Source organism: Pseudomonas sp. YuFO8 (genome assembly GCF_035065025.1).
Lineage (GTDB): Bacteria > Pseudomonadota > Gammaproteobacteria > Pseudomonadales > Pseudomonadaceae > Aquipseudomonas > Aquipseudomonas putida_AE.
The window spans coordinates 1-56,379 of sequence record NZ_JAXDEQ010000010.1 but is presented as its reverse complement, the minus strand read 5'-3'; the positions used below and the strand labels follow the sequence as shown (position 1 = coordinate 56,379).

The following is a 56,379-nucleotide window of genomic DNA, read 5'->3' as shown; positions in this document are numbered from 1 at the left end:
CTGGATGGCCGCAAGCACCGGTTTGCGGCAATGGTCGACCGCATTGAAGGAAGCCTGCAGGTTGAGGATCTTGCGCCGCAGCAAGCGCGCATTGCGCCCCACGTCCTTGCCCAACTCATTGGCTACGCCGGCCAGCATCATCAGGTCGATGCCGGAGGAGAAATGCTTGCCGGCGCCACTGATCACCACCACCCGAACTTCGTCGGTGTCGTCGATCCACCGGAAGATCTCGATGATCTCGGTCCAGAAGGCAGCGTTCATCGAGTTGATCTTTTCCGGGCGGTTGATCTGCACATGGGCAACTTTATCCACCAGTTCGACGTTGAACGCTGTGTACTGAGACATGCTAGTGATCCTTTACCGGGCAAAAAAAGAGCCCGAACTATAACAAGGCACCACGGCTGGCGGTAAGGCAGTGGTTCGGCCAAAAGCGGGACGCGGGCGAGCGCACCATAACAGTGCTTGCGCACCGCGACGCTACGCACATCCATATGACTGCCACGTGACTTCTTGAGGCCAAAACGCATAAAAACCTGCACTTCGTCGGTGCGTTCGCACCGGTATCCGGCACGTTCGTACCTAAATCAACCGATTGTCGAACAATTTTGCCATCAGCGCTTTACCGCTCTAAGTTCTGGCCTAGACTGATTTTCGCGGGGGAGACCGGTCGGTCACAAAGTGGAAAAAAAGTGGAAACTTTTGCCCCACGTGTCCGGTCGAGTGAAAGGTAGGTGCGTTGCGACTGGTGCAATCCTTGCAATGGTTAATTCACCCATACTGCCTCAACGCATTTGGGGAGCGCTTGCTCGCCGACGCGTAGCGCTTTTGCGCATGGCCACACCCATTGGCCACGAAACACCGTTTGCCAGACCTGAGAATTAGATCAACAACACGGGAGATTCATATGATTAGTGCGGCTTTGGATGTTCAGGGAGAGCTGGCTCATCAGCAGGTCGGCGAATCGAGCGCCGTGAGTGCTCCCAGCGCGCAACCGATCAGCGTTACCGGGACCCGGACGCTGACACCGGTGGCCAGCCAGAATCCCAACAAGAAGAAAGTGTTGTTCGTCACCTCCGAGATTGCCGACCTTGTGAAGACCGGTGGCCTGGGCGACGTTTCCGCCGCACTGCCGCGGGCCATGGCGCATCTGCACGATGTGCGGGTACTGATCCCTGGCTATCCGCAGGTGATGCACAGTGAAAACCCGATTCACATCATCGGTGAACTCGGCGGTCACGCGGCGCTCCCGCCGTGCAAGATCGGGCGCATGGACATGCCCGACGGCCTGGTCATTTATGTGTTGATCTGCCCTGAGCTCTACGAGCGCGAAGGTTCGCCCTATGGCGCCAACAACGGCCGCGACTGGCCGGACAACCATATCCGTTTTGCCCGCCTGGGCCTGGCCGCCGCCGATATCGCCGCCAACCTCGCACAAATCCACTGGTGCCCGGACCTGGTGCACGCCCATGACTGGCCGGCCGGCCTGGCCCCTGCCTATATGCACTGGCGCGGCCAGCGCACGCCCACCCTGTTCACCATTCATAACCTGGCGTACCAGGGCGTGACGAGCCTGGGGTCCTGCCCCGAGCTGGGCATTCCGCAGCACGCCCTGCAACAGGAAGGCATGGAGTTCTACGGCAAGATGTCGTTCCTCAAGGCCGGCATGGCCTATTCGAGCCACATCACCACGGTCAGCGCCACCTACGCCCAGGAAATCACCACCCCGGACTTCGGCTGCGGTCTGGACGGTTTTCTCGCCGCCAAGACCCAGCAAGGCCTGCTCAGCGGCATTCCCAACGGCATCGATGAAAGCTGGGATGCGGCCACCGACCCGCACTTGTTCTGCCCCTTCAAAATCGGTGATTGGGACGGCAAGGCGGTCAACGCCGCCCATGTCCGCCAGTTGTTCGGCCTGCAGGACAGTGAAGGTCCGCTGTTCGCCGTGGTCTCGCGCCTGGTTTACCAGAAAGGCCTCGACCTGACCGAAGCGGTCTCCGAATACATTGTCAAATCCGGTGGCCAGATCGCAATCATTGGCCGTGGCGAGCCGGAAGAAGAGCAGGCCATGCGCGAACTGGCCCTGCGTTTCCCCGGGCAGATCGGCGTGCGCATCGGCTTCAATGAAACCGATGCCCGGCGGATGTTTGCCGGCAGCGATTTCCTGTTGATGCCGTCGCGCTATGAACCGTGCGGCCTGAGCCAGATGTACGCCCAGCGCTTCGGCTCGTTGCCGGTGGCGCGCAATACCGGCGGCCTGGCGGACACCATTGAAGACGGCGTGACCGGCTTCCTGTTCGATGAATCGACGGTGGAGAGCTATCAGGAAGCCCTGAGCCGCGCGTTCAAGGTCTTCGAATTCCCCGGCCTGCTGAACGCCATGCGCTGCCGCGCCATGGCCGCACCGTTCAACTGGTGCAAGGCGGTCGAACCTTACGCTGAACTCTACGAACAGCTTGTAGCCAAAGCTTTGGGGAAATCGCACAAACAGTAAGAGGCTTTAGAGATGCCGTTACGGACCCTTGAGACCTGGCCCCACGGCGCAATCAAACTGGACCCGCAAAACACGCGATTCGCGTTGTGGGCTCCCGATGCGTTCTACGTCAGTGTCGAGCTGGAAAATGGACAGTCCTTGCCGTTGTTGCCCCAGGCCGACGGCTGGTTCGTGATCAACACCCGTTGCCCGGCGGGTACGCGCTACCGCTACAACATCGATGGCGAGCTGGAGGTGCCGGACCCGGCCTCCCGCGCCCAGGCCGGGGACATTGACCAGTACAGCGTGGTGGTCGACCCGCTCGCCTACCAATGGCGGCACACCACCTGGCTGGGACGCCCCTGGAACGAAGCGGTGATCTACGAGCTGCACGTCGGTGCGCTCGGCGGCTTCGCGGGTGTCGAGCAACAGCTGGCGCACCTGGTCACGCTTGGGATCACCGCGATCGAGTTGATGCCGATCGCGCAGTTTCCCGGCGAGCGTAATTGGGGCTACGACGGGGTGCTGCTGTATGCGCCCCAGGCCTCCTATGGTTCTCCCGAGCAGCTCAAGCACCTGATCGACACCGCCCATGGCCTTGGCCTGGCGGTGATTCTCGACGTGGTCTACAACCACTTCGGGCCCGATGGCAATTACCTGCATCGCTACGCCAAGGGCTTCTTCCGTGAAGACCGGCACACGCCTTGGGGAGCGGCCATCGATTTTCGTCGGCGCGAGGTGCGCGACTTCTTCATCGACAACGCCTTGATGTGGCTGCTGGAGTACCGTTTCGACGGCTTGCGCCTGGACGCGGTGCACGCCATCGAAGACCCGGATTTTCTCCAGGAACTGGCCCAGCGGGTGCGCGAGCAGAGCGATCCGTCGCGCCATGTGTGGCTGATGGTGGAAAACGAACATAACCAGGCCAGCCTGCTCGAGCAGGGCTTTGATGCGCAGTGGAACGATGACGGGCACAACGCCCTGCACGTGCTGCTGACCGGCGAAACCGATGCCTATTACGCCGACTATGCCGAAAACCCCACCGAACAACTGGCCCGCTGCCTGAGCCAGGGCTTTGTGTTCCAGGGCCACGTCAACCGCCACGGCGAGTCACGCGGCGAGCCCAGCGGGCATTTGCCACCCACTGCGTTCGTGCTGTTTTTGCAGAACCACGACCAGATCGGCAACCGCGCCTTTGGCGAGCGCCTGCATCAACTGGCCCACCCCGAAGCGTTGAAAGCGGCGACGGTGCTGTTGCTGCTGTCGCCGATGATCCCGCTGATGTTCATGGGCGATGAGTTTGCCGCCGAACAACCCTTCCTGTTTTTCACCAGCCACCATGGCGAACTGGCACGGCTGGTGCGCGAAGGACGGCGCAATGAGTTTGCCGCGTTCAGCGCCTTTGCCGACCCGCATAAACGCGAACAGATTCCCGATCCCAACGCACCACAGACTTTCGAAGCATCGCGCCCTGCCCTTGCCTCCACCACGCCATCGGCGGTCCATGACTTCTATCGGCAACTGTTGCAGATCCGGCATCGCCATATCATTGCGTTTTTGCCCGGTACCCACGCGCTGGATGCCGAGGTGCTCGGCACCGCAGCGGTGAGCGCGTCCTGGCGCCTGGGCGATGGCAGCCACTTGCGCATCGACCTCAACCTCAGCGCCAAGCCAATACGCCACACGCCACCGGTCAATGCTTCTTTACTGTTCGAACAGCCGCCTGGGTCCGGTCAACAGCTGGATCAAGGCACCTTGCCCCCGTATTGCGCGCTTGTCAGCCTCACGGCCGCGGCCCCTTTGCTACCCCTTGATGGAGAGCGCCAATGAGTGATGCGCAACTGGAAATCCTGGCCACCCGGGCCGGCCTGGCGGTCGACTGGATCGACGCCAATGGCCGCCCGCAAAAAGTCGCCCCCGCAGTGCTGCGCAACGTCCTCACCGGCCTCGGACACCCGGCCGGCAGCGCCCAGGAAATCGACGCCAGCCTGGTCGAATTGCAACAGGTCCAGGAAACCCGGCACCTGCCGCCGCTGATCACCGCCGATGTCGGGGTCGGACTCAACCTGGCGCACTTTTTCGAGCCGCTGACACCCTGCGAGGTCCATCTCGAAGATGGCTCGCACCTGAGTCTGAAACTGGATGCCGAGGCCGTCCTGCCCGGGCTGATTCCGGTCGGTTACCAGCACGTCGACATCGATGGTCAGAGCTTCACCCTGGCCGTGGCCCCCGCCCGCTGCTACAGCGTGGGCGATGCCGTGGACAGCCCGATCCCGCGTACCTGGGGCCTGAGCGTGCAACTGTACGCCTTGCGCCGTGCCGGCGATGGCGGTTTTGGCGACACCCAGGCGCTGGAAGACCTGGCCCGAGTGGCCGGTGAACGCGGCGCCGAAGCCCTGGCGATCAGTCCACTGCATGCCATGTTCGCCAACGACACCCACCGCTATAGCCCCTATTCGCCTTCCAGCCGTCTGTTTCTCAACAGCCTGTATTGCGCGCCGGGAGCGATTCTTGGTGAGCGTGCGATGCGCACCGCAATCGATGCCACGGGCCTGGCCGCCGAGCTCAAGCACCTGGAAGAGCTACCATTGATCGACTGGCCGACCGCCGCCGAAGCCAAGCATCGGCTGTTACAGGCGCTGTACGAAGGCTTCGTGCAGGGCGAACATCCGCTGCACGCCGACTTCAGCAGCTTTCGTCATGCCGGGGGTGAAGCGCTGGAAAATCATTGCCGCTTCGAAGCCATTCAAGAGGCACGCCTGGCCCAAGGGCAAAGCCTCGATTGGCGTGAATGGCCGGAGCAGTGGCGCAACCCGCGCAGCGCCGCCCTGGCCGAATTCGCCGAAGAGAATGCCGGACGCATCGGCTTCTTCGCCTTCTGCCAGTGGCTGATCACCCGGTGCCTGGAGCGCGCGCAAGCCGCCGCCCGCAGCAGCGGCATGGGCATTGGCCTGATTGCCGACCTGGCCGTGGGTGCCGATGGCGGTGGCAGCCAGGCCTGGAGTCGCCAGGACGAACTGCTCGCCTCCCTCACCGTTGGCGCGCCACCGGACATTCTCAACCGCACGGGCCAGGGTTGGGGCATTTCCGCCTTCTCCCCCGAAGGCCTGGTGCGCAATGGCTTTCGCGCTTTCATCGAAATGCTGCGGGCCAACTTCGCCCACGCCGGGGGCCTGCGAATCGACCATGTCATGGGCCTGCAGCGCTTGTGGGTGATCCCCAATGGTGCGTCGCCAGCCGATGGCGCCTACCTGTATTACCCGCTGGACGACTTACTACGGCTGTTGACCCTCGAGTCCCATCGCCACCAGGCCATTGTGCTCGGTGAAGACCTGGGCACGGTGCCCGATGGCCTGCGGGAAAAACTCAGCGCCCGCGCCATGCTCGGGATGCGCGTGTTGCTGTTCGAACAAGACAACACCCACTTCAAACCGATCCTCGACTGGCCGGACAACGCCCTGGCCACCACCAGCACCCACGACCTGCCCACGCTCAATGGCTGGTGGCATGGCCGCGATATCGACTGGAACGCCCGCCTCGGCCTGGTCGATGCCAGCGCTGAAATCGAGTGGCGCCAGCACCGTGAGCGCGAGCGCGAAGGCCTGCGCCGGACCTTGAGCCAGGACCCGCAGAACTTTCGCGAAGAGTCCCATGAAACCGATCAGGTGCTCGACGCCAGTGTGCGTTTCCTCGGCCACACCCGCGCGCCGCTGGTGCTGCTGCCGCTGGAGGATGCGCTGGGCATCGAACAGCAGGCCAACCTGCCCGGCACCATCGATACGCACCCCAACTGGTCGCGACGGCTGCCCGGGTACAGCGAAGCGCTGCTCGACGACCCGGATGCCGCCCGGCGCCTGGAACTGCTCGCCTGCGCGCGACTTCAGGCGGCCGAGCGTGACCAATGAATCAAATCAATATCGAACCACTACGGGCCACCCTGCGACTGCAATTTCATAAAGGCTTCACCCTCGACGACGCCGTGCCGCTGGTGCCCTACTTTGCCCGCCTCGGCATCAGCCATGTCTACGCCTCGCCGCTGCTGAGCGCCCGCGCCGGTTCGATGCACGGTTATGACGTGGTGGACCCGACCAGCGTCAACCCGGAGCTCGGCGGTGAACCGGCATTGCGTCGCCTGGTCAGTGCCCTGCGCGCGCAGAACATGGGGTTGATCCTCGATATCGTCTCCAACCACATGGCGGTCGGCGGTAATGACAATCCCTGGTGGCTGGACTTGCTCGAGTGGGGACGCCTGAGCCCGTACGGCGAGTTCTTCGATATCCAGTGGCACTCGCCCGACCCCTTGATGGAAGGCCAGTTGCTGTTGCCGTTCCTCGGCAGCGACTACGGCATCGCCTTGCAGGACGGTACCCTCGCGCTGCGTTTCGATGCGAAGCGCGGCACGTTTTACGTCGAGCATTACGATCATCACTTTCCGATCTGCCCCAGCCAATACGGCGAACTGCTCAAGGCCGATGCCGAGCCGCTGAAATTACTGGCGGACCGCTTCAGCACCTTGAGTTACCAGACCGACGCCTACAGGCTGGCGATTCCGTTAAAAGAGGAGCTACGGGAACTGGCCTGCGATCCGGCGATGCTGCAAACCATTGAACACAATCTGCAAGCCTACGACTCAAAGACCAGCGAGGGCTTCCAGCGCTTGCACGACTTGCTGGAACGCCAGAGCTACCGCCTCGCCAGTTGGCGCACCGCCGCGGACGACATCAACTGGCGGCGTTTTTTCGATATCAACGAGCTGGGTGGCTTGCGCGTAGAGCGTCCGGCGGTGTTCGAGGCGACCCACGCGAAGATTTTCCAGTTGGTGGCGCAAGGGCTGGTCGACGGGTTGCGCATCGACCACATCGACGGCCTCGCCGACCCGCGGGGCTACTGCCGCAAACTGCGGCGGCGGGTCGACAGCCTGGCACCGGGCCGGCACCTGCCGATCTACGTGGAAAAAATCCTTGGCGAAGGCGAAAGCCTGCACCGCGACTGGTCGGTGGATGGCACCACCGGCTACGAATTCATGAACCAGTTGTCGCTGTTGCAACACGACCCCGAGGGTGAAAAAAACCTCGGCGAACTCTGGCAGCGCTACAGCGAACGCCCGGCTGACTTCCGCCAGGAAGCACAACTGGCGCGCCAGCAGATTCTCAATGGCTCGCTCGCCGGGGATTTCGAAAGTGTCGCCCAGGCCCTGTTGCAAGTGGCCCGGGATGACCTGATGACCCGCGACTTGACGCTTGGGGCGATCCGTCGGGCGTTGCAGGAACTGATCGTGCATTTCTCGGTGTATCGCACCTACATCGGTGCCCTGGGGCGTTCGACCCAGGACGAGGTGTTTTTCCAGCAAGCCATGGAGGGCGCCCGCCAGACTTTGAGCGAAGCCGACTGGCCAGTGCTTGAGTGCCTGGCAGGTTGGCTGGGCGGCGAGGCCTGGCGTGGACGCCCGGCCGGTCGCCTGCGTAAACGACTCAAGCATGCTTGCGTGCGATTCCAACAGTTGACGTCACCTGCCGCGGCGAAGGCCGTGGAAGACACCGCGTTCTATCGCTCGGCGGTGCTGCTGTCGCGCAATGACGTTGGCTTCAGCACCGAGCAGTTCAGCGCCCCGGTGGCCGATTTTCATGGGGCATGCGCCCAACGCCTGGCCAATTTTCCGGACAACCTGCTCGCCACCGCGACCCACGATCACAAGCGTGGCGAGGATACCCGGGCGCGCCTGGCAATCTTGAGTGAACGCAGTAAATGGTACGTCGAACAGGTCGGCCTGTGGCGCGCCCTCGCCCGCCCGTTGCGCGACGATGACCAGATGCCGTCTGCGGGGGATGAGCTGATTCTCTATCAGGCACTGCTCGGCAGTTGGCCGCTGGAGTTGCACCTCGACGACCAACCGGCCTTGGAGGACTACGCCAAACGCATCAGCCAATGGCAACGCAAGGCCCTGCGTGAAGCCAAGCTGCAGAGCAGCTGGAGCGCTCCGAACGAGGTTTACGAACAGGCCACCGAGAGCTTCACCCAGCGCCTGCTGTTGAGTCCGGAAGGTGATCTGCTGCGCAGCGCCCTAGGCAAGGCCGCCCGCACCATCGCCTTGCCCGGCGCCCTCAACGGATTGGCGCAAACCTTGCTGCGCATGACCGTGCCGGGCGTGCCGGACCTCTATCAGGGCGCTGACTTCTGGGACTTCACCCTGGTCGATCCGGACAACCGCCGGCCGGTGGATTACGCCAGCCGCCAACAGGCCTTGCAGCAATCGCTGGATCTGCCTGATCTGTTGACGCATTGGCGCGACGGGCGCATCAAGCAAGCGTTGATTGCGCAGACTTTGAACCTGCGGGCCGAGTACGCCGACCTGTTTCGACGCGGGACCTACCAACCCCTCGAAGTCATCGGCAGTCAGGCCAATCGGGTGCTGGGATTTGTACGTGAATGGGAGGGCAAGCGCGCCATCGTCATCGTGCCGATCCGTTGCTCGGCTCTGCTGGAAAACAGGGCCGGGCCTCAGGTGGACGCGCTGCAGTGGGGCGACACCCGGGTCAGTTTGCCCTTCACAACCGCCGAGGAAAATCTGAAGGGACTTTTTACAAGCGTCGCAGTCACAAAAAACAGGGAGCTGATGATCAGCGCCGCGCTGGGGGATTTCCCGGTCAATCTCTTTATCCAAACTACCCACACTTGAGTTCAGTTCAGGAGCAATGCGATGAGTACCGACGATAAGCGTATCCGCGAGTTTGCCTATCAGATCTGGGAGTCTGAAGGCAAACCCGAGGGCCAGGAAGCACGGCACTGGGAGATGGCGCGCAAACTCGCCGAAGCCGAAAAACTGGCGCCGAAAAAGCCGGCAAAAGCCCCGGCAAGCAAGCCCGCCGTGAGCAAAGAGGGCGATGCCAAGCTCAATGGCAAGGCTGCAGCACCAAAACCCAAGGCCAAGGCCAAGCCGGCTGCTGCCTCTGCGGTGATACCACCTGGGGAAAAGGCCGCCGAGAAAAAGCCCCGTGCGGCGCGAAAACCGCCAGCGGTCTAAGCTTCTGCCGTTGCATTGAATCATTGCGTGGCGAGCCCGCTCGCCACCGAGGGGTGTGCTCGCCCGCGAAATAAATACTGAGCCCCGTTACTGTCCGCTGTCGCTGGAGCAAATATGTCCCGTCCGAAGAAAGAAACGCCGCCTCCCCGTGCCGAACCCTCGCGCATCCGTGAAGGCCTGCCCTTTCCACTCGGTGCGACCTGGGATGGCCTGGGGGTCAATTTCGCGTTGTTCTCGGCCAACGCCACCCGGGTCGAACTGTGCATTTTCGATGATGCCGGCGAAGTCGAACTCGAACGCATCGAGCTGCCGGAATACACCGACGAGATCTACCACGGCTATTTGCCCGACGCCCATCCGGGGCTGATCTACGGTTACCGCGTGTACGGCCCGTACGACCCGGCCAACGGCCATCGCTTCAACCCTAACAAGTTGTTGATCGACCCCTACGCCAAACAACTGATCGGCCGCCTGAAATGGTCCGAGGCCTTGTTCGGCTACACCATTGGCCACCCGGACCGCGACCTCAGTTTCGACGAACGCGACAGCGCGCCCTTCGTGCCCAAATGCAAGGTGATCGATCCGGCGCACACCTGGGGCCACGATCACCGGGTCAGCGTGCCCTGGGACAAGACGATCATCTATGAAACCCACGTGCGCGGCTTCAGCATGCGTCACCCCGCCGTCCCCGAAAACGTGCGCGGGACCTTCGCCGGGCTGATGGTCGACGAAGTGCTGGAGCACATCCGTAAACTGGGCGTGTCGAGTGTCGAACTGCTGCCGATCCACGCCTTCGTCAACGACCAGCACCTGCTGCACAAAGGCATGACCAATTATTGGGGCTACAACAGCATTGCTTTCTTCGCCCCCGACCCGCGCTACCTGGCCAGCGGCAAGATCGCCGAGTTCAAGGAGATGGTCGCGCACCTGCACGAAGCCAACCTGGAAGTGATCCTCGACGTGGTCTACAACCACACTGCCGAGGGCAACGAACAGGGTCCGACCCTGTCCATGCGCGGCATCGACAACGCCTCCTACTACCGCTTGAAGCCTGACGACAAGCGCTTCTACATCAACGACTCCGGCACCGGCAACACCCTGGACCTGAGCCACCCGTGCGTGTTGCAGATGGTCACCGACTCCCTGCGCTACTGGGCCTCGGAGATGCATGTGGATGGCTTTCGCTTCGACCTGGCGACCATCCTCGGGCGTTATCACGACGGCTTCGACGAGCGCCACAGTTTCCTCGTGGCCTGCCGCCAGGACCCGGTCCTGCGTCAGGTCAAGCTGATCTCCGAGCCCTGGGATTGCGGGCCCGGCGGGTATCAGGTCGGACGCTTCCCGCCGGGCTGGGTGGAATGGAACGACAAGTTTCGCGACACCGTGCGCGCCTTCTGGAAAGGCGACGATGGCCAGCTGGCGGACTTCGCCAGCCGCATGACCGCTTCCGGCGAGATGTTCAACCAACGCGGCCGGCGGCCCTATTCATCGCTGAACTTCATCACCGCCCACGACGGTTTCACCCTCAATGACCTGGTGTCGTACAACGACAAGCACAACGAGGCCAACGACGAGGACAACCAGGACGGCAGCAACAACAACCTGTCCTGGAACCATGGCGTCGAAGGCCCCACCGACGACCCGGAAATCAACGCCCTGCGCCAGCGCCAGATGCGCAATTTCTTTGCTACCTTGCTGCTGGCCCAGGGTACGCCGATGCTGGTGGCCGGCGATGAATTCGCCCGCACCCAGGAAGGCAACAACAACGCCTATTGCCAGGACAGCGAAATCGGCTGGGTCAACTGGGACCTGAGCGAAGACGGCAAGGCCCTGCTCAAGTTCGTCAAGCGCCTGATCAAATTGCGCCTGACCTATCCGATCCTGCGCCGCGGGCGCTTCCTGGTGGGCAATTACAACGAGGACATCGGCGTCAAGGATGTCACCTGGCTCGCGCCGGATGGCAGCGAAATGACCACCGAGCACTGGCACGATGCGCATAATCGCTGCCTCGGCATGTTGCTCGACGGCCGCGCCCAGGAAACCGGGATTCGCCGCAAAGGGGCGGACGCCACGCTGTTGCTGGTGGTCAACGCCCATCACGACATCGTCAACTTCCTCCTGCCGGAGGTGCCCGATGGCAGTTTCTGGACCTGCCTGATCGACACCAACCAACCGTCCATACGCGGCCAGGAACGCTTCGACTTCGGTCGCGAGTACTCGGTCACCGGGCGTTCGTTGCTGTTGTTCGAACTGCAACGGGAGGAAGAGGAGTAAAAACAGCCGGCGCGCCGGAAAAATTGTTTCTTGCGAGCACATCCGGGGCGACGAATACCGCTACATGAGCAATACTCGATGCGCGGCTGTCCAGGGTCCGGAGCGCCGCGCTTCGCTATCAACCCGCGCTCACGGCTGCTGCCGCACTTGCGTCGCGCACGCCTGAAGGCGAATGTAACAAGGACGTAACGCCATGAAATCCGTGTCCATCAGTGACAGCTGTGCCGAGCAAATCTGGAACAGCGCCCCGCAACTGGCCAATATCCCGGTCATCGGTACCCAATCCCTTCTCCCTCCCGGCGCCCGCGCAGTGGTGATCGCCCCCCACCCCGGCGACGAAGTGCTGACCTGCGGCGGTCTGCTGCAGTTGCTCGCCGCCACGGGACACCCCTTGCAACTGATCTCGGTGACCGACGGCAGCGCCAGTCATCAAGGCTCCCAGCAATGGTCGGAAAAGCGCCTGAGCGTGTTCCGCTCCCAGGAAAGCGTCGAGGCCCTGCGCCGGCTCGGATTGCCGATGCACAGCCTGAAATGGATTCGCGGCGGTTTCACCGACAACTCCCTGGCCGAGCATGAACAGGCGCTCACGCAATTCATCGCCCGTTATCTGCGTCCGGGCGATGTGGTGTTCAGCACCTGGTGCGATGACGGCACCAGCGACCATGACGCCGTCGGCCGCGCCAGCGCCAATGCGGCCACCATCGCGGGCGCCGTCTTCACTGAAATACCTGTCTGGGCATGGCACTGGCCAAACCGCGATAGCGCCTTGATCCCCTGGCATCGGGCACGCAAGGTGCGCCTGGACACATGGACGGTGGCGCGCAAGAGCCACGCTACCCATGCGTATGCCAGTCAGCTCGACGGCGAGCCGGCCATCGGGGTTGCCCCGCGGTTGCCGAGGGTGTTGCTGGAGCGGATGCGGTTGCCTTATGAGATTGTATTTGTCTGAATAGACCGAGTCGTCCTGACAGCCAAGCAATCTCCTGCAGATGTACGCCGATCAAACTGAACTGACCCCCAAATGTTGGACGGTCTTTGTCGCTAGCCAACGGATCGGGTTCTGTATTCCACAGGACTCAGTCCGCCGAGTTTCGCCTTGATTCGGTCATGGTTGTAGTAATGGATGTACTTGTCCAGGCCTGTTTGGAGCTCTTCTACACTTTCAAAACGCTTGAGGTGGAAAAACTCGGACTTCAGTGTTCCGAAAAAACTCTCGATCACCGCATTGTCCAAACAGTTCCCTTTTCTCGACATGCTTTGCTTTATGCCTCGATCCTTCAGCGCGCGCTGGTATCGCGGTTGTTGGTATTGCCAACCTTGATCGGAGTGGAGCACCAGATTCACCGGGCCTTGCAGCTGTTCAATAGCCTTATCCAGCATCTCGGTTACCAAGGCAAAACTCGGTCGCGTAGCGATCTGGTAGGCCAGGATCTCGCCGTTGTACAGATCCATGATGGGCGACAAATAGAGCTTCTTCAGCCCGACTTTGAACTCCGTAACATCGGTCACCCACTTCTGATTGGGCCGTTGCGCGAGAAAGTTACGCTCCAGCAAATTCGGCGCTATTTTGCCGACCAGACCTTTGTAAGACCGATATCTTTTTGGACGCACCAGCGATTTGAGGTTCATGTCGTCCATCAAACGCTGAACCCTTTTTTCGTTGACCGGCTCTTTTTTGCGGATCGCCAGGGTAATACGTCGATAGCCGAAACGCCCCTCATGCTCATGGTAGAGGCTCTGGATGGTGGCTTTCAGGTCTGCATGCTTGTCAGGCTTCTGAAGCGCGCCGACCTGATAGTAGAAGGTACTGCGCGCGAGATTGGCCAGCCTGAGCAGGCCGTCCAAAGGAAACCTCGAGCGCAGCGCCATCACGGTGAGCGTTTTTTCTTGGGGAGATGGCTCCTGTTCGGAGCCTCCCTTATTTCCTCGAGCTTTTTTAGATAGGCGTTCTCCATGCGCAGATATTCAAGCTCGGCCTTGAGTTGTTCCCGACTTTTCAAATCATCATCTACGAGCGGGGATTGAGGGGGGACGGGCGATTTTTTTGGCATGGAGACAGTCTTTTTTCTCTTGGGTACATCAAGACCGCCACTGTAATACTGGCGCTCCCAAATGCCCACCTGCGAAGACTGACCGAGCCCAAAACGGGTGGCGGCCTCGCGACAGGAAAGTCGTTCTTTGTGCATATATTCAACGACCGAAAGCTTGAACGCCGCACTGTAGTGGTGACCATTCGCTTGCAGACCCGCGCTGCCTCGGGCTTGGAAAGCGGCAACCCAACGACGCAGGAGACTGCAATCAATTGAGTAGCGATTGGCGATTTTTCGAAACCCATCGTCGCCGTGGATGTAGGCCTCAGCAGCTGTGATTTTGAACTGAACGGAATACTTGCCCATTGGAACACCCCAAAAGTCAGGATCGGTGTCCAACTTTTGGGGGGCAGTTCAATTTGTAGGAGCCGGCTTGCTGGCGATGGCGTCGGTGAGTTTGGCGCTCGGCTTGAGGGCCGATCGCTGGCAAGCCAGCTCCTACAGGGGCGATGGCGGCGCCTATTCCTGCGAGCCGCTACTCACTTTTCCTCCCACATCCTGGTCAAAGAACTGCGGGATCTCATGCTGGTAACTTTTCAGCCAGCGCTGCATCGCCAGTTCGCGCTCGGTGGCGCTGGCGGTTTGCGGTTTTGTGGAGGCGGCTGCGTTGCTGCTTTGCAGTTGCAGCCAGCCTTCGGTTTCCTGTTGTTGTGGCGAGGCGGGGCCGGCGTCGATGGCGTGGGCGGCAAGGGGCAGGGCCAGCACGCCGAGGCAGTAAAGGGTGGTCGATTTCATCGGGGGGCTCCTTACTGAACGGCGGCGACGGTCGGACCGGACCTGCCGGGGGACTTGAGTTTCTCCGCGCGGGCCTGGGCCTGGGTGACTTGTGCCGGTTTCAGGCCAAGGCGGCTGACCAGTTCGGCGGCGCGGTTCCAATCGTCCTGGTAGATCAACAGGGTCACCAGGTTCACGGCGGCCAATTGGTCGCTCTGCTTGAGCTCGATGGCCGTGAGGAATTCGAATTTGGCGTCTTCGATGCGCAATTGATTGAGGTACACCACGCCCAGGTCGTTGCGGATTTTTTCGTCGGTGGGCGCCAGGCGTGCGGCCCGTTGCAGGTGCGCCTGGGCCAGGCCATGGTCGCCCCGGGCGGCGGCGAGTTGGCCCAGGCCGTGTTCGGCTTCTGCGGCCATGCAGCCGCCGAGTAGGCTGCGGTACAGCGGTTCGGCTTCACTGCGATCCAGCAGTCGATACACCTTGGCCTTGCGCAGGCGCACATCGGCGAGATTGTCCGGCAGGCTCTGCAGGTTGGCGAGGCTGGCGTGCAGCTTGCCGTCATTGGCCATGTCATCGGCCAGGTTCAGTGACAGCTGTTGTTCGGCGTTTAATTTGGCGCAACTGGCGGTGCCGGTCATGGCACTCCAGGGTGCCGGTCCGTTGCTCGCGCAACCCCCCAGCATCAGCAGACTCAAACCGGCAATCAATGCTTTCATCACGATTCCCCTAGGAAGCAAAAGCCCGGGCGAGGGCGGTGAAGCCCGGGCCGGCCAGTACGATCAACAACGCCGGGAAGAGGAACAACATCATCACGACGGACATTTTCGCGGACATCTTGGAGATGTATTCCTGCAGGCGTGACAGACGCTTGTCATCGAGCAACAGTTTGAGCGCCAGCAGGGATTTCATCGCGCCACCGCCCTGATGGATCAGCTGTTGCAGGATCACGCAGGTGTCAGTGAATTCATCGACCGCCAGCAAGCGGGTGGCCTTGTTCAGTTCTTCGCCCAGCTCCAGGCCCGAGTCGACGCGTGCCAGCACCAGGCGCAGTTCGTGGGTCAGCGTGGGCATCAGCAGCTTGCCTTCATTGCTCAACACGCGCAGCGATTGCTCCACGGCCATGCCCGATTCGAACAGGATGCGCAGCAACGGAATGAAGGTGGAAATCTCGACCGCCAGTTTCTTTTGCCGATGGTGCGCGGCGGCGGCCAGCAGGCGCTTGGGCAGCAGGTAACCGATGCCCAGGGCGAACGCCGGGACCAGCCACGGGCGAGTGACCTCGGGGAAGAACAGGCCCTGCACCAGCGCACTCAACGCCAGCGCCAATACCGGGACACCCACCTGGAAGGCGGCGAACAAAGCCCGTTGCCGCGCGGTACGCCAGCCCAGGCAATTGAGCAGCGTCTGGGTTTCGTTGTCGAGCTTGACTGACTGCTGGCCGACACGGCTGCTGCCCAGCGCGTGCAGCCATTGGTTGAAGCGGTTTTTGCTCGGCGCTTTGCCGTCCAGGCGCTGCACCACCTGGCGGGCACGCCGACGCATTTGCACAATGACGCGGACAAACAATCCCGATGCCAGCAGGAACAGCAGCGAGCTCAGCAGCATGGACAGGTTCATAGGCTGCGCAACATCCGCCACAGCGCCACGCAGCCGAACACCTGGAGGGCAAGCGCGCCCACCAGCATCGTTTGCCCCGAGCTGTCGTTCCACATGCCCATCAAGTACTTCGGATTGGACACCAGGATGTAGCCGGCGAGTGCCACCGGCATCAGCGCCAGGACCACCGCGGTGACCCGGGTTTCGCCGGTCATGGCGCTCAACTGGCGAGCCGCCTGTTCACGTTCGCGGATGATCTTGATCAGGTTCTCCAGCAGTTCACTGGCGTTGCCGCCGTAGCGGTGGTTGACCTTCAATCCCAGGGCAAACAGGCGCAGTTCGTCCTTGTCGTAGAGTTCGGCGAAGTCCGAGGCGGCGTCCGGCAGGCTGATACCCATGTGCACCTGGCGTTGCACGCGGCCCAAGGCATTTTTCAGCGGGTCTTCGGCGGCGTCGATGGCACCCAGCACCGCGTCGGCCAGGGTGCGCCCGGATTTCAGGCTGCGCACGCTGTGATCGAGCAGCGCTGGCAATTGTTCGATCATGCGCTTGAGTCGGCGCTGGTAACGCCAGTCGACATACAGGCGCAGCAGCAGGGGCGGCACCAGTAACAGGGCGAACAAACCCAGCCAGCCGCCAGCGATGAAACCGAGCAGAACACTCAAGCCCCACAGCGTCAGCCACACACCCAGACGTTCAGTGGGCCGCCCGAGGCCGGCGCGCAAAAAGGCGCGATCCAGCCCCGTCCAGGATGTTTTCTGCACCACCCGCTCCGGTTGCCCTTGGCTCAGGCGCTCCAGCACGCGGCGAGTACCGGGTTCGCGCAAACCGCGGCTGAGCAAGCGCAACGACAGCCCCAGCAACGCCAGGCAAACGAGGATGAGCAGCAGCGGTTTGAGCATGCCGTGACCTTCAATATACCGAGGGAGAGAGCGCCGATTCGCGGCGCAGTTTGTCACCGGCGGGGTTGAGGGCTTCGCGCATGAAACCGAAACCGCTGCGCCGATCGAGGCGGAACAGCGTATTGGTGACATACACGTCTTCGCGGATGCCGATCACCTCGACCACTTCGCTGACGCAGCGGCGGCCATCGGGCATGCGCGTCAACTGGATCACCACGTCCAGCGCCGCGCAGATCATCTGGCGCAAAGTCCTTTCGGCAATGCTGCGGCCGGTCAGGCCGACCAGGGTTTCCAGGCGCAACAAGGCATCCTGCGCGTTGTTGGCGTGCACGGTGCTCATGGAACCGTCGTGACCGGTGTTCATGGCGGTCAGTACGTCGACCACTTCGACGCCACGGATTTCTCCGAGGATGATCCGGTCCGGGCGCATCCGCAGGGCATTGCGAATCAGGTCGCTGGCTTTTACCTCGCCATGGCCTTCGGCATTCGGCGGCCGGGTTTCCAGGCGCACCACGTGGGGGTGGCCCAGTTGCAGTTCGGCGACGTCTTCGATGGTCACCAGGCGTTGGTGGGGATCGATCAACTGGCTGAGGATGTTCAGCAGCGTGGTCTTGCCGGTGCCGGTGCCGCCGCTGATGAGGATGTTGCAGCGCTTGCCCACGGCGTCCTGAAGAAATTCGTAGATCGCCTGGTCGATGGTCTGCATGGCCATCAGGTCGGTGCTGTTGAGCATGTCCTGGCGGAATTTCCGAATCGACAGGCACGGCCCGTCGAGCGCGATCGGGGGAATGATCGCGTTGACCCGGCTGCCGTCCGGCAGACGCGCGTCGACCATCGGCGAAGACTCATCGAGCCGCCGGCCCAAGGGCGCGAGGATGCGCTGGATGACGCGCTCGACATGGTGCGCATCGATGAATCGCAGGTCGCTCAGGTGCAGGACGCCATCGCGCTCGATGAACACGCGGTGCGGGCCGTTGACCAGGATTTCGGTCACTGCCGAATCCCGCAGCAGCACTTCCAGCGGCCCGAAACCTGTGAGCTCGTCGACGATCTCCTCGGCCAGGCGCTCCATCTCGTAGCGCGAAATCGCCAAGTGCAGGCGCGCGATGTATTCGGCCACCTTGTCGATGACGAACTGCGCCAGCACCTGGCGCGAGCCTTCGAGCAGGTTTTTCCCGGACTCCTCGATGGCATCGATGATGTAGCGATGCAGCACCAGTTTCAGGCCTTCGTGGTCGGTATTGCCGGCCACCCCGCGGTGTGTCGCGCCGAACAGTTTTTCGCCGCTCATGGCGTACCTCTCAAACGGCTGAACCAGGACTTGGGTTTGGCCAGGCTTTCGGAGCGCTTGGCCAGGCGTTCGCCGAGGTTGCGCAGGCTTTGGGTGAGCACTTCCCGCGGGGCCAGTTCGAACAGGGTCACGCCCTGGTTCTTGGCGTTCAAGCGCACTTCGGGGCTGTAGGCGAGCGTGGCGATGACCTCCATGCCGAAGCTTTTGCCCAAGGCCTCGGAGTCCGGCGCGACGCTGCGCAGGTAGCGATCCACCAGCAGTTTGGCGTGGTCGAGCTTCATGCCTTTTTCGCGCCAAAGGTTCAGTACCGCCAGGTTGCGGCGGCAGTCGAGCACGTTCTGGTCGGTGTACCACAGCAGCTTGTCGCAATGGCTGACAAAGGTGCGCAGGGCTTCGCTGTCGGGCTGGCCGGTGACATTCACCACGATGTGCTGGAAGTGTTGGCGCAGGGCGCTGAGCAGCATGTACAACTCGGCGGCGCTGGTGTGTTCCAGCGGTTCGTCGTGGGTGGCGTAGGCGAGGATTCGCAGGCCGGCTTCGCAACGGGTGAAGGCGCTGTCGATCAGGGTTGCGTCGAGGCGGCGCAAGTTGCGCAGCGCATCACCGAAATGAAACGAACTCTCCAGGCCGAGCAGGGCCAGGCTGTCACCGCGCGGCAGGCCGAGGTCGAGCAGCAGCGTTTGCTGACCGCTTTTTTGCACCACTTGCGCCATGTGGTTGGCCAGCAGCGCGCCGTCGGCGTTGCTCTGCACGCCGTACAGCACGGTCAGGCCGCCCAGGTGAGTGTTCGGCACTACAGGCGGCAGGCGTTTACTCTGGCGCCGCACCAGCCCGGCGACTTCACTGGAGCGCGAGCCATACGCCACGAAATCCCGGGCCCCGGCGCGCATGGCGTTGAGCACCAACTGGTTGTCCATGCCGTCGCCCAGCGCAACGATCGCCAACCGCGGCTTGGCTTCCAGGGCGCCTTCGATCAGGGCGCACTGGGCCACCACGTGTTCACGGTCCAGACCCACGAACACCAGGCTGGCCAGGGTCACGTCCACCAGCGCCAACAGTTCGTCGAGGCTGCCGCCACCGGCACTGACCACCTGGCCCAAGGGGGCGAGAGCGCCTTGCAGCCATTCCAGGTCCGTGCTGTTGCGCGTGATCGCCAGGAAGGTCTGACTCAGGTTCTGGCTCATTGCGATAGCCCGCTGCGTTTATCGAAGTCGCCGTTTTCGAGGAAGTACATGCGATACCAGTTGGGGTCGTAATTGCGCAGTTTTTCACCCGGCAGCGACGGCAGTTGCGCATTGGCCGCCAGCGGCTGCACCAGATGCGGCGTGACGATCATCAGCAACTCGCGTTCTTCGCGATTGATCGAAGAGCTGCGAAAGAACGCGCCGAGAATCGGGATATCGCCCAGCCCCGGAAACTTGTCCACCTGCGAGGTGTTTTGCGTGCTGATCAGGCCGCTGATGACGAAGCTTTCGCCATCGGCCAGGGAGATGCTGGTATCGGTGCGGCGAATGGTGAACGCCGGCACGGTGGTGCCGCCGATGGTCACGGCGTTGTTGTAATCCAGTTCGCTGACCTCGGGAGCAACCTTGAGGGCGATCTGGTCGTTGCTGACCACCGTCGGCGTGAGCGTCAGGCGGATGCCGAATTCCTTGTATTCGATGGAGTAGCTGTTGCTGTTGGCGCTGGGGATGGGGATCGGGATTTCACCGCCCGCGAGGAAGCTTGCGCTTTGGCCGCTGATCGCCACCAGGCTCGGGCGTGCCAGGGTGTAGGCAAAGCCACTGCTTTCCATGGCGTTGATGATGGCCAGGAAGTTGCCGCCGCCGGCGACGATGTTGAACATGTCGTTGGCCAACGGAATGCTCGGCACGGCAATCCGCGGATCCAGGTTGCGCAACGGAAACACCCGCGGCGTCACCGCCGTGTTGGGGACGGTACCGGGGGAACCGAACAGGAAATTCGAGTTTTTGCCGTAGATCGAGGTACTGGCTTCCTTGAGCTTGGTGCGACTGACTTCGACGAAGCGGATGTCGGTCTGCACTTGCGATGGCAGCAACCCATCATCGGACGGTGACTGCCTGGCACTGGTCATGGCCGCCGTCGCGCGGCCCTGGACGAATACCATGCTTTGCCGCGGTGCACTGGCACAGGCGGTCCAGACCATCAGGCTGGTGGCGCCAGCGCCCATGCCGGTGAGCAGGAACGCCTGGTTGCCATTGACTCGCACGTCGGCGATCTTCGGGTCGCCCACCGCGATCCGGGTGATCGCCACCGGCGATTGCACTTCCTGTTGCAGGCCTTCGCCCACTTCCAGTACCGCTGGCAGCGGGCCCAGCGCTGCGCAACTGCCGGTAGCTGCCAGTGCTGCCGTTACCGGCATGCCGCTGAGCAAGGTGGCGCAGATCAAGCCGTTGAACAACGGCATAATACGTCTGTGCATTAAAGCGGTTCCTTGCACGATTCAGGGGGTCTTTTGCGTTTCGTTGCCGCGGATGACTTCCACGCCCGAGCGACGCGGTGCGCCTGCGCTACTGGCGATTGCAGGTTTGGGCGGTGCGGTCATGGCCAGTTGGTTGAACTGGATCAGGTCGCGATTGGCATTGGCGAGATTGGTCGCAGAATCCCGTTCCCCGGCCCAGTAGCGCGCCAGGCGTTTTTCCTCGGCGCTGCGCACGGCCAGGCGCAACACGCCGGCCTGGGCGGCGAGCATCAGGCGGCTCAACAGGGGGTCGGGGACGGCGAGCAGCACGGTGCGGGCGCTGGCGCGTTGTTGCTCCTGGCGGAGTTTTTCATCGTTGCCCTGGGCCGGGCTGGACGGATGGCCGTCGTTGGTCAGGCCCAATTGCTCGCCCACCCCCAATACGCGCAAGGCCGGGATGGCGAGCTGGGCCGAGGGCTGAAGGTTGAGGTTGTCCGAGCGCAAGAACAGCAGCACATCGACATAGTCCCCCGGTGTCAATTGCCCCCCGGCATTGATCACTTCATCCACGGCAACAGCGAGTGCGCGCTCGTCGGGACGGATCATCCGCGCCAGCTTGCCGCCGGCTTCAAAACTCTCGTCATTGAGCCAGCTGCCGGCGGGCAGGGCGCGCCAGGGCGTACGGCCAATGGCTTGATCGAGACGGGTCAGGCTGCCGGCCGGAACGGTGCGTAGTTTTTCCAAGGCAATGTCGGCGGCGGTGATCTGCACGAACGGTGGGATGTCATGCAACAACACCACGATCGGTTGACGGGTGTCTTCTTCTGGCTGGGGAACAGCTGCTGGAGTGGCGGTGGTCGCAGGTGAAATCTCGGTTTGCGCAACAGGGGCGGCGGCCGGCTGACGGGTCAAGGTAAAGCCCCAATAACCGGCGATGACTGCGCCCGCCAGGGACAGGCCGGCCAGGCCTAGGATGACACGACTGTTCATGACGGCGCTTCCTTTCCTGGTGCATCTTTCCTGCTGCTCAAAGAACTCGTTTGCACAACGAGACAACTTCGCAATCAGGCAGCTATGAACATGGAACTATTTGGCTATTTGAAGGTAGCGCAGCTAGAGCAAAACGCCATTACCCAAGGGGCAAAAATCCAACGAAAGTTAATGGTTCAGAGCAAATACAGGGTTTTTTGACGTCAACGAAACGGTTAATACTTTGGTGTTAATGCGTTCTTACAGTTGTTTGGCGGGGAAATGCCGACAATGCTGATGCTGGCACAGGGGAATCATGTTGCGTCCGTGCAACACCCGGGGTCATCTAGGAGAACTTCATGTCTTTCGCCAAGCTGGTTCAGAAGGTCAAATCCGAAATCGATTTTTACAAAGGGCTGGCCAAGGATACCGAGGGAGCTTCGGGTATCGAGTACGCCATCGTAGCCGCCATGGTCGCGGTGGTGATTGCCGGGCTCAGCGGCGGCATCGGGACTGACTTGACCACGATGTTCACCAGCATCAAAAACGCCTTGTGAGTGACTATCTGAGTTCGCACCGGCAATTTGCCAATGCAACGAGTGGGTTCTAATGTCAGCGCTTAGTCTATTCCAGGTGTTGCCCATGAATGCCCCCGCACTGCCGCGCCAACAACTGCTTCTGGTCGATGACGAGGAGGATGCGTTGCTTGAGTTGGCGGAGTTGCTGGAGGGCGAGGGGTTCAATTGTTTCACCGCGACCTCGGTCAAGCTGGCGTTGCAGCATCTGACACGCCATCCGGATATCGCTCTGGTCATTACCGACCTGCGCATGCCGGAGGAGAGCGGCATGTCGTTGATCAAGCGCTTGCGCGAGCACACGGCGCGCCAGCATTTGCCGGTGATCGTGATGTCCGGGCATGCGGACATGGAAAGTGTCAGCGACATGTTGCGTTTGCAGGTGCTGGACCTGTTTCGCAAGCCGATCTATCACGTGCGCTTGCTGGAGACCCTGAATAACCTGTTCCCGCAGCCGTTGGGGGAGTTGGCCAATCGTTGAAGCAGGTGAGGGCCTTGTAGGAGCCCGGCTTGCCGGCGAAGGCACCCGAAAGACTGACGCAAGGTTCAAGAACGCCTTCGCCGGCAAGCCGGCTCCTACAAGGTGTATGTCATACGATTCGCGTCAGGCGATGGGCCGCCAATGGCCAATCATGTGCTCCAGATCACCAGCCCCTATCAATTGCAAATCCCCACTGGAGCCCGCAGCGCTGGCCAGCAATGTCACCTCGCTGGGCAGGCGCACCGGCTTCTTGAATTTCACCGCAATCTCGATGTTCGCCGCCGGCAGATACTCTGCAAGCGCGGCCAGGGTGCGGGCCTTGTTCCATAGGCCATGGGCAATCGCCGTTGGAAAGCCAAACATTTTGGCGCTCAGCGCACTCAAGTGAATCGGGTTGTAGTCGCCGGATACCTTGGCGTATCGCCGGCCGATGTCTGTGGGCACGTTCCATTGGGCGACTTGCGTCAGGGGCAGCGTCGGGGCCAACTCCTCTTCGACGGGCTCGCCCTCAAGCTTCACCCCTCGGCACAGCATCTGGCTTTGCGCCTCCCAGAGCGGTCCCAGTTGATCATCCAGCGTCGTCACCAGATCGAAGGTCGCCCCCTTCGCATGGGGTTGCAGGTTCTCCACGCACACGCTGGCCCGCACTCGATGGACGCCGCCCATGGGGCGCAGCACGCGGATGCGGTTGCTCAGGTGAATCAGCCCCAGCAGCGGGAACGGAAAGTCCCGGGCGGTGAGCAATTGCATCTGCAAGGCGAATGCGAGGATATGCGGATAGGTAGGTGGCAGCAGGCCGTTGTCGGCGAAGCCGCAGACTTTGCGATAGGTCGCCAGGCGCTGCGGGTCGACATCGAGCCAGCAGCGCAGACCCGAATGGGGCAGGGTGGTGCCGGTGATCTTGCGACGCGTTGCCGCATGCACATAGAGCCCCGACAGGCTGGGTTCACGATTGAGTGTGTGCCAGTCGATGATCATGCCTAGGCCCCCAGAACGCTTTGCCCGCAGACACGCAGTGCCTGGCCGGTGAACGCGCCGGTGCCCGGTTGCGCGAGCCAGGCCACCGCTTCGGCGACGTCCTGCGGCAGACCGCCCTGGCCCAACGAGCTCATGCGCCGTCCGGCTTCGCGCAGGCCGAATGGAATGTGCGCGGTCATCTGGGTTTCGATAAAACCCGGCGCCACGGCATTGATGCTGATGCCCCGCTCATGCAACAGCGGCGCCCAGGCTTGCGCCAGGCCAATCAGGCCAGCCTTGCTCGCCGCATAGTTGGTTTGCCCGCGATTGCCGGCGATGCCGCTGATCGACGCCAGCAGGATCACCCGGCCATTGTCGCGCAGGGTGCCGCTGTCGAGCAGGGCCTTGGTCAGCACTTGCGGAGCGTTGAGGTTGACGGCGAGTACCGCGTCCCAGAATTCCGGGGTCATGTTGGCCAGGGTCTTGTCCCGGGTGATGCCGGCGTTGTGCACTACGATGTCGATGCCGTCGGGCAACTGTTCGACCAGTTCCGTGGCGGCGTTCTCGGCACAGATGTCGAGGGTGATGCCACGCCCGCCGAGGCGTGCGGCGAGGGCGTCGAGGTCGCTCCTGGCCGGGGGGACGTCGAGCAGGATGACCTCGGCACCGTCACGGGCCAGGGTTTCGGCGATGGCGGCGCCGATGCCGCGCGCCGCACCGGTGACCAGTGCCTTGCGCCCGGCCAGCGGGCGAGTCCAGTCCATTACCTGGGTGTCGCAGGCAGTCAGGTTGATGACTTGCCCGGACACGAAGGCGCTTTTCGGCGAGAGGAAAAACCGCAGCGGTCCTTCCAGTTGATCCTCGGCACCTTCGCCAACATGGATCAGCTGCAAGGTGCCACCGCTGCGCAGTTCCTTGGCCAGCGAGCGGCTGAAGCCTTCGAGGGCGCGCTGGGTACTGGCGGCGAATGGGTCGCTCAACGACTGCGGGTCACGTCCCAGGATCACCAGGTGGGCACTGTGGTCGAGATTTTTTATCAGGGGCTGGAAGAACTCGCGTAGTTGCTTGAGCTGGCCGACCTGCACCAGATCACTGGCATCGAACACCACGGCCTTGAGTTTCGGACCGTGTCCGGGAATCCACGCGGTCGCCATCGAGGGCTCGGTGCCGTAGGTGTAGATCGCGTCCGTCAGGCGGTTGGCGAAGGTGTTGACCTTCTCCGCCAGCGGTCCGCCGCCAATCAGCAAGGCGCCTTCCACAGGGCGCAATCTGCCCGCTTGCCAGCGTTCCAGGCGTACCGGCGAAGGCAGGCCCATGGCCCCGACCAGACGATGGCCGATGGACGAATTGGCGAAGTCGATATAGCGGTCGGACATGGAACGCGCTCCAGCAGATGAGGTTCAAAGTGTGGACCATGAATGGCAATCAGTCGTTCGATTTGCCAGATTCGGCCTACGCTTGCGGGTAATGGCCTTCACAGAATAGGAAGCTTTTCATGACTCAGCTGCGTCGCGTCGCGATCATCGGCGGTAATCGGATACCCTTCGCTCGCTCCAACGGACCCTATTCCACCGCCAGTAACCAGGCCATGCTCACGGCTGCACTCGAAGGCCTGATCGAACGCTACAACCTGCATGGACTGCGCCTTGGCGAAGTGGTGACGGGGGCGGTGCTCAAGTTGCCACGGGACATGGCCCTGACACGCGAGTGCGTGCTCGGTTCGCGGCTGTCGCCCGCTACCCCCGCCTACGACATCCAGCAGGCTTGCGGTACAGGGCTGGAAGCGGCGCTGCTGGTGGCGAACAAAATTGCCCTCGGCCAGATCGACTGCGGCATTGCCGGTGGCGTCGACACCACCTCGGACGCGCCAATCAGTGTCAACGAGGGGTTGCGCAAGATTTTGCTGCAGGCCTATCGCGCCAGCACCACCGCGGAAAAACTCAAACCCTTCCTGCAGCTGCGCCCCCGGCACCTGATTCCCGAGTTCCCGCGCAATGGCGAGCCGCGCACCGGTATGTCCATGGGCGAGCATTGCGAGTTGATGGCGCAGGCCTGGAACATTCCCCGTGAAGAGCAGGATCAGCTGACGCTGCTGAGCCATCAGAACCTGGATGCGGCCTACGCCGAAGGGTGGCAGAACGATTTGATGACGCCGTTTCTCGGCCTCACCCGCGACAACAATTTGCGCCCGGACCTGACCCTGGAAAAGCTCGCCTCGCTCAAGACCGTTTTCGACAAAAGCGCAAAAGGCACCCTGACCCCCGGCAATTCCACGCCGCTGACCGATGGCGCATCCTTGGTGCTGCTGGGCAGTGAGGCATGGGCGAAGGAACGTGGTCTACCGATTCTCGCCTACTTGCGTGACGGCGAAACCGCCGCGGTGGATTTCGTCCATGGCGCCGAGGGCCTGTTGATGGCACCGGTGTATGCCGTGCCGCGCCTGCTGGCGCGCAATGGCCTGACCCTGCAGGACTTCGATTACTACGAGATCCACGAAGCCTTTGCTGCCCAGGTGCTTTGCACCTTGAAGGCGTGGGAAGACCCCGAGTACTGCAAAAGCCGCCTGGGCCTCGAAGCACCGCTGGGGTCCATCGACCGCAGCAAGCTCAATGTCAAAGGCAGCTCACTGGCGGCCGGGCACCCGTTTGCGGCCACGGGTGGGCGCATCCTCGCCAATATGGCCAAGTTGCTTGATGCGGCGGGGAAGGGGCGAGGGCTTATCTCAATTTGCGCCGCAGGCGGTCAGGGGGTAACCGCCATCATCGAGCGATAGGGGCGTCCGGTATTGAATGGATGCGTGACATGGCCTAACGTCGGCCCATCAGCCGTCTCGCAACACAAGGCCAGGTTATGCCGACTAACGGACAGGTTTCCCTCGAACGCAGCATTCCGCCCCTCATAACGTTGCCGCGTCCGCTGTATGCCCGGGTGGAAAGCCTCAATGCCGGGTCATGGACGCCATCCCATCGCCACGACTGGGTGCAGTTTTCCTATGCCATCAGTGGCGTGCTCGGCGTGCACACCGCCGAGGGCAGTTTCTTCGCGCCGCCGCAATGGGGCATCTGGATTCCGGCCGATCTGGATCACCAGGTCGTGACCTCGATGCGCGCCGAGATGCGCAGCCTGTATGTGCGTCGCGAGGATTGCCAGTGGGCGGACGGGCGTTGCCGGGTGCTGGAAGTGACGCCGCTGGCCCGGGAGCTGATCAAGAGTTTTTGCCTGCTGCCAGTGGAATATCCCCAGGGTGACAGCCCGCAGGCGCGGTTGGTGAGTGTGCTGCTCGATCAGTTGGCGACTTTGCCGGAAGTCGGGTTTTCCCTGCCATTGCCCCGCCATGAACGGTTGCTGGGGTTGTGCAATGAGCTGATCGAAAATCCCGAGAGCAATGTGACCCTGCACCAATGGGCCGAGCGTTTGGGCACGTCGGAGAAAACCCTGATGCGCCTGTTTCAGCGTGAGACCGGGTTGAGTTTTCGCGGCTGGCGCCAGCGTATGCGCTTGCTGTCGTCGCTGAGTCTGCTGGAGGAGGGCGACAGCGTGACCAATGCCGCGCTGGCCTGTGGGTATGACTCGACGTCGGCGTTTATTGCGGCGTTCAAGAGTTTGTTCGGGTTTACCCCGGGAGAATTGTTTCGGCAGTGATGGCCCATCGCGAGCAAGCTCGCTCCCACAAGGACAGTGCAAATCCCTGTGGGAGCGAGCTTGCTCGCGATTGACCGCGCAGCGGTCACCGGTCAGGTACGGAACCGGCGCACCAACCCATCCAGCTCATTCGACAACCCGGCCAGGCTCTGGGAATCCAGGCGCGCCGAGTTCGCCAGTTCAGCCACCAATTGCGCGTCGCCATGGATCTGGCTGATGTGTCGGTTGATGTCTTCGGCCACCTGATGCTGTTGTTCCGCCGCCGTGGCAATCTGGGTGTTCATGTCGCGGATCACGTCCACCGACTCGCGGATCTGCCCGAAACTGTTGCGCGCTTCACCGATGCGCGTCACCGATTGCTGGGACACCTCCAGGCTCGCGTGCATCTGCTGGGTCACCTGGCTGGTGCGCTTGGCCAGGTTGCCCAGCAGTCCGTCGATTTCCGCCGTGGAGTCGGCCGTGCGCTTGGCCAGCGCCCGTACTTCATCGGCCACCACGGCAAAACCACGGCCCTGCTCACCGGCCCGCGCCGCTTCAATGGCCGCGTTCAGCGCCAGCAGATTGGTTTGCTCGGCGATCGAACGAATGGTCCCGAGGATCGACTGGATATCATTGCTGTCGCGTTCCAGCTGTTGCATCGACTGGGCCGACTGCTCGATTTCCTGGCTCAGGCGATCGACGCTGCTGACGGCCGCGTCAATTTGTTGCTGACCTTCACGGGCCTGGCGCTGGCCACTGTCGGCGGACTCGGCCGCCTGGCTGCAGGAGCGTGCCACTTCGTTGGCGGTGGCGACCATTTCGTGGAATGCCGTGGACACCATGTCCACCGCCTCGCGCTGGCGTCCAGCGGCTTCAGCCATGTCGCTGGAGACCTGGGTCGAGCTCCTGGAGGTGGCCAGGATCTTGGTCGCGGCGCCACCAATGCTTTGTATCAGGTTGCGAATCGCGGTCAGGAACTGGTTGAACCAGTTGGCCAGTTGCGCGGTTTCGTCGCTGCCACGGATTTGCAGATTCTTGGTCAGGTCGCCTTCACCCTGGGCAATACCTTCCAGGCCGTCGGCCACACTGCGGATCGGCCGCACGATGACGCTGGCGAAACTGGCGCCGACGATGGCGAAGACAACGGCCAGTACCGCAGCGATGATGGCGATCAACCAGGTCAGCTGGGTCGCGGTGCTCATCACGTCGCTCTGCTTGATCAGGCCGATGAAGGTCCAGCCCAGTTGCTCGGACGGCCAGACGTTGGCCATGTAGCGTTCGCCGTTGAGCTCGACTTCAACCAGGCCCTTGCCAGCCTTGGCCAGTTGCGCATAACCCTCGCCGAGGCTGTTCAAGGCCTTGAAGTTGTGTTCCGGTTGCTTCGGATCGACCAGCACGGTACCGGTGTTTTCCAGCAGCATCAGGTAGCCGCTTTCGCCGAGCTTGATCTGTTTGACCAGTTCGGTGAGCTGCTTGAGCGAGACGTCGATGCTGACCACGCCACCGTTGGTGCCCAGCTTGTTGTCGATGGTGCGCACGGTGCTGACGTAGGACGTATCGTTTTCGGCCCAGTAATAGGCCTCGGTACGCAACGGCTTGCCCGGTTTCGCCTGGGCCGCCTTGTACCACGGACGCTGGCGCGGGTCGTAGTTGGCCAGCTTGGCGTCGTCCGGCCACGACACATAACCACCGGCGGCGGTGCCGAGGATGGCGTAGGCGTAGGATGGATGGGCGTTGCCCAGATCCTGCAGGAAGCCAAAGACTTTTTTGTCCATCTCGCCCTGTGGAATGCTGGCGGCGTTGGCGTTCATGTAGGTCTTGAGGCTGTCGTCGGAGTTGGTGATCAGCGGTTGTTTGGCCAGGTACTCGACGTTCTGGCTGATGCCGTCGAAGAACAGTTGCATGGCGTTGCTGACCTGACGGATTTCGCGACCGCTGCTGTCGACGAATCCTTCCCTGGCATCACTGCGCAGGTTCAGCACGACGAGGGTGGCGACCAGTACCACCGGCAAGCAGGCGATGATTGCAAACGCCCAGGTCAGTTTCTGTTTGATGTTCATCCGCGCTCCAGATTTTCTTGTAGGCCCACGCAGTGCAGATGACTCGCGGTTTATTGGCAGCCGTAAACGTTGTCGATCAACCCGGGTCCGTGAGTGCGGTATCGTTGTTGTCAGGGAAACGATTGTCGGACAAATCACTTTGTCACTAAGGACTTCGGCTGTTGTCTGCGGAAATTGAGGGCTGTCCGGAAAAATCCCGCGAACGGTAGTGCCGGGGTGTCGGTTTCTGTCACAAATGCCCATGCAGCCCCGGACAACAAGCGCTTCAGGCTCGACTATGATCCAGAAGAGCGGTGATGAACTGCAGGTTTTTGCGAGTAAATCGGCACATTGTGTGCATCTGCATGGTTCATAGGTCGGCACCCCCTCCCCCGAATCGGTGGATTGCCGTATAACGAATGACTTTCGCGTGTTTGGTAATAAAGGACCCACAATAAAAGCTGATGAAGACTCCAAAACGCATTGAACCCCTGATCGAGGACGGTCTGGTCGACGAAGTGCTGCGCCCACTCATGAGTGGTAAAGAAGCAGCTGTTTATGTGGTGCGCTGCGGCAACCAGTTACGTTGCGCGAAGGTCTACAAGGAGGCGAATAAACGCAGTTTCCGGCAGGCGGCCGAGTATCAGGAAGGCCGCAAGGTGCGCAACAGCCGACAGGCCCGGGCCATGGCCAAGGGTTCCAAGTTTGGCCGCAAGGAAACCGAAGACGCTTGGCAGAACGCCGAAGTGGCGGCGCTGTTCCGCCTGGCCAATGCCGGTGTGCGGGTGCCCAAGCCGTTCGACTTCCTCGAAGGCGTGCTGCTCATGGAGTTGGTGGCCGACGAGTACGGTGATGCCGCGCCGCGTCTGAACGACGTGGTACTGGAACCGGACCAGGCGCGTGAATATCACGCGTTCCTGATCTCGCAGATCGTGCTGATGCTGTGTACCGGTCTGGTGCACGGTGACCTGTCCGAGTTCAACGTGCTGTTGACCCCGACCGGCCCGGTGATCATCGACTTGCCGCAAGCAGTTGACGCGGCGGGCAACAACCACGCGTTCAGCATGCTGGAGCGGGACGTGGGCAACATGGCGTCCTATTTCGGACGGTTTGCACCGGAGTTGAAAAAGACCCGGTATGCCAAGGAAATGTGGGCTTTGTACGAGGCGGGCACTTTGCACCCGGCCAGCGTCCTGACCGGCGAGTTCGACGAGCCGGAAGAACTGGCGGATGTGGGCGGCATCATGCGCGAAATCGAGGCCGCGCGCCTGGATGAAGAGCGCAAGCAAGCCGCGCGTGCGGCTGACGATGCTCCCCCCAAGCCAGCCGAAGAACCGCCTCCACCGTGGATGCAGTGATCGGCTAAAGAAAAACCCGGCTTCGGCCGGGTTTTTTCTGGGTGAAGGGACTCAATGTTTATGGCGTCCGACGCACCGCCTTCGCGAGCAAGCCCGCTCCCACATTCGATCTGCACTGGACACAGAATTTGTGTTCGGCGACGGTCCAATGTGGGAGCGGGCTTGCTCGCGAAGGCGTTAGCACAGTCAAAATCATTGTCAGACGGGATCCGCGTTAGCACAACACCCCGACTCAAGACTCTTGAGAATCGGACAATCCGGCCGATCATCCCCCTGACAATGCTCGACCAGATCCTGCAACGTATCGCGCAACTGCCCCAGCTCCCGAATCTTCTGGTTCAGTTCATCGATATGCTGGCGCGCCAACGCCTTCACATCGGCACTGGCGCGCTGGCGGTCCTGCCAGAGGGTCAACAGCTTGCCGACTTCCTCCAGCGAAAACCCAAGGTCCCGTGAGCGTTTGATGAACGCCAGCGTGTGCAGGTCGTCATCGCCGTACACCCGGTAGCCGCTGTCGGTGCGATGAGCCGCCTTGAGCAGGCCGATGGACTCGTAGTAGCGGATCATCTTTGCGCTCAGGCCGCTGTGACGGGCTGCTTGGCCGATGTTCATCGGTTGTCCTCCAGGTCCTCGGGTTTCCAGGTTTTCAACAGTAGCGCATTGCTCACCACGCTGACGCTCGACAACGCCATGGCTGCTCCGGCCAGCACCGGATTAAGGAACCCGAAGGCGGCCAATGGAATGCCGATCAGGTTATAGACGAAGGCCCAGAACAGGTTCTGCCGGATCTTCGCGTAGGTCTTGCGGCTGATCTCCAGTGCCGCCGGAACTCGCCGAGGATCGCCATGCATCAAGGTAATGCCGGCCGCATGCATGGCCACATCGGTGCCGCCGCCCATGGCGATACCGATATCGGCCGCGGCCAGCGCTGGCGCATCGTTGATGCCGTCGCCGACCATTGCGACCACGCCGGTTTTCTTCAACGCAGCGACAGTGGCGGCTTTGTCCGCCGGCAGGACCTCTGCGTACACATCCTGGATGCCCAGCGCCTTGGCGACCACGTTGGCACTGCCTCTGTTGTCACCGGTCAGCAGATGACTGCTGATATTGCGCGCGCGCAGTTGTTGTACCGCTTGCAGCGCGCCAGGCTTGAGCGTATCGCCGAAAGCGAACAGGCCCAACACTCTCGGCTCGGGACTTTGCTCGATCAGCCAGGACAAGGTCCGGCCTTCGGTTTCCCACGCGCTTGCGGAACCTGCCAGAGTGCCGGCGTCCAGGCCGCTTTCCTCCAGCAGGCGCCGATTACCCAGCGCCAGGCGACGATCCCCGAGCGTGCCGGCAATGCCTCGGCCGGTCAGGGATTGGCTGTCAGTCACGTCGGCCACGGCCAGGCCTCGCTCGGCGCACGCATCCAGCACCGCCTTGGCCAGCGGATGCTCGCTGCCGCGTTGCAGGGCGCCGGCCCATTGCAGCAGGCTGCCTTCGTCGCCATCGAGGGCACTGAGGTGGGCGATACGTGGGGTGCCCGAAGTCAGCGTGCCGGTCTTGTCGAACACCACGGCGCTGACTTCATGGGCACGCTCCAGCGCCTGGGCATCCTTGATCAGAATGCCGTAGCGCGCCGCGACCCCGGTGCCGGCCATGATCGCCGTTGGCGTGGCCAGGCCCAGGGCACAAGGGCAGGCGATCACCAGCACCGCCACGGCATTGATCACCGCGGTCTCCAGCGGGGCGCCATACAGCCACCAGCCGATCAGGGTCGCCAAGGCCAGCAGCAAGACCACCGGGACGAACACCTGGCTGACTCTATCCACCAATTTCTGGATCGGCGCTTTCGCCGCCTGGGCGTCCTCCACCAGGCGAATGATTCGTGCCAGCACGGTTTCCGCGCCAAGGGCCTGGGTGCGCACCAGCAACCGGCCTTCACCATTGATCGCGCCGCCCGTGACCTTGTCACCAGGTAGTTTGGGCACCGGCAGGCTTTCGCCGCTGATCAAGGCTTCGTCGGCATGGCTCTGGCCTTCGACCACTTCGCCGTCCACCGGGAAACGTTCCCCGGGCTTGATCATGACCAGGTCATCGAGACGCAGGGCGCTGATCGCCACCTCTTGCTCACGACCGTCGATCACCTGGACCGCCCGCTCCGGGCGCAGCGCTTCCAGGGCGCGAATGGCACTGGCGGTCTGGCGTTTGGCGCGGCTTTCCAGGTATTTACCCAACAGCACCAGGGCAATCACCACGGCCGAGGCTTCGAAGTACAGGTGCGGCATGCGCCCGGCGGCGGTGGCCCATTCGTAGATACTCAAGCCATAGCCCGCGCTGGTGCCCAAGGCAACCAGCAGGTCCATGTTGCCTGCCCCGGCACGCACGGCTTTCCAGGCGGCCACATAAAAGCGCGCGCCGAAGATGAACTGCACGGGCGTTGCCAAGGCGAATTGTGCCCAGGCCGGGAGCATCCAGTGCACGCCGAACGGTTGCAGCAACATCGGCAATACCAGCGGCAAGGCGAGGGCAATCGCTGCGATCAACGCCCAGCGCTCGCGCTGCAGGCGGGTTTGCTGAGTATCGACGTGCGGCTGATCGTCCTGCCAGACGCTGGCGGCATAACCCGCCTTGCTCACGGCCGCGATCAAGGTTTGCGGGTCGACTTGCCCGAGCAGTTCCAGATGGGCGCGTTCATTGGCCAGGTTGACGCTGACGCTCTTGACCCCCGGCACTTTGTTCAGCGCCCGCTCGACCCGGCCGACGCAGGAGGCGCAGGTCATGCCGTCGATGCTCAATTCCAGCCGCTGCCGAGGTACGCTGTAACCGGCTTTTTCCACTGCGTCCATCAAGGCCGGCAGGCTGTCGGCCGGCGCCTGGACCCGGGCCTGCTCGGTGGCCAGGTTGACGCTGACGGCACTGGCGCCGATGACTTTGCTCAAGGCGCGCTCGACACGCCCGGCGCAGCTGGCGCAGGTCATGCCGGCAATCGGCAGATCGAAAGTGGTGGATTCGGACATCGGTCACGCTCCCTGTAGAAGATGCCTACAGGATCAACCTTGCCATGCTGGCAAGGTCAAGCGCCATTTTTAAAGCAAAAGATCGCAGTACACCTGTAGGAGCTGCCGCAGGCTGCGATCTTTTACAGGCAACTCAATATCCAAGACCTGCACGCTTTAGATACATCCCATCCTGGGTCATCGCAATCCGGTACTTCAACACATCTCCGGCCCGCAACTGAATATCCTGCGAACCCGGCGCCAGCATCCCCGGGTTGCACCCCGGCGCCTGGCCGGGCAGCAGCTTGAGGCGCAGGGAGACATTGCCCGGCGGCAGGTTGAACGAGGTGCTTTGCTCCTGGAATAGCCGCGCCGCCAACTGGTCCTGGATGTACACGCCGATCTCGCAGCTGGTTGCGACTTCCAGGCGCTCGCGGGAAATGACCAGCACGCCATAATCCTCCCCGGCGGCATGGGCCGAAGTGGTGGCGGTGAAAAGGCCGAGCAGGCCAAACAGGCTGAAAGCTGACCAGCGCATGGCTGAATCTCCTGGGATCAAATCGTAAATACCCGCAGCTTGGCCGAGCGCGAAGCCGATTGCCAGCCCGGCAGGTCACTGCAGAACTTGACCTTGCCATGGTGGCAAGCTCAAGACTGCAGGTCACCTCTTTCGAATGGCACATTAAAGGAGTCATCCATGCAAGTGTTCAACGTTGAAGGCATGTCCTGCGGTCACTGCGTCAAGGCGATCACCCAGGCGGTGCAGGCCCGGGATCCGGCGGCGAGTGTGCGGGTCGATCTGGCGGCCAGGGAAGTCGGGGTCGAGAGCGCATTGAGCGCCGATCAAGTGATCGCGCTCATCAGTGAAGAAGGCTACAGCGTGAAATTGGCCTGACTTTTTAATAGTTAGCGAGCTAACTTAATGTTCAAGGCGTCCATGCGCGGCTAGACTGTCGGGCTGCCGACTTCTGTTCCATGGATGCCTGATGAATTTTCGTACAATCCTTATTCTTGGCGCCTTGAGCGCTTTCGGTCCGCTGGCGATCGATTTCTATCTGCCGGCGTTCCCGGCGATGGCGCTTGCCTTCGGTACCGACGAACAACACGTCCAACTGACGTTGGCCGCTTATTTCCTTGGCTTGTCCATTGGCCAGCTGGCCTACGGTCCGGTGGCGGATCGTTTCGGGCGACGCATTCCCCTGTTGATCGGCGTCGGCTTGTTTACCGCCGCTTCGTTGGCGTGCGCCTATGCACCGAACCTGGAATGGCTGATCGGCGCACGCTTCGTGCAGGCCCTGGGCGGTTGCGCGGGCATGGTGATCTCGCGGGCGGTGGTCAGCGACAAATGTGATGCGGTGGGTTCGGCGAAAGTCTTTTCGCAGCTGATGCTGGTAATGGGCCTGGCGCCGATCCTTGCCCCGATGCTCGGCGGCTTGCTGGTCAACACCACGGGCTGGCAGTCGATCTTCCTCGCGCTGACCGGTTTCAGCGCCTTGGCAGGTCTGGCTGTGGCACTGGGTTTGCCGGAAAGCATGCCCGCCCATTTGCCACGCCAACCCCTGAGCGGGGCGTTTCGCCAGTATGGGCGGTTGCTGAAAGACCCGGTTTACCTCGGCCATGCCATGACGGGCGGCATCGCCATCGCCGGCATGTTCTCCTACATCGCCGGGTCGCCGTTCATCTTCATCAAGCTCTATGGCGTCCCGGCCGAACACTTTGGTTGGTACTTCGGTGTCAACGCAGCGGGGTTCATTCTGGTGGCCCAGATTAATGCGCGACTGTTGGCCAAGCGTGGTCCGGCGTTCCTGCTGACGCGCACCGTGTGGATCTACCTCGGTGCCGGCCTGGCATTGCTCGCCGTCAGCGCGCTGCACACCGCGCAGCTGTGGCCGTTGCTGATTCCGTTATTTGTCTGCATCGCCAGCCTGGGTTGCATCCTGCCCAATGCCTCAGCCTGCGCGATGAACGGCCAGGGCGCCCGCGCCGGTAGCGCTTCGGCAATGCTCGGATGCCTGCAATTCAGTGTCGCGGCGGGCGCCGCGGCGCTGGTGGGTGTTTTGCACGACGGCAGCGCCATGCCGATGGCCATGGTCATCAGCCTGTGCGGGATTCTGGTGGTGAGCGCGGCGATGCTCACCCGGCGTCTGCAAAATGCCCGGGCGCTGGTGCAAGCCCAGGTCTGAGGACGGACTCAGCCAGCGGCACGCTGCTGACGGTCGGGGATCTGATGGGGAGCGTGCAATCGCGCTTCAAGGGTATTGGTGAACGCCCGCGCTTCCGCTTCGCTGCGGAACATCACGGTATGTTGGTCCAGGCGGACCTGCCACTGGGATTTTGCCAATTCTTTTATCAGGATCTTCATAGCTGAACTCCTCTTGTAAAAGACGTTGCGTAAAAAGGATGGGTAAAGATTTCCTCGCAGAGGTTTCGATTGTAGACCCGATTACGATGGCTTCTATGACAAGGATCAACTCTCGGACTGACGGTTTGTAACAAAAAAAATCGCCGTCCGAGGGCCAATTCCTGAGGATGCCTAGAATCCTTCCAGCACGATCTTGCCCTTGGATTTCCCGCTTTCCAACAGCGCATGTGCACGCCGCAGATTAGCCGCATTGATGGTGCCAAAGTGTTCGCCAACCGTGGTTTTCAACGTCCCGGCATCGATCAGATGGGCCACCCGGTTGAGCAGTTTGTGCTGCTCGATCATGTCCGCGGTCTCGAACAGTGAGCGGGTGTACATGAACTCCCAGTGCAGCGACAGGCTCTTGCGCTTGAGCTTGGTCACGTCGAGGGTTTTCGGGTCGTCGATCAGCGCCAGCTTGCCTTGCGGTGCCAACGCCTCGACCAGTTGATCGAGGTGATGATCGGTCTGGGTCAGGCTGGCGACATGGGTCACCTGATCAATGCCGGCGTGCTTGAGCGCTTCACTCAGTGGCTGGCTGTGGTCGATCACCTGGTCGGCGCCCAGGGCCGTGACCCAGCTTTGGGTTTGCGGGCGCGAAGCCGTGCCGATGACCTTCAGGCCCGTGAGCTGTTTGGCCAGTTGCGTGAGGATCGAGCCAACGCCACCGGCGGCGCCGACGATCAGCAGGCTCTGGCTTTCATCGGTCTTGCCTTCGCGCACTTGCAGGCGCTCGAAGAGCAACTCCCACGCGGTAATGGCGGTCAACGGCAGGGCAGCGGCTTCGGCGAAACCGAGGCTTTTCGGCATATGGCCGACGATTCGCTCATCCACCACGTGCAGCTCGCTGTTACCCCCGGCGCGGGCAATGGAGCCGGCGTAGAACACCTTGTCGCCGGTCTTGAACAAGGTCACTTCACTGCCAACGGACTTGACCACGCCGGCCACGTCCCAACCCAGCACTTTGGCCGTACCGACTTCTGGCTGGACGTTCTGACGGACCTTGGTATCGACCGGGTTGACCGAGATGGCTTTGACTTCCACCAGCAGGTCACGGGGGCCAGCGACCGGCTCCGGCAGGTCGATGTCTTGCAGGGCGTTTTCATCGCTGATCGGCAGCGAGGCGTAGTAGGCAACGGCTTTCATGGAAGGCTCCCAGATAACTATGGATTCGATGGGCGGATGATTGGCTATTTCTTCGCAAGATAAAACCCGCTAAAACAGCAGTCTCTTTCAATATTTTTTTGATAATAAAAGGCTGCGCATGCTGCGATTCGATGATTTGCAGTTATTCGTCCGGGCCGCGGACCTGGGCAGTCTGTCCGCGGCCGCGCGGGGCATGGACATGTCGGCGGCGGTGGCAAGCGCGGCGTTGAAACGCATCGAACAGCAGTTGGGCGCCCGACTGCTGGCGCGTTCGACCCGCAGCCTGCGCCTGACCGCCGAAGGTGAAGGTTTTCTCGAGTACGCCCGGGCGGCCTTGAGTTCCCTCGACGAAGGCCGGCGATTGTTGGCCAGTGGCCAGGATCAGGTCAGCGGAGTCCTGCAGCTGTCGGCACCGTCGGACTTCGGTCGCAACCTGTTGCTGCCCTGGCTGGACGAGTTCCAGCGCGAGCACCCGAAGCTGACCGTGCGCCTGCTGCTGGGCGATCGCATCGCCGATCTGTTCCGCCAGCCGGTGGACATCGCCCTGCGCTACGGCGAGCCGGAAGACTCCAGCCTGGTGGCGCTGCCCATCGCCCCCCACAATCGTCGCGTGTTGTGTGCCGCGCCCGAATATCTCGCCCGGCGTGGCGAACCGCGCCAGCTGGAACAACTGGCCCAGCACAATTGCCTGCTGTTCATGCTGGGCAGCCGCGTTCACGATCACTGGACCTTTCATGACGGCAAGCGCGAGGTCGGCCTGACCGTCAGTGGCGATCGTTTCAGTGACGATGCCGATGTCGTGCGTCTGTGGGCGCTGGCAGGGGCCGGGATCGCGTACAAATCCTGGCTCGATGTGGCCGCCGATGTGCTCGCGGGGCGCTTGAAAGTGCTGCTGCCGGAGCTGCTCTGTGAGCGCGCACCGCTGAATCTGTTGTGCGCCCATCGCGCACAATTGAGTAAGCCGGTGAACCTCTTGCGGGAAATGCTTGCCAGCCGATGCGCGCGCTTGAGTAGTCATTTTCCAGGGTTATCAGACATTGATCATTAGTCGCAGGTAAAAAGCGAAATTTCCCTCAGGAACTATCAGCATCTGCGGTTTGCAGGGGGCAGGATCTGGCGGTCAACCGGCCTATACTAACGTTCGCCTCGTACACGCACGTCGATCGCCATGGCGAAACCGGTTTATGGCAGTTTCCACGTTTGGCCGACGGCACCTTACTGGTCAAGATATCTCTGGGCAGCAGGACGAAACGATTCAACAGGGAGTGAATACATGGAACATGCACCTTGCATCAGCCAGATAGCCACATTGCTGGCTGACCCCAAGCGCAGCGCAATGATGTGGGCCTTGATGGACGGCTCGGCGCGACATACCGAAGAACTGGCATTGATGGCCGGCCTGTCACCGTCCTCCGCCAGTGCGCACCTGGGGCGGTTGTCCGCCGGAGGTCTGTTGAAAGTAGAAGCCCGTGGGCGAAAGCGCTTCTTCCGCCTGACGGCTCCTGAAGTCGGTGCCGCGATCGAAGCGCTGGCCAGCGCCACGCTGGCCAGCGCACCCCAGGATATCCCGGATATTTTCAAGCGCGCCGCGCCCCTGGCCAAACCTCGGCCGAGCGCTTCGCCGTTGTTGCGCGCACGGCTTTGTGACGACCATTTGGGTGGCACCCTGGCCGCCGATCTTTACCAGCGCCTGCTGGACGCGGGCTGGATCGAACAGTTCGATCAGCGGGTCACGGTCACGCTCAAGGGCGCGACGCAGTTGGAGGCACGCGGCGTCTTCATTCAGGCGCTGGCCCATCGCAACGGCAAGGTCGCCTGTGCGTGCCCCGACTGGAGCGAAAGACGCCCGCACCTGGGCGGCGCCCTGGGTGCGGCGTTGCTGCAGTTGTTCATGCAGTCGGGTTGGCTGAACTTGCCCATGGATTCACGTGCCCTGCAGCTCACCGCCGCCGGGCAGCGAGAAATTCACCGGTTCGCCAAACAGACCGAGGTTGAAATGGCCCTGTAGGAGCAAGCTTGCTCGCGATGACGGAGTGTCAGTCGACATCAATGTTGAGTGCCAAACCGCTATCGCGAGCAAGCTTGCTCCTACAGAAGAATCCGGTAAACCTCAGGGTTTTACCAAACGAGCATCCAGGCTGTTCTGCGCCAGGCGTTTGGCCTGGTCCTGGGTCATGCCCAGATCGGTATACAGGGCATGGAAGTTTTCGGTGACGTAACCGCCGAAGTACGCCGGGTCATCCGAGTTCACGGTCACTTTCACGCCACGCTCGAGCATGTCGAGAATATTGTGCTGGGACATGTGATCGAACACGCAGAGCTTGGTGTTGGACAGCGGGCACACGGTGAGCGGAATCTGCTCGTCGATGATGCGCTGCATCAGGCGCTCGTCTTCGATGGCGCGCACGCCATGGTCGATGCGCTGGATTTTCAGCAGGTCGAGGGCTTCCCAGATGTACTCGGGCGGGCCTTCTTCACCGGCGTGGGCGACGGTCAGGAAACCTTCGCCACGGGCGCGATCGAACACCCGCTGGAATTTGCTCGGCGGGTGGCCCATCTCGGAGCTGTCCAGACCCACGGCGACAAACGCGTCGCGGAACGGCAGTGCCTGGTCGAGGGTTTTCTGCGCCTGCTCTTCGCTCAAGTGGCGCAGGAAGCTCAGGATCAAGCCGCTGGTGATGCCCAGTTGCTGCTCGCCATCCTTCAACGCGGCGGCGATGCCGTTGAGCACCACTTCGAATGGAATGCCACGGTCGGTGTGGGTCTGCGGATCGAAGAACGGTTCGGTGTGAATCACGTTCTGCGCCTTGCAGCGCAACAGGTAGGCCCAGGTCAGGTCGTAGAAGTCCTGGGAGGTGCGCAGCACGTCGGCGCCCTGGTAATACAGGTCGAGAAACTCCTGCAGGTTATTGAAAGCGTAGGCCTTGCGCAGGGTTTCGACATCGCTCCATGGCAGGGCGATCTTGTTGCGTTCGGCCAAGGCAAACAGCAGCTCGGGCTCCAGCGAACCTTCCAGGTGCAGGTGCAGTTCTGCCTTGGGCAGGGCGTTCAGCCAGTCGTACATAATTCTTTTCTCATCAGGTGCAATGGCGCCATTCTACAGAGGCTCGCTGCAAAAATTGGTAAAACCTGACCAGGCGGTTCATTCCACCGCCTCCTGATCCCGTCTATAAGCGTAGGTATCGGCGAAGCGTGAGAGCAGGAATTGGGCGCAAGTGGTGGCCGGGTATTTCGCTGGCTGCTGCTCATCCTGGCACCCCGGCAGGCATTCGATGCGGGTGTCGGGGTGCGGCTCGGCAAAGAATGGCATCGAATAGCGATCTACGCCCAACGGGCTGATCACCCTGTGTGGCGTCGACAGGTAACGGTCGTTGCTCCAGCGCGCCATCATGTCACCGAGGTTGACCACGAACGTCCCTTCGATCGGCGGGGCGTCGATCCATTCGCCCTTTACGTTCCTGACTTGCAAGCCACCGGCAGAATCCTGGTAGAGCAGGGTGATGCAGCCGTAATCGGTGTGGGCACCGGCGCCTTGCTGATCGATGGAGCTGGCGGTGTGACGCGGCGGGTAGTGAATCATCCGCAATACGCTGACCGGCTCGACAAAGCGTGTGTCGAAAAAGTCGCGCTCGATGCCGAGCGCCAACGTCATTGCCCGCAACAGGGTTTGCGCGAGCGCCTGCATGTCGACGTAGTGCTGCTCCATCAGCGCCTCCCAGCCCGGCACCGATGGATGGCGGTTGGGGCCGCGCAACGGTTTTTCCGCCAGTACTTCGGGATGGTCGAGGGGCAGGTGCAGGCCCATGTCGAAGGTTTCTTTCAGGTCGCTGGGTTTGCTCGGGTCCAGTTGTTCGGTGGCGATGGCGCCGTAACCGCGATGGTGGCGGGACTGGGTGATGTCGATCTTGAGTTTTTCGGCGGTGGGCAGGGCGAAAAATTGCTTGGCGTTGTCGAACACGGCATCGATGCGCGCCGCGCTGATTGGATGACCCTTGATGTAGAAGAATCCCCATTCGCGGCAGGCGAGGTCGATTTGTTGTGCCACGGCTGGCCAGGCGCTGTGATCGTCGCTGTAGAGCGGGCTGATGTCGATGATGGGAAGGCTGTTCATACACAATCCTGGAATACGCTGAAAATCCATTGTGGGAGCGAGCCTGCTCGCGATGGTGTATCAGCTGCATCGAGTCGACTGACACACCATCGCGAGCAAGCTCGCTCCTACAGGGGTTTTGTGTTGGTCGCTGGATTTATTTCGGCATCTCGGCCTTCATGCCTTCCACGTAATAATTCATCGACGCCAGCTCCGTATTCGTCGCGCTAACCCCTGCGGGTATTTTCTCGACCCCGGCCTGGTCCTTGATCGGCCCGGTAAACGGCTGCAGCGTGCCGCTCTTGATATTGGCGATGATCTGTTCGGCTTCGGTTTTCACCGCCGCCGGCACCAGGTCGCTGATCGGCAGTTCAACGGTGCCTTCCTTCAGGCCACCCCAGTAATCCTGGGTTTTCCAGCTGTGGTCGATCACGCTTTGGGTCGCTTGCAGGTAATGCGGCGCCCAGTCATTGACGATGGAGGTCAGCACCGCCTTGGGGCCGAAGTGCGCCATGTCCGAAGCGTAGCCCACGGCATATACGCCGCGCCGTTCCGCGGCCTGGATCGGCGCCGGGCTGTCAGTGTGCTGGAACACCACGTCGACGCCCTGGTCGATCAGCGCGTTGGCGGCGTCGGCTTCCTTGCCCGGATCGAACCAGGAGTTGACCCACACCACCTTGATCTCGGTGCCGGGGTTGTACTTGTTCAGGGCCAGTTGAATGGCGTTGATGTCGCGGATCACTTCCGGGATCGGAAACGAGGCGACGTAGCCGATCTTTTTGCTCTTGGTCATCTTGGCCGCGAGGAAACCGCCGACGTAGCGACCTTCATAGGTGCGCGCCAGGTAGGTGCCCAGGTTCTTGTCCTGCTTGTAGCCGGTAGCATGTTCGAAGGTCACCTGGGGAAACTGCTTGGCGACCTTGAGTGTCGGGTTCATGTAGCCGAACGAGGTAGTGAAGATCAGGTCGTACTTGTCCTTGGCCATGTTGCGGATCACTCGCTCGGCGTCGGCGCCTTCGGCAACGTTTTCCACATAGTTGGTGGTGATCCGGTCGCCGAGTTTTTCCGCCAGCGCCTTGCGCCCCTGTTCATGCTGATACGTCCAGCCGTGGTCGCCGATCGGGCCGATATAGACGAAGCCGACTTTCAGCGGCTCGCTGGCACTGGCGGTAAGGCTGATCCCCAGACCGATGGCGGCGCACAGCAGTTTATGCAGCGGACGTATTTGCATGAATTCGAACCCCATTTTGTTGTGTGTGGGCAGGGTCAATGCAAATTGCTGACCAACAGGACAACATCGGCGTTAGACCGAGGGGAGGCCTTCGCGGGCAAGCCCGCTCCTACAAGGGTTGCGTAAATCCTGTGGGAGCGGGCTTGCCCGCGAAGAGGCCGGGAAGACCGATAAAAGTGCAGTGCCTGGCACAGCTGCCATCCACTGGTGCGCTAAGGTGAAACGTTAGCGCCGCGCCGCAGTCAGTCACCTATCGCACCTCAACGGCAAAAGGCCCGCCATGCTCACGATTCTCAAGCAAGAAACCTTTCTGCTGCTGGCCCTGATCGCCGCCGTCGTCGCTTTCCCGCTGGAGCACTGGTTGCTGCACAGCGGCCAGGCCGTCGCACTATCTGCAGGGCTGGTGCTGATCGCGTTCATCGTCGCCGCCTCCATGCGCGTCGCCCATCAGGCCGAACTGCTTGCGGAAAAGGTCGGCGACCCCTACGGCACGATGATCCTGACCCTGGCCGCCGTGCTGGTGGAAGTAGTGATCCTGGCGATCATGATGAGCAACGAAGCCTCGGCCACGCTGGTGCGCGACACGATCTACTCAGCCGTGATGCTCGACATCAACGGCATCCTCGGCCTGGCGGCGTTGATGGGCGGGCTCAAGCACGGCGAACAGTCCTACAACGATGATTCGGCGCGCAGCTACAGCGTGATGATCCTGACCGCCATGGGCGTGTCGATGGTGGTCCCGGAGTTCATTCCCGAAGCCGACTGGAAGCTCTATTCGGCGTTCACCATTGGCGCGATGGTGGTGCTCTATACCTTGTTCCTGCGCATGCAGGTCGGGCCGCACAGTTACTTTTTCAGCTACAGCTACCCGGACAAACGCCGCAAAAAAGAACCCCTGGAGCAGGAGCCGGCACCGATCAACCTGACGTTGTCCATCGGCATCCTGGTATTCGGTGTGGTGGTGATCGGCGCTTTGGCCGAAGTGATGTCCAAGACCCTCGACCTGGGGCTGGAAGGAACGGGCGCACCACCGGTGATCACGGCGATCCTGGTGGCGGCCATTTCGGCCGCGCCAGAGATTCTGACGGCATTGCGCGCGGCGCTGGCCAACCGCATGCAGTCGGTGGTCAACATCGCCCTGGGTGCCTCACTGTCGACGGTGATCCTGACGGTGCCGGTGATGGAGGCGATGGCGCTCTACACCGGCCAGCCGTTCCAGATGGCCATGACCCCGGTGCAGACCGTGATGATCTTCATCACCCTGATCGTCAGCGCGATCAACCTCAACGATGGCGAAACCAACGCCATCGAAGGGATGACTCATTTTGTGCTGTTTGCGACGTTTATCATGTTGTCGTTGCTGGGCTTGTGATCCAACCGAAAATCATTGTGGAAACTGGATCAATGTGGGAGCGGGCTTGCTCGCGAAGGCGGTGTGTCAGGCAATGAAATATCGACTGACACATCGTCTTCGCGAGCAAGCCCGCTCCCACATTAGATCTCCATAGGCTTAGACGCCTGCGATCAACTGCCGAGCTGCTTGAGTGTGATCAGCGATCAACCCTTTCAGATCCAGCCCTTCGACTTGACCGTCGATCACTCGCCATTTGCCGCCGACCATCACCCGATCCGCGCGATCGGCACCGCACAACAACAGCGCCGACACCGGATCGTGACTGCCGGAGAAGCGCAGTTCATCGAGCTTGAACAACGCCAGGTCCGCCTGCTTGCCCACCGCGATCTCGCCGATATCGGTCCGCCCGAGCAAACTGGCCGAGCCCTTGGTCGCCCAGCCCAGCACGCGCTCTGGAGTGATCTTCTCGGCACCGTAGCGCAGGCGCTGGATGTACAGCGCCTGACGGGTTTCGAGCATCATGTTCGACGCATCGTTGGACGCTGAACCGTCCACGCCAAGACCGAGCAATGCGCCGGCATCGGTCAGCTCGATGGTCGGGCAAATGCCGGAGGCCAGGCGCATGTTCGAGCTCGGGCAATGGCAGATGCCGGTGCCGGCCGCACCGAGGCGAGCGATCTCGTCCGGGTTGAAGTGGATGCCATGGGCCAGCCAGGTACGCGGGCCGAGCCAGCCGACACTGTCCAGGTAATCCACGGTGCGCAGGCCGAAACGCTGCAGGCAGAAATCTTCTTCGTCGAGGGTTTCGGCCAGGTGCGTGTGCAGGCGCACGTCGAGTTTATTCGCCAGTTCGGCGCTGGCGGACATGATCTCCGGTGTGACGGAGAAGGGTGAGCAGGGCGCCAGGGCGATCTGGATTTGCGCGCCGTCACCACGTTCGTGGTACTCGGCGATCAGGCGCTGGCTGTCGGCCAGGATGACTTCGCCTTCCTGTACGGTTTGCTGCGGCGGCAGGCCACCGTCCTTTTCACCCAGGCTCATGGAGCCGCGCGTCAGCATGGCGCGCATGCCCAGTTCGCGCACGCTTTCGACTTGCACGTCGATCGCATTTTCCAGGCCTTCCGGGAACAGGTAATGGTGATCGGCAGCCGTGGTGCAACCGGAGAGCAGCAATTCGGCCAGTGCGACTTTGGTGGCCAGGGCGAGTTTTTCCGGCGTCAGCCGTGCCCAGACCGGATACAGGGTTTTCAGCCAGGGAAACAACGGCTGGTTGACCACTGGCGCCCAGGCGCGGGTCAGGGTTTGATAGAAGTGGTGATGGGTGTTGATCAGCCCCGGCAGAATCACATGCTCGCGGGCGTCGAACACTTCGTTGCAAGGCGTGGCAGGCTGCTGGCCGAGGCCAAGCACTTCGACGATCAAACCGTCTTGCAGCACCAGGCCGCCACGGGCATCGAGATCGTTGGCTGTGAAAATGGCGAGGGGATTTTTTAACCAGATACGGGTCGCAGGCATGTTGGCCGGCTCCTCTGAAAGTTGGGTTCAGGGTTGCCAGCTCAGTGTTGCCCTGTCTGCTGATCCAGGGTCGCCGGGGAGGCGAGGTGCGAAGTGTCGATCAAAAGGGCTTCGCGGGCAAGTCCGGTCCGACCAGACAACGCAAAACCCCATTGGGGCGGTGTAATTACCAGGGAATGGTTTCACCCCGGTAATTGATGAAGTGATGCCCGCCCTTGCCCACATACGCATTCACCTGATCCACCAGCCCCCGCGTGCTGGTCTCTACATCGATGTCAGCGCCTTCACCGCCCATGTCGGTTTTCACCCAGCCCGGATGCAGCGACAGCACGGTGAGTTTCTGTTCGCCCAGTTGAGTGACGAAGCTGTTGGTCATGGAATTGAGCGCCGCCTTGCTGGCCTTGTACAGTGCCAGTTCCGGCGCGTCGGGCATGGTCACGCTGCCCAGTACCGAGCTCATGAAGGCCAGCACGCCGCTGTCCGGACGGATTTGCCCGGCAAAACGCTGGGCCAGGTTGATCGGCGCCACGGCGTTGGTGAAGAACAGTTGGCCGACTTCGGCCAGTGTCGCGCCACCGTTGGGCGTCTGCACCTCAGGGCCTTTGACGCCGGCGTTGACGAACAGCAGGTCGAACACTTCGTCCTTCAGTTGCTGACTCAGCGTGATCACCGCTTGCTGATCGTCCATGTCGAGCTTTTCGATCCGCACATTGCCCACTGCCTTGAGGGCTTCGGCGTTTTGCGGATTGCGCACAGTGGCGGTGACTTGCCAACCGTCGGCCAGCAGGGTTTTCACCAGGCCGAGGCCAAGGCCCCGGGAGGCGCCGATGATCAGTGCAGTTCTGGACATGTGTGGCTTCCTTGAAAGTTCAGGGACGTGGGTTCCGGATCCGGCTTGACCCTGGAGCATACTCCAGGCTTTAGCCTTGTTGCTCCCTGAAATTGATGGAGCAATGTCGATGTGGACTTCAACGCAGTATCGTCAGCTGGTACGCGGCAGCGCGTGGTACGACCTGGTCGTCAAGGCAGCGTTCGCCACACCCTGGAGTTTTGCCGTGGTGCATGGACTGTTGTCGAGCCTGATGCTGGTGGTTTTCCTGATCTTTGAGTTGGCGTGGGGCGTGGCTCAGGTGTTGCCTGTGCGGGACCCTTCGCGAGCAAGCCCGCTCCCACATTGGATTGGTGTGCACTCGGTCAATTGTGGGAGCGGGCTTGCTCGCGAAGAGGCCGTAACAGTCAGCGCTTAATGCCCGGCCCGCCACGGCTGCCCCAACGAAACCGGCGCATACAAACGGGTGCGCAACCGGTCCCGGGACAGCAGCACCAGCACCACGATGGTCGCCACATACGGCAGCATCGCCAGCAAACTCGACGGAATCGCCAGCCCCAGCCCCTGCGCCACCAGGTGCAGGATGCTGGCGAGCCCGAACAGGTACGCACCGAGCAGCAAACGCCATACCCGCCAACTGGCGAACACCACCAGGGCCAGGGCAATCCAGCCGCGGCCGGCGCTCATGTTTTCCGCCCACATCGGTGTGTAGGCCAGCGACAGGTACGCGCCGGCCAACCCGGCCATCGCGCCGCCGAACAACACCGCCAATGCCCGCACGGCCAAAACCGGCAAGCCCATGGCACTGGCGGCATCCGGGTTTTCGCCGACCGCCTGGATGATCAGCCCGACGCGGCTTTTCAGCGTCACCCAGGCCACCAGCGCAAACAGCGCGAATGACAGGTACACCAGCAGGTCCTGGGCGAACAGCATCCGCCCGATCAACGGGATCTCGCTCAAGTACGGGATCGCCAGCGGCTCGAAGCCCGCCAGCGGTTTACCCACCCACGCCGCGCCGACAAAGGTCGACAGCCCTACGCCGAAAATCGTCAGGGCCAGCCCGGTGGCCACCTGGTTGGCATTGAAGACCAGCGCCACCAGGGCAAACAACGAGGACAACAGCATCCCGGCGAGCATCGCCAGCAAGACGCCAAGCCAGAGGTTGCCGGTGCTGAACGCGATGATGAAACCGATCACCGCGCCAAACAGCATCATGCCTTCCTGGCCCAGGTTGAGTACGCCGCTTTTCTCGCACACCAGTTCGCCCAGCGCCACCAGCAGCAACGGCGTACCGCAACGAACCATGGCGTAGAAAATGTTGCTCAGCAGATCGATATCCATCACAGCGCTCCTGCTGGTACGGCGGTGGCGGGTGCACGGCGAGCCCAGTGCAGGTTCAAACGGGGTCGGTAGAGAATCAGCACATCGCAGGCGAGCAGGAAAAACAGCATCATCCCCTGGAACAATTGGGTGATCGCCTGCGGCAGGTTCAAGCTCATTTGCGCGTTCTCGCCACCGATGTACAGCAGCGCCATCAACAGGCTGGAAAACAGAATGCCAAGGGGGTTCAAGCGCCCGAGAAACGCCACGGTGATCGCCGCATAGCCGTAGCCTGGCGAAACCTGCGGGACCAATTGCCCGATCGGCCCGCTCACTTCACAGGCACCGGCCAAGCCCGCGAGGCCGCCGCTGATCAACAGTGCCAGCCAGACCAGGCGTTTTTCGCGAAAGCCGACAAAACCGGCTGCGCGCTTGTCCAGCCCAAGCACCTTGATCTGGAAGCCGACAAGACTTTTCTGCAGCAGCACCCACACCGCCACCAAAGCGAGCAGGGCGAAATACACGCCGGCGTGAACCCGACCGTCCTCCATCAACAGCGGCAAGCGGCTGGCGTCACCGAACATCGCCGACTGCGGAAAGTTGAACCCCTGCGGATCCTTCAGCGGGCCGTGCACGCAAAACAGCAGCAGGTTCAGGGCGATGTAATTGAGCATGATGCTGGTGAGGATTTCATTGGCGTTGAAGTGCGTGCGCAACCAGGCCGTCAGCCCAGCCCATGCGGCGCCGGCCAGGGTCCCGGTGAGCAGGATCAGGACCAGTGCCCAGCGACTTTGCAGCTCGATGATATTCACCGCCAACGCACTGCCGGCCAGGGCGCCGAGCAGCAGTTGGCCTTCGGCGCCGATGTTCCAGATTCGCGCCTGGTACGCAACGGCCAGGCCCAACGCGCAGAGCAGAATCGGTAACGCTTTGACCAGCCATTCGGAGATGCCATACAGGTCGCTGATGGGCGCGATCAATAGCGTATGCAAAGTCAGCAAAGGATCGTGGCCCAAAGCGATAAACAGCAACGAGCCACAGCCCAGGGTCAGGACCGCCGCCAGCAACGGCGAGCACCACAGCATCAGGCTCGATTGCTGGCCACGGGGTTCAAGAGAAAGCAGCATGTGAAACTCCGTTAACGTATTGCGCAGGCGGGTAGGTGAGAGGTGTCGAACTGGCCGGCCATCCAGCCACCAACATCGCTCAGGCGGGTGTCGACGGTGGCCTTGAGCGGCGATAACTGTCCGCCGCACAAGGCACCGAGGCGGTCGCTGATCTGGAACAATTCGTCGAGGTCTTCGGAAATCACCAGGATTGCCGCGCCGGCATCGCGCAGGGCGATCAACGCCCGGTGAATGGTCGCGGCCGCGCCGACATCCACGCCCCAGGTCGGGTGCGCGGCCACCAGCAATTTCGGCTGTTGAAGTATTTCCCGGCCAAGGATGAATTTCTGCAGGTTACCGCCGGACAGGCTGCGGGCCGGTGCCTGGGGGCCGGCTGCCTTGACCCCGAAGCGGCGAATGATGTCTTGCGCCAGTGCCAGGACCTTGGCGCGCTGAATCAGCCCCTTGCTCACCAGCCCGTGCTGGAATGCAGTGAGCAGGGCGTTGTCCGCCAGGCTCAGGTCAGGTACGGCGCCATGCCCCAGGCGTTCGGCCGGGACGAAGGCCAGTCCGCGCTGGCGGCGGGCATCGGGGCGTAAATGCGCGACCGCTTCGCCGCCGAAACGGATGGTTGCAGCGTCGTTGCGGGCCAGCCGTTCTTCGCCGCTGAGCAACGCCAGCAGCTCATCCTGACCATTGCCGGCGACACCGGCGATGCCGACTATCTCGCCGCTGCGCACCGCAAGGTCGATGGCCTTGAGCGAACAGCCGAACGGGTCCGGGTTGTGCCAGGACAAGCCTTGCATGTGCAAAAACACATCAGTGCCCGTCACCTTCGGGTAATCGGTGATCAACTCCGCCGCATCGCCCACCATCAGGCGCGCCAGTTGCCGATCCGAGTATTCGGCCGGCACGCAATGCCCGGCCACTCGCCCGCCGCGCAACACGGTGGCGCTGTGGCACAGCGCACGCACTTCGGCGAGCTTATGGCTGATGAACAGAATGCTGCAGCCCTCGGCAGCCAGTCGGCGCAAGGTCACGAATAAATCGTCGGCCTCCTGCGGGGTCAACACCGAGGTCGGTTCGTCGAGAATCAGCAGGCGGATGTCCTGCATCAGGCAGCGAATGATTTCCACCCGTTGCCGCTCGCCGATGGACAGGCTGTGGACAAGTCGCTGCGGCTCCAGCGCCATGCCGTAGCGCTGCGACACTGCGCTGATTTTGCGTTCAAGCTGGCTGGGCGTGCCTGCCGCCGGGCCCATGGCCAGGGCGATGTTCTGCGCCACACTCAAGGTTTCAAACAGCGAGAAGTGCTGGAACACCATGCCGATCCCCAGGTCGCGAGCCTGGGCCGGGTTGCGCAGGGTCACGGGCTGGCCATGCCAGAACATCTCGCCGGCGTCGGCCTGCACGACGCCGTAGATGATCTTCATCAGGGTGCTTTTGCCTGCACCGTTTTCGCCGAGCAGGGCGTGGATTTCACCCGGGGCGATGGTCAGGTCGATGGCATCGTTGGCCAGGCAGCCGGGGTAGCGTTTACTGATTCTGCTCAGTTGCAGGCGGGGCGTTGGATCGGCGATGGGCATGACAGGCTCGGTTCGATGGAGTGCATGCCTGTGGATAAAGCAATTTTCTGGCCATCAGGTCAGGAAATTTGCCTGGTCCGCGTGCGCCAAGCCACTTTGCGCGCTGACAGGCCGGGACGCACCGCAAACCGGGCACCACAAAAGTGCAGGGCGGTTGAGCCGGCTCCGGTTTTGCGCGTGGTCTCTTGATCAAAAAATGAGCATTCGCCGGCAAGCCATGCCGGATATGCAGCCGCGCCAGCCATGAACGGGTTATCCACAGATTGCTCCACAGTATTTGTGCGCAAGCTCAAGGGACGGGCATAAGCGTGGGGCGGCTATCTTCTAAAAGTGCTAAACCACTCTAACTAATTGTTTTTAATTGGATTTAACAATTTTATGGGCAAAATGGACGAAAAATGAGCAAAGCCCGCAAAGCCGCATGACAGAAGGGTTACAGCGTTATGTGCTCAGGTTATCCACAGTCGGGTGCACAGCAGATGTGGGCAACTATGGAATATGCAAAAAATGCGCGTGCCCCAAAAGATCGCAGCCTGCGGCAGCTCCTACAAGATGTCCGCGATCCCCTGTAGGAGCTGCCGCAGGCTGCGATCTTTTGATCTTGCTAGTGCTGCAACACAATCCGTCCACGACTCAAGTCGGCGAGTAGAGATTGCAATGTGTCGATCTGCCCGGCACCCACCGCCAATTGCAGTTCAACGCCATTGGCCGTGAAATCTTCGTGCACCATCAGCCCACCAAGTTCCGCAACCCGCAGCTTGACCAACGCCAACTCACCAAACGCACAGGCACAGCGCACCGGCACCCGACTGATCAACTCAATCTTCGGCGCCGTTTGCAGGCACTTATTGGCACCGCCGCCGTAAGCCCGGGCCAGTCCACCGGTGCCCAGTTGAATGCCGCCATACCAGCGAATCACCAGTACGACGACCTGATCACAATCCTGTGCCTCGATGGCCGCCAGGATCGGCCGCCCAGCCGTGCCGCCGGGTTCGCCATCGTCAGTGCTGCGGTATTGATCGCCGAGCTTCCACGCCCAGCAATTGTGCGTCGCGTTCGGATCGCTGTGCTGGGCTATGAAAGCCTGGGCTTCGGCGGGGCTGCCGATCGGCGCGGCAAAGGTGATGAAGCGGCTTTTGCGAATCTCTTCGCGGTATTCGCAGAAGTCGCTGAGGGTAAAAGGCATAGGGGTCTTAGAGGGAGGGTGTCAGGCCGCAGCCTTTGAGAATGATACGGATCAGGTTGTTGCCGGCGTCTTCCATGTCTTGCTTGGTCAGCTTGCTGCGCCCGCTGACCCGGCAGATCTGCGTGGCGAAGTCGGCGTAATGCTGGGTGCTGCCCCACAACAGGAAAATCAGGTGCACCGGGTCGACCGGGTCCATTTTGCCAGCGTCGATCCACGCCTGGAACACCGCGGCACGGCCCTGGAACCAGGTGCGATAGTCCTGGTTGAAATATTCGGTCAGGCATTCGCCGCCACTGATGACCTCCATGGCGAAGATTCGGGAGGCTTGCGGCTGGCGCCGGGAAAACTCCATCTTGGCGCGGATATAGCGGGTCAGGGCTTCGGCCGGGTCGTCTTGCGCAGTGAGGGTATTGAAGGTGCTGTCCCACAACTCGATGATGTTGCTCAGCACCGCCACGTACAAACCGAGTTTGTTGGTGAAGTAGTAATGGAGGTTCGCTTTCGGCAAGCCGGCATTCAGGGCGATGGTGTTCATGCTGGTGCCCTTGAACCCGTGACGGGCGAACTCGTCTTCGGCTGCTTTGATGATGGTCTCTTCGTTCTTCTGACGAATGCGGCTGGCGGGTTTGCCGCTGTGGGCTGGGACTTCAAAGGTCATAGGCACTTCCGGACAAGGGGGTGGGTGCATCCAGTGCGTTGATAGCGTAAAACCGAATACACCACAACCGGATGTTCAGCGTGTTGCGGCCAGGCTTTCGAGAAAACTTTCCAGAACCAGGTGCGGACGACGCCCCTTGCGGGTCACCGAAGCCAGGCTGAGATCATAGAAACGGGTTTTTGATTTCAATGCGCGCAACCGGCCTTGCTGCACCCAAAGGCTGGCGTAATGGTCCGGCAGGTAGCCGATGTAGCGCCCGGTCAGGATCAGGAACGCCATGCCCTCGCGGTCCGACGCGCTGGCGGTGCAGTTGAGCGCCTGATAATGCGCCTGGATATCCGCTGGCAAACGGAAGGTCGGGGCGATGGCGTCCTGGCTGTTCAAACGCCCGTCGTCCAGTTGCTTGTCATCGACATAAAACAGTGGGTGGCCAACCGCGCAGTACAGCAGCGAGCGTTCGCTATACAGCGGCTGATACTCCAGCCCCGACAGCGCACTGGCCTGCGGCACTACGCCGACATGCAGGCGCCCGTCGAGCACGCCTTGTTCCACTTCGTTGGGCGCGATCATGCGGATCTGGATCTGCACGTCCGGGCCGCGTTCCTTCAATTGCGACAGGGCGTGGGTGATGCGCATGTGGGGCAGGGTGACCAGGTTGTCGGTCAGGCCGATGGTCAATTCGCCGCGCAAGTGCTGGTGCAGGCCGTTGACCTCGGTGCGGAAACTTTCCAGGGCATTTAACAGCTGCAACGCCGATTGATAAACCTCACGACCTTCTTCGGTCAGGGAAAAACCGGCACGGCCACGTTGGCACAGTCGCAAACCCAGGCGCTGCTCCAGATCGCTCATCTGCTGGCTGATGGCCGAGCGGCCGATACCGAGCACGCTTTCAGCCGCAGAGAAGCCGCCACTTTCGACCACGCTGCGAAAGATCCGCAGCAGGCGGATATCAAAGTCGCTGACTTGCGCCAGTGGATCGGGGCGACGGCTGGACATGCGTTTACTCGATAGTTTAGTGAGGGGCTGACTGAAGGTTAGAAAAGTTGCATTTCACCGACTTTATCCCCGTGGCAATTTAGCTGCAACAGCGGTTTCAATCCTTACGCGCTTATTGCCTTGCGAGGTTTTACCCATGAACTTGCCTGAAAACGCCCCGACATCCCTGGCCAGCCAGCTCAAGCTCGATGCTCACTGGATGCCGTACACCGCCAACCGTAACTTTCAGCGCGATCCGCGCCTGATCGTGGGTGCCGAGGGCAGCTGGCTGATCGACGACAAGGGCCGCAAGGTCTATGACTCGCTGTCGGGTCTGTGGACCTGCGGCGCAGGGCACACTCGCAAGGAAATCCAGGAAGCGGTCGCCAAGCAACTGGGCACCCTCGATTACTCGCCAGGCTTCCAGTACGGTCACCCGCTGTCGTTCCAGCTGGCAGAAAAAATCACCGACCTGACCCCGGGTAACCTGAACCACGTGTTTTTCACCGACTCGGGTTCCGAATGCGCCGACACCGCCGTGAAAATGGTGCGTGCCTACTGGCGCCTGAAAGGCCAGTCGACCAAGACCAAGATGATCGGTCGTGCCCGTGGCTACCACGGCGTGAACATCGCCGGCACCAGCCTGGGTGGCGTCAATGGCAACCGCAAGCTGTTCGGCCAGGCGATGATGGACGTCGATCACCTGCCGCACACCTTGCTGGCGAGCAATGCGTTCTCCCGTGGCATGCCGGAGCAGGGCGGTATCGCCCTGGCTGACGAACTGCTCAAGCTGATCGAGCTGCACGATGCCTCGAACATCGCGGCGGTATTCGTTGAGCCTCTGGCCGGTTCCGCTGGCGTACTGGTTCCGCCGCAGGGTTACCTGAAACGTCTGCGCGAGATCTGCGATCAGCACAACATCCTGCTGGTGTTCGACGAAGTGATCACCGGTTTCGGCCGTACCGGCAACATGTTCGGTGCCGACACCTTTGGCGTGACCCCGGACCTGATGTGCATCGCCAAGCAAGTCACCAACGGTGCGATCCCGATGGGCGCGGTCATTGCCAGCTCCGAGATCTACCAGACGTTCATGAATCAGCCGACGCCTGAATACGCGGTGGAATTCCCCCACGGCTACACCTATTCCGCACACCCGGTGGCGTGCGCCGCCGGCCTGGCAGCACTGGATCTGCTGCAGAAGGAAAACCTGGTACAGAGCGTCGCCGAAGTCGCACCGCATTTCGAAAACGCGCTGCATGGCCTCAAGGGCACCAAGAACGTCATCGACATTCGTAACTATGGCCTGGCGGGTGCGATCCAGATCGCGCCACGTGACGGCGACGCCATCGTGCGTCCGTTCGAAGCGGGCATGGCCTTGTGGAAAGCCGGGTTCTACGTGCGCTTCGGCGGCGACACCCTGCAGTTCGGCCCAACGTTCAACAGCAAGCCGCAGGACCTGGATCGTCTGTTCGACGCGGTCGGCGAAGTGCTCGGCAAGATCGACTGATTTCTCCTTACATACCTATAAACAACGGGCGCGCCGATTCGGGCGCGCCTGTGGACAACTTTTCAGGAGCTTCCATGAGCGTTATTCCGCATTTGATCAATGGCGAACTGGTGACCGAGAACGGTCGCGCGGTTGATGTGTTCAACCCGTCCACCGGCCAGGCTATCCACAAGTTGCCGCTGGCGACTCGCGAAACCATCCAGAGCGCTATCGACGCGGCCAAGGCTGCATTCCCGGCCTGGCGCAATACGCCACCGGCCAAACGTGCGCAGGTCATGTTCCGCTTCAAGCAACTGCTGGAGCAGAACGAAGGGCGTATCGCCCAGCTGATCAGCGAAGAACACGGCAAGACCCTGGAAGACGCCGCCGGTGAACTGAAGCGCGGTATCGAGAACGTCGAGTTCGCTTGCGCGGCGCCGGAAATCCTCAAGGGCGAATACAGCCGCAACGTCGGCCCGAACATCGATGCATGGTCCGACTTCCAGCCACTGGGCGTAGTGGCCGGTATCACCCCGTTCAACTTCCCGGCCATGGTGCCGCTGTGGATGTACCCGCTGGCCATCGTCTGCGGCAACTGCTTCATCCTCAAGCCATCCGAGCGTGATCCGAGCTCGACGCTGCTGATTGCCCAGTTGCTGCTGGAAGCTGGTTTGCCGAAAGGCGTATTGAGCGTGGTGCACGGCGACAAGGCTGCGGTGGACGCGCTGATCGAAGCGCCGGAAGTCAAGGCACTGAGCTTCGTCGGTTCGACCCCGATTGCCGAGTACATCTATAGCGAAGGCACCAAGCGCGGCAAACGCGTCCAGGCCCTGGGTGGTGCGAAGAACCACGCAGTGCTGATGCCGGATGCCGATCTGGACAACGCGGTCAGCGCACTGATGGGCGCGGCTTACGGTTCCTGCGGCGAGCGCTGCATGGCAATCTCGGTAGCCGTGTGTGTCGGCGACCAGGTTGCAGATGCTCTCGTGGCCAAACTGGTTCCACAAATCCAGGCGCTGAAAATCGGTGCTGGCACTTCCTGCGGTCTGGACATGGGGCCTCTGGTCACGGGTCAAGCGCGGGACAAGGTCAGCGGTTACGTGGAAGACGGCGTAGCAGCCGGTGCGACACTGGTCGTGGACGGTCGTGGTCTGACCGTGGCCGGTCATGAGGAAGGCTTCTTCCTGGGTGGCTGCCTGTTCGACAACGTCACGCCAGAAATGCGCATCTATAAAGAAGAGATCTTCGGGCCGGTGCTGTGCGTCGTCCGTGTGAACAGCCTGGAAGAGGCGATGCAACTGATCAACGATCACGAGTACGGCAACGGCACCTGCATCTTCACCCGTGACGGGGAAGCGGCGCGCCTGTTCTGCGACGAGATCGAAGTCGGCATGGTCGGCGTTAACGTACCGTTACCGGTGCCAGTGGCCTACCACAGCTTTGGTGGCTGGAAACGTTCGCTGTTCGGCGACCTGCATGCCTACGGCCCGGATGGTGTGCGTTTCTACACCCGCCGCAAAGCCATCACCCAGCGCTGGCCGCAACGTGCGAGCCATGAAGCTTCGCAGTTCGCTTTCCCTAGTTTGTAAGTAGAAGGGTAAAGACGGCCGACCCAACGGGTCGGCCTTTTTGTTTCTGGTGCTTTGTTAGCTATATGACAGTTTTGTGAAAATAGAGGTTGACGGCAGATTCTGGAAGCCTATAATTCGCCCCACTTCCGGCGCAGTCGAAA

At 61.7% G+C, this 56,379-nt stretch carries 49 protein-coding genes and 1 pseudogene (1 of these 50 only partly in view); 20 read left to right on the top strand and 30 right to left on the bottom strand.

Annotated elements, in window-relative coordinates:
- Window positions 1–345 carry the 5' portion of a crotonase/enoyl-CoA hydratase family protein gene (locus SOP95_RS11320; protein WP_274077309.1) on the bottom strand. It extends 468 nt beyond the left edge of the window, so the window shows 345 of its 813 coding nt (coding positions 1–345); its start codon is at window positions 343–345; its stop codon lies beyond the left edge, outside the window.
- A 559-nt stretch (window positions 346–904) separates the two neighbouring features.
- Between SOP95_RS11320 and glgA the strand changes: the two genes are divergently transcribed.
- The 7 genes from glgA (at window position 905) to SOP95_RS11285 (ending at window position 12,714) form a co-directional block, all read left to right on the top strand.
- Window positions 905–2,491 (top strand): glycogen synthase GlgA, encoded by a 1,587-nt coding sequence (gene glgA / locus SOP95_RS11315; protein ID WP_274077310.1) that lies wholly within the window; start codon window positions 905–907, stop codon window positions 2,489–2,491.
- A 12-nt stretch (window positions 2,492–2,503) separates the two neighbouring features.
- On the top strand, window positions 2,504–4,300 hold the full coding sequence (gene treZ / locus SOP95_RS11310; protein WP_323607151.1) for a malto-oligosyltrehalose trehalohydrolase: 1,797 nt from the start codon (window positions 2,504–2,506) through the stop codon (window positions 4,298–4,300).
- Window positions 4,297–6,375 (top strand): 4-alpha-glucanotransferase, encoded by a 2,079-nt coding sequence (gene malQ / locus SOP95_RS11305; protein ID WP_323607150.1) that lies wholly within the window; start codon window positions 4,297–4,299, stop codon window positions 6,373–6,375. Before treZ ends, malQ begins: the two co-directional genes overlap by 4 nt.
- Window positions 6,372–9,146: a malto-oligosyltrehalose synthase gene (locus SOP95_RS11300; RefSeq protein WP_323607149.1), complete on the top strand. Its 2,775-nt coding sequence runs from the start codon at window positions 6,372–6,374 to the stop codon at window positions 9,144–9,146. Before malQ ends, SOP95_RS11300 begins: the two co-directional genes overlap by 4 nt.
- Window positions 9,147–9,167: 21 nt before the next feature.
- Complete coding sequence (locus tag SOP95_RS11295) at window positions 9,168–9,491, top strand: DUF2934 domain-containing protein (RefSeq protein ID WP_274077314.1); 324 nt, start codon at window positions 9,168–9,170, stop codon at window positions 9,489–9,491.
- Window positions 9,492–9,605: 114 nt separating this feature from the next.
- Window positions 9,606–11,765, top strand: a complete 2,160-nt coding sequence (gene glgX, locus SOP95_RS11290) for a glycogen debranching protein GlgX (protein WP_274077315.1) — start codon at window positions 9,606–9,608, stop codon at window positions 11,763–11,765.
- 193 nt (window positions 11,766–11,958) lie between these two features.
- Complete coding sequence (locus SOP95_RS11285; protein WP_274077316.1) at window positions 11,959–12,714, top strand: PIG-L deacetylase family protein; 756 nt, start codon at window positions 11,959–11,961, stop codon at window positions 12,712–12,714.
- Between the two features lie 92 nt (window positions 12,715–12,806).
- Here the strand turns inward: SOP95_RS11285 and SOP95_RS11280 are convergent.
- From SOP95_RS11280 to cpaB, 9 genes are all read right to left on the bottom strand, one after another.
- A protein-coding gene (locus tag SOP95_RS11280) for an IS3 family transposase (RefSeq protein ID WP_442967738.1) occupies window positions 12,807–14,161 on the bottom strand; the annotation gives its coding sequence in 2 pieces (ribosomal slippage) (window positions 12,807–13,705 and window positions 13,705–14,161; 1,356 coding nt in all).
- 153 nt (window positions 14,162–14,314) lie between these two features.
- Window positions 14,315–14,590, bottom strand: a complete 276-nt coding sequence (locus SOP95_RS11275) for a DUF3613 domain-containing protein (protein ID WP_274077782.1) — start codon at window positions 14,588–14,590, stop codon at window positions 14,315–14,317.
- Window positions 14,591–14,601: 11 nt separating this feature from the next.
- Entirely contained in the window at window positions 14,602–15,288 is a 687-nt protein-coding gene (locus SOP95_RS11270; protein WP_274077781.1) for a tetratricopeptide repeat protein, read from the bottom strand.
- A gap of 10 nt (window positions 15,289–15,298) precedes the next feature.
- A complete protein-coding gene (locus tag SOP95_RS11265; RefSeq protein WP_406592620.1) occupies window positions 15,299–16,177 on the bottom strand; it encodes a type II secretion system F family protein in 879 nt (292 codons plus the stop codon).
- A gap of 8 nt (window positions 16,178–16,185) precedes the next feature.
- The gene (locus SOP95_RS11260) at window positions 16,186–17,070 is read right to left on the bottom strand and encodes a type II secretion system F family protein (RefSeq protein ID WP_323607146.1); all 885 of its coding nucleotides are present in this window, start codon (window positions 17,068–17,070) and stop codon (window positions 16,186–16,188) included.
- A gap of 10 nt (window positions 17,071–17,080) precedes the next feature.
- On the bottom strand, window positions 17,081–18,361 hold the full coding sequence (locus SOP95_RS11255; protein WP_274077778.1) for a CpaF family protein: 1,281 nt from the start codon (window positions 18,359–18,361) through the stop codon (window positions 17,081–17,083).
- On the bottom strand, window positions 18,358–19,545 hold the full coding sequence (locus tag SOP95_RS11250) for an AAA family ATPase (RefSeq protein ID WP_274077777.1): 1,188 nt from the start codon (window positions 19,543–19,545) through the stop codon (window positions 18,358–18,360). The genes SOP95_RS11255 and SOP95_RS11250 overlap by 4 nt, the downstream gene beginning before the upstream one ends.
- Window positions 19,542–20,804, bottom strand: coding sequence for a type II and III secretion system protein family protein (locus SOP95_RS11245; protein WP_323607145.1), 1,263 nt, complete (start codon window positions 20,802–20,804; stop codon window positions 19,542–19,544). The genes SOP95_RS11250 and SOP95_RS11245 overlap by 4 nt, the downstream gene beginning before the upstream one ends.
- A gap of 21 nt (window positions 20,805–20,825) precedes the next feature.
- A complete protein-coding gene (cpaB, locus tag SOP95_RS11240; protein WP_323607144.1) occupies window positions 20,826–21,773 on the bottom strand; it encodes a Flp pilus assembly protein CpaB in 948 nt (315 codons plus the stop codon).
- Window positions 21,774–22,111: 338 nt separating this feature from the next.
- Between cpaB and SOP95_RS11235 the strand changes: the two genes are divergently transcribed.
- Both SOP95_RS11235 and SOP95_RS11230 read left to right on the top strand, forming a co-directional pair.
- On the top strand, window positions 22,112–22,309 hold the full coding sequence (locus SOP95_RS11235; protein WP_274077774.1) for a Flp family type IVb pilin: 198 nt from the start codon (window positions 22,112–22,114) through the stop codon (window positions 22,307–22,309).
- A gap of 85 nt (window positions 22,310–22,394) precedes the next feature.
- Window positions 22,395–22,808 carry a response regulator gene (locus tag SOP95_RS11230; RefSeq protein ID WP_274077773.1) on the top strand — a complete coding sequence of 138 codons (414 nt, stop codon included), beginning with the start codon at window positions 22,395–22,397 and terminating at the stop codon, window positions 22,806–22,808.
- Window positions 22,809–22,931: 123 nt separating this feature from the next.
- Here the strand turns inward: SOP95_RS11230 and SOP95_RS11225 are convergent, their stop codons facing one another.
- Window positions 22,932–23,786, bottom strand: a complete 855-nt coding sequence (locus tag SOP95_RS11225) for a MaoC family dehydratase (protein ID WP_323607143.1) — start codon at window positions 23,784–23,786, stop codon at window positions 22,932–22,934.
- 2 nt (window positions 23,787–23,788) lie between these two features.
- Window positions 23,789–25,141 (bottom strand): 3-oxoacyl-ACP reductase, encoded by a 1,353-nt coding sequence (locus tag SOP95_RS11220; RefSeq protein WP_323607142.1) that lies wholly within the window; start codon window positions 25,139–25,141, stop codon window positions 23,789–23,791.
- Window positions 25,142–25,260: 119 nt separating this feature from the next.
- On the opposite strand from SOP95_RS11220, the gene SOP95_RS11215 reads away from it, so the two are divergent.
- Together SOP95_RS11215 and SOP95_RS11210 are read left to right on the top strand one after the other, a co-directional pair.
- Window positions 25,261–26,538: an acetyl-CoA C-acetyltransferase gene (locus tag SOP95_RS11215; RefSeq protein ID WP_323607141.1), complete on the top strand. Its 1,278-nt coding sequence runs from the start codon at window positions 25,261–25,263 to the stop codon at window positions 26,536–26,538.
- 77 nt (window positions 26,539–26,615) lie between these two features.
- Complete coding sequence (locus tag SOP95_RS11210; RefSeq protein WP_323607140.1) at window positions 26,616–27,407, top strand: AraC family transcriptional regulator; 792 nt, start codon at window positions 26,616–26,618, stop codon at window positions 27,405–27,407.
- A gap of 92 nt (window positions 27,408–27,499) precedes the next feature.
- Here the strand turns inward: SOP95_RS11210 and SOP95_RS32135 are convergent, their stop codons facing one another.
- Window positions 27,500–28,228, bottom strand: coding sequence for a methyl-accepting chemotaxis protein (locus tag SOP95_RS32135; protein ID WP_370628334.1), 729 nt, complete (start codon window positions 28,226–28,228; stop codon window positions 27,500–27,502).
- Between the two features lie 129 nt (window positions 28,229–28,357).
- Window positions 28,358–29,446, bottom strand: a pseudogene (locus SOP95_RS32130) (cache domain-containing protein); the annotation flags it as partial.
- A 443-nt stretch (window positions 29,447–29,889) separates the two neighbouring features.
- Between SOP95_RS32130 and SOP95_RS11200 the strand changes: the two are divergent.
- Complete coding sequence (locus SOP95_RS11200) at window positions 29,890–30,783, top strand: PA4780 family RIO1-like protein kinase (RefSeq protein ID WP_274077767.1); 894 nt, start codon at window positions 29,890–29,892, stop codon at window positions 30,781–30,783.
- A gap of 198 nt (window positions 30,784–30,981) precedes the next feature.
- Here the strand turns inward: SOP95_RS11200 and cueR are convergent, their stop codons facing one another.
- The 3 genes from cueR to SOP95_RS11185 all read right to left on the bottom strand — a co-directional run bounded on the left by cueR (window position 30,982) and on the right by SOP95_RS11185 (window position 34,302).
- Window positions 30,982–31,395, bottom strand: a complete 414-nt coding sequence (cueR, locus tag SOP95_RS11195) for a Cu(I)-responsive transcriptional regulator (protein WP_274077766.1) — start codon at window positions 31,393–31,395, stop codon at window positions 30,982–30,984.
- Complete coding sequence (locus tag SOP95_RS11190; RefSeq protein WP_323607139.1) at window positions 31,392–33,785, bottom strand: heavy metal translocating P-type ATPase; 2,394 nt, start codon at window positions 33,783–33,785, stop codon at window positions 31,392–31,394. The genes cueR and SOP95_RS11190 overlap by 4 nt, the downstream gene beginning before the upstream one ends.
- Before the next feature lie 133 nt (window positions 33,786–33,918).
- Window positions 33,919–34,302, bottom strand: a complete 384-nt coding sequence (locus SOP95_RS11185) for a hypothetical protein (RefSeq protein WP_274077764.1) — start codon at window positions 34,300–34,302, stop codon at window positions 33,919–33,921.
- A 159-nt stretch (window positions 34,303–34,461) separates the two neighbouring features.
- Here SOP95_RS11185 and SOP95_RS11180 point away from each other — a divergent pair, with 159 nt between their 5' ends.
- Complete coding sequence (locus SOP95_RS11180) at window positions 34,462–34,659, top strand: heavy-metal-associated domain-containing protein (RefSeq protein ID WP_274077763.1); 198 nt, start codon at window positions 34,462–34,464, stop codon at window positions 34,657–34,659.
- Window positions 34,660–34,750: 91 nt separating this feature from the next.
- Window positions 34,751–35,947 carry a multidrug effflux MFS transporter gene (locus SOP95_RS11175; protein ID WP_323607138.1) on the top strand — a complete coding sequence of 399 codons (1,197 nt, stop codon included), beginning with the start codon at window positions 34,751–34,753 and terminating at the stop codon, window positions 35,945–35,947.
- An 8-nt stretch (window positions 35,948–35,955) separates the two neighbouring features.
- Here the strand turns inward: SOP95_RS11175 and SOP95_RS11170 are convergent, their stop codons facing one another.
- Complete coding sequence (locus SOP95_RS11170) at window positions 35,956–36,126, bottom strand: hypothetical protein (RefSeq protein ID WP_274077761.1); 171 nt, start codon at window positions 36,124–36,126, stop codon at window positions 35,956–35,958.
- A gap of 171 nt (window positions 36,127–36,297) precedes the next feature.
- On the bottom strand, window positions 36,298–37,311 hold the full coding sequence (locus tag SOP95_RS11165; RefSeq protein ID WP_323607137.1) for a zinc-binding alcohol dehydrogenase family protein: 1,014 nt from the start codon (window positions 37,309–37,311) through the stop codon (window positions 36,298–36,300).
- 118 nt (window positions 37,312–37,429) lie between these two features.
- Here SOP95_RS11165 and SOP95_RS11160 point away from each other — a divergent pair, with 118 nt between their 5' ends.
- Window positions 37,430–38,359, top strand: a complete 930-nt coding sequence (locus tag SOP95_RS11160; RefSeq protein ID WP_323607136.1) for a LysR family transcriptional regulator — start codon at window positions 37,430–37,432, stop codon at window positions 38,357–38,359.
- A gap of 225 nt (window positions 38,360–38,584) precedes the next feature.
- Window positions 38,585–39,319: an ArsR/SmtB family transcription factor gene (locus SOP95_RS11155; RefSeq protein ID WP_323607134.1), complete on the top strand. Its 735-nt coding sequence runs from the start codon at window positions 38,585–38,587 to the stop codon at window positions 39,317–39,319.
- 102 nt (window positions 39,320–39,421) lie between these two features.
- Here the strand turns inward: SOP95_RS11155 and SOP95_RS11150 are convergent, their stop codons facing one another.
- The 3 genes from SOP95_RS11150 to SOP95_RS11140 all read right to left on the bottom strand — a co-directional run bounded on the left by SOP95_RS11150 (window position 39,422) and on the right by SOP95_RS11140 (window position 42,632).
- The gene (locus SOP95_RS11150; RefSeq protein WP_020796340.1) at window positions 39,422–40,375 is read right to left on the bottom strand and encodes an adenosine deaminase; all 954 of its coding nucleotides are present in this window, start codon (window positions 40,373–40,375) and stop codon (window positions 39,422–39,424) included.
- Window positions 40,376–40,453: 78 nt separating this feature from the next.
- A complete protein-coding gene (locus tag SOP95_RS11145; RefSeq protein WP_323607132.1) occupies window positions 40,454–41,422 on the bottom strand; it encodes a 2-oxoglutarate and iron-dependent oxygenase domain-containing protein in 969 nt (322 codons plus the stop codon).
- A 136-nt stretch (window positions 41,423–41,558) separates the two neighbouring features.
- A complete protein-coding gene (locus SOP95_RS11140) occupies window positions 41,559–42,632 on the bottom strand; it encodes a BMP family ABC transporter substrate-binding protein (RefSeq protein WP_323607131.1) in 1,074 nt (357 codons plus the stop codon).
- A gap of 280 nt (window positions 42,633–42,912) precedes the next feature.
- Between SOP95_RS11140 and SOP95_RS11135 the strand changes: the two genes are divergently transcribed.
- Entirely contained in the window at window positions 42,913–44,004 is a 1,092-nt protein-coding gene (locus SOP95_RS11135; protein WP_323607129.1) for a calcium:proton antiporter, read from the top strand.
- A 138-nt stretch (window positions 44,005–44,142) separates the two neighbouring features.
- Here the strand turns inward: SOP95_RS11135 and SOP95_RS11130 are convergent, their stop codons facing one another.
- Both SOP95_RS11130 and SOP95_RS11125 read right to left on the bottom strand, forming a co-directional pair.
- Window positions 44,143–45,501, bottom strand: coding sequence for an 8-oxoguanine deaminase (locus tag SOP95_RS11130; RefSeq protein WP_323607127.1), 1,359 nt, complete (start codon window positions 45,499–45,501; stop codon window positions 44,143–44,145).
- Between the two features lie 166 nt (window positions 45,502–45,667).
- On the bottom strand, window positions 45,668–46,351 hold the full coding sequence (locus SOP95_RS11125; RefSeq protein WP_323607124.1) for an SDR family oxidoreductase: 684 nt from the start codon (window positions 46,349–46,351) through the stop codon (window positions 45,668–45,670).
- A 109-nt stretch (window positions 46,352–46,460) separates the two neighbouring features.
- On the opposite strand from SOP95_RS11125, the gene SOP95_RS11120 reads away from it, so the two are divergent.
- Window positions 46,461–46,748, top strand: a complete 288-nt coding sequence (locus tag SOP95_RS11120) for a hypothetical protein (protein WP_274077752.1) — start codon at window positions 46,461–46,463, stop codon at window positions 46,746–46,748.
- On the opposite strand, the gene SOP95_RS11115 is transcribed toward SOP95_RS11120, so the two are convergent.
- From SOP95_RS11115 to SOP95_RS11090, 6 genes are all read right to left on the bottom strand, one after another.
- Entirely contained in the window at window positions 46,745–47,671 is a 927-nt protein-coding gene (locus SOP95_RS11115; RefSeq protein WP_323607121.1) for an ABC transporter permease, read from the bottom strand. The genes SOP95_RS11120 and SOP95_RS11115 overlap by 4 nt on opposite strands.
- Window positions 47,671–48,777, bottom strand: coding sequence for an ABC transporter permease (locus SOP95_RS11110; RefSeq protein WP_274077750.1), 1,107 nt, complete (start codon window positions 48,775–48,777; stop codon window positions 47,671–47,673). The genes SOP95_RS11115 and SOP95_RS11110 overlap by 1 nt, the downstream gene beginning before the upstream one ends.
- An 11-nt stretch (window positions 48,778–48,788) precedes the next feature.
- Window positions 48,789–50,342 carry an ABC transporter ATP-binding protein gene (locus tag SOP95_RS11105; protein ID WP_323607120.1) on the bottom strand — a complete coding sequence of 518 codons (1,554 nt, stop codon included), beginning with the start codon at window positions 50,340–50,342 and terminating at the stop codon, window positions 48,789–48,791.
- Window positions 50,343–50,946: 604 nt separating this feature from the next.
- A complete protein-coding gene (locus SOP95_RS11100) occupies window positions 50,947–51,528 on the bottom strand; it encodes an IMPACT family protein (RefSeq protein WP_323607118.1) in 582 nt (193 codons plus the stop codon).
- Between the two features lie 7 nt (window positions 51,529–51,535).
- The gene (locus tag SOP95_RS11095) at window positions 51,536–52,186 is read right to left on the bottom strand and encodes a TetR/AcrR family transcriptional regulator (protein ID WP_020796325.1); all 651 of its coding nucleotides are present in this window, start codon (window positions 52,184–52,186) and stop codon (window positions 51,536–51,538) included.
- 75 nt (window positions 52,187–52,261) lie between these two features.
- Window positions 52,262–53,182 (bottom strand): LysR family transcriptional regulator, encoded by a 921-nt coding sequence (locus SOP95_RS11090; RefSeq protein WP_274077747.1) that lies wholly within the window; start codon window positions 53,180–53,182, stop codon window positions 52,262–52,264.
- Between the two features lie 136 nt (window positions 53,183–53,318).
- Between SOP95_RS11090 and SOP95_RS11085 the strand changes: the two genes are divergently transcribed.
- Together SOP95_RS11085 and SOP95_RS11080 are read left to right on the top strand one after the other, a co-directional pair.
- Window positions 53,319–54,668: an aspartate aminotransferase family protein gene (locus SOP95_RS11085; RefSeq protein WP_274077746.1), complete on the top strand. Its 1,350-nt coding sequence runs from the start codon at window positions 53,319–53,321 to the stop codon at window positions 54,666–54,668.
- A gap of 74 nt (window positions 54,669–54,742) precedes the next feature.
- The gene (locus SOP95_RS11080) at window positions 54,743–56,236 is read left to right on the top strand and encodes a CoA-acylating methylmalonate-semialdehyde dehydrogenase (RefSeq protein WP_274077745.1); all 1,494 of its coding nucleotides are present in this window, start codon (window positions 54,743–54,745) and stop codon (window positions 56,234–56,236) included.
- Window positions 56,237–56,379 lie beyond the last annotated feature (143 nt).

What these genes read in the sequence shown, in the direction of transcription:
- SOP95_RS11190 (WP_323607139.1), bottom strand. Translation starts at nt 33,785, where the DNA reads ATGTCCGAATCCACCACTTTCGATCTGCCGATTGCCGGCATGACCTGC.
- SOP95_RS11095 (WP_020796325.1), bottom strand. Translation starts at nt 52,186, where the DNA reads ATGACCTTTGAAGTCCCAGCCCACAGCGGCAAACCCGCCAGCCGCATT.
- SOP95_RS11080 (WP_274077745.1), top strand. Translation starts at nt 54,743, where the DNA reads ATGAGCGTTATTCCGCATTTGATCAATGGCGAACTGGTGACCGAGAAC.
- SOP95_RS11090 (WP_274077747.1), bottom strand. Translation starts at nt 53,182, where the DNA reads ATGTCCAGCCGTCGCCCCGATCCACTGGCGCAAGTCAGCGACTTTGAT.
- SOP95_RS11275 (WP_274077782.1), bottom strand. Translation starts at nt 14,590, where the DNA reads ATGAAATCGACCACCCTTTACTGCCTCGGCGTGCTGGCCCTGCCCCTT.
- SOP95_RS11170 (WP_274077761.1), bottom strand. Translation starts at nt 36,126, where the DNA reads ATGAAGATCCTGATAAAAGAATTGGCAAAATCCCAGTGGCAGGTCCGC.
- SOP95_RS11105 (WP_323607120.1), bottom strand. Translation starts at nt 50,342, where the DNA reads ATGCCCATCGCCGATCCAACGCCCCGCCTGCAACTGAGCAGAATCAGT.
- glgA (WP_274077310.1), top strand. Translation starts at nt 905, where the DNA reads ATGATTAGTGCGGCTTTGGATGTTCAGGGAGAGCTGGCTCATCAGCAG.
- SOP95_RS11210 (WP_323607140.1), top strand. Translation starts at nt 26,616, where the DNA reads ATGCCGACTAACGGACAGGTTTCCCTCGAACGCAGCATTCCGCCCCTC.
- treZ (WP_323607151.1), top strand. Translation starts at nt 2,504, where the DNA reads ATGCCGTTACGGACCCTTGAGACCTGGCCCCACGGCGCAATCAAACTG.
- SOP95_RS11300 (WP_323607149.1), top strand. Translation starts at nt 6,372, where the DNA reads ATGAATCAAATCAATATCGAACCACTACGGGCCACCCTGCGACTGCAA.
- SOP95_RS11160 (WP_323607136.1), top strand. Translation starts at nt 37,430, where the DNA reads ATGCTGCGATTCGATGATTTGCAGTTATTCGTCCGGGCCGCGGACCTG.
- SOP95_RS11265 (WP_406592620.1), bottom strand. Translation starts at nt 16,177, where the DNA reads ATGCTGCTGAGCTCGCTGCTGTTCCTGCTGGCATCGGGATTGTTTGTC.
- SOP95_RS11235 (WP_274077774.1), top strand. Translation starts at nt 22,112, where the DNA reads ATGTCTTTCGCCAAGCTGGTTCAGAAGGTCAAATCCGAAATCGATTTT.
- SOP95_RS11130 (WP_323607127.1), bottom strand. Translation starts at nt 45,501, where the DNA reads ATGCCTGCGACCCGTATCTGGTTAAAAAATCCCCTCGCCATTTTCACA.
- SOP95_RS11165 (WP_323607137.1), bottom strand. Translation starts at nt 37,311, where the DNA reads ATGAAAGCCGTTGCCTACTACGCCTCGCTGCCGATCAGCGATGAAAAC.
- SOP95_RS11200 (WP_274077767.1), top strand. Translation starts at nt 29,890, where the DNA reads ATGAAGACTCCAAAACGCATTGAACCCCTGATCGAGGACGGTCTGGTC.
- SOP95_RS11185 (WP_274077764.1), bottom strand. Translation starts at nt 34,302, where the DNA reads ATGCGCTGGTCAGCTTTCAGCCTGTTTGGCCTGCTCGGCCTTTTCACC.
- SOP95_RS11085 (WP_274077746.1), top strand. Translation starts at nt 53,319, where the DNA reads ATGAACTTGCCTGAAAACGCCCCGACATCCCTGGCCAGCCAGCTCAAG.
- SOP95_RS11175 (WP_323607138.1), top strand. Translation starts at nt 34,751, where the DNA reads ATGAATTTTCGTACAATCCTTATTCTTGGCGCCTTGAGCGCTTTCGGT.
- SOP95_RS11145 (WP_323607132.1), bottom strand. Translation starts at nt 41,422, where the DNA reads ATGAACAGCCTTCCCATCATCGACATCAGCCCGCTCTACAGCGACGAT.
- SOP95_RS11150 (WP_020796340.1), bottom strand. Translation starts at nt 40,375, where the DNA reads ATGTACGACTGGCTGAACGCCCTGCCCAAGGCAGAACTGCACCTGCAC.
- SOP95_RS11230 (WP_274077773.1), top strand. Translation starts at nt 22,395, where the DNA reads ATGAATGCCCCCGCACTGCCGCGCCAACAACTGCTTCTGGTCGATGAC.
- SOP95_RS11155 (WP_323607134.1), top strand. Translation starts at nt 38,585, where the DNA reads ATGGAACATGCACCTTGCATCAGCCAGATAGCCACATTGCTGGCTGAC.
- malQ (WP_323607150.1), top strand. Translation starts at nt 4,297, where the DNA reads ATGAGTGATGCGCAACTGGAAATCCTGGCCACCCGGGCCGGCCTGGCG.
- SOP95_RS11220 (WP_323607142.1), bottom strand. Translation starts at nt 25,141, where the DNA reads ATGTCCGACCGCTATATCGACTTCGCCAATTCGTCCATCGGCCATCGT.
- SOP95_RS11110 (WP_274077750.1), bottom strand. Translation starts at nt 48,777, where the DNA reads ATGCTGCTTTCTCTTGAACCCCGTGGCCAGCAATCGAGCCTGATGCTG.
- SOP95_RS11100 (WP_323607118.1), bottom strand. Translation starts at nt 51,528, where the DNA reads ATGCCTTTTACCCTCAGCGACTTCTGCGAATACCGCGAAGAGATTCGC.
- SOP95_RS11260 (WP_323607146.1), bottom strand. Translation starts at nt 17,070, where the DNA reads ATGCTCAAACCGCTGCTGCTCATCCTCGTTTGCCTGGCGTTGCTGGGG.
- glgX (WP_274077315.1), top strand. Translation starts at nt 9,606, where the DNA reads ATGTCCCGTCCGAAGAAAGAAACGCCGCCTCCCCGTGCCGAACCCTCG.
- SOP95_RS32135 (WP_370628334.1), bottom strand. Translation starts at nt 28,228, where the DNA reads ATGGTGTCCACGGCATTCCACGAAATGGTCGCCACCGCCAACGAAGTG.
- SOP95_RS11245 (WP_323607145.1), bottom strand. Translation starts at nt 20,804, where the DNA reads ATGCACAGACGTATTATGCCGTTGTTCAACGGCTTGATCTGCGCCACC.
- SOP95_RS11115 (WP_323607121.1), bottom strand. Translation starts at nt 47,671, where the DNA reads ATGGATATCGATCTGCTGAGCAACATTTTCTACGCCATGGTTCGTTGC.
- SOP95_RS11285 (WP_274077316.1), top strand. Translation starts at nt 11,959, where the DNA reads ATGAAATCCGTGTCCATCAGTGACAGCTGTGCCGAGCAAATCTGGAAC.
- cueR (WP_274077766.1), bottom strand. Translation starts at nt 31,395, where the DNA reads ATGAACATCGGCCAAGCAGCCCGTCACAGCGGCCTGAGCGCAAAGATG.
- SOP95_RS11270 (WP_274077781.1), bottom strand. Translation starts at nt 15,288, where the DNA reads ATGAAAGCATTGATTGCCGGTTTGAGTCTGCTGATGCTGGGGGGTTGC.
- SOP95_RS11140 (WP_323607131.1), bottom strand. Translation starts at nt 42,632, where the DNA reads ATGCAAATACGTCCGCTGCATAAACTGCTGTGCGCCGCCATCGGTCTG.
- SOP95_RS11295 (WP_274077314.1), top strand. Translation starts at nt 9,168, where the DNA reads ATGAGTACCGACGATAAGCGTATCCGCGAGTTTGCCTATCAGATCTGG.
- SOP95_RS11215 (WP_323607141.1), top strand. Translation starts at nt 25,261, where the DNA reads ATGACTCAGCTGCGTCGCGTCGCGATCATCGGCGGTAATCGGATACCC.
- SOP95_RS11225 (WP_323607143.1), bottom strand. Translation starts at nt 23,786, where the DNA reads ATGATCATCGACTGGCACACACTCAATCGTGAACCCAGCCTGTCGGGG.
- SOP95_RS11120 (WP_274077752.1), top strand. Translation starts at nt 46,461, where the DNA reads ATGTGGACTTCAACGCAGTATCGTCAGCTGGTACGCGGCAGCGCGTGG.
- cpaB (WP_323607144.1), bottom strand. Translation starts at nt 21,773, where the DNA reads ATGAACAGTCGTGTCATCCTAGGCCTGGCCGGCCTGTCCCTGGCGGGC.
- SOP95_RS11125 (WP_323607124.1), bottom strand. Translation starts at nt 46,351, where the DNA reads ATGTCCAGAACTGCACTGATCATCGGCGCCTCCCGGGGCCTTGGCCTC.
- SOP95_RS11255 (WP_274077778.1), bottom strand. Translation starts at nt 18,361, where the DNA reads ATGAGCGGCGAAAAACTGTTCGGCGCGACACACCGCGGGGTGGCCGGC.
- SOP95_RS11250 (WP_274077777.1), bottom strand. Translation starts at nt 19,545, where the DNA reads ATGAGCCAGAACCTGAGTCAGACCTTCCTGGCGATCACGCGCAACAGC.
- SOP95_RS11135 (WP_323607129.1), top strand. Translation starts at nt 42,913, where the DNA reads ATGCTCACGATTCTCAAGCAAGAAACCTTTCTGCTGCTGGCCCTGATC.
- SOP95_RS11180 (WP_274077763.1), top strand. Translation starts at nt 34,462, where the DNA reads ATGCAAGTGTTCAACGTTGAAGGCATGTCCTGCGGTCACTGCGTCAAG.